Source organism: Streptomyces sp. NPDC107562, assembly GCF_055657325.1.
In genome coordinates this window covers 394938-451011 of the sequence record NZ_JBVKBE010000005.1, presented here as the reverse complement: position 1 = coordinate 451011, position 56074 = coordinate 394938, and the positions used below count along the sequence as shown (strand labels likewise).

The window sequence follows — 56074 nt, the reverse complement described above, 5'->3', positions numbered from 1 at the left end:
GGCGCTCGGAAGGGTGACGCCGGACGAGGGATGGGCGGTGCTGAAAGACGTCTCGCAGCACACCAACACCAAGCTCCGCACGGTCGCGGAGCTGGTGCTGATCTGGGGCCGCGACGGCGAGATGCCTTCGGAGATCCGTGCCGAGCTGGAGGACGCCCTGGACCGCCACGGTCCGACGCAGATCCCCGGCGCGCCCGAGGAGTGACGCCGGCGGCTTCCCCCGGCCGCCTCAGCGAGGTGTCCCCGCGACGAGTTCCTCGCGCAGCCTGGCGAAACAGGCGCTGAGCAGCCGGGAGACGTGCATCTGCGAGATGCCCAGCTGCTGGGCGATGCAGCTCTGCGTCATTCCCTGGAAGAAGCGCAGATAGAGGATGGTCCGCTCGCGCTCGGGCAGGGCCTGGAGACAGGGCGCCACCGCGACCCGGTCCACCACGATGTCGTAGCTCGGGTCCAGCCCGCCGAGCGCGTCGGCGAGGGCGTAGCCGTCGGTCCCGGGCATCTCGGCCTCCAGGGACAGCGCGGTGAAGCACTCCAGGGCCTCCATGCCGGTGCGCACCTCGTCCTCGCTGAGGTCCGCGTACGCGGCGATCTCGGCGATGGTGGGGGGCCGCCCGGGGGTCGTCTGGGAGAGCTCCTTCGTGGCGCGCCGCACCCTGTTGCGCAGGTCCTGGACGCGACGTGGGACGTGCAGCGTCCACATGTGGTCACGGAAGTGGCGCTTGATCTCGCCCGTGACCGTCGGTACGGCGTACGCCTCGAAAGCGCGGCCGCGTTCGGGGTCGTAGTGGTCGACGGCCTTGACCAGACCGAGGGCGGCGACCTGGTAGAGATCCTCCAGGGCCTCGCCACGGCCCCGGAAACGCACGGCGATCCGCTCCGCCATGGGCAGCCAGACCCGGACCAGTTCGTCCCGCAGGGCCTTGCGTTCGGGACCGTCCGGCAGCGCACGCAGGCGTACGAAATCGGCGGCCGTGTCGGGAGCGTCGTCGTGGGGGTGTTGCTTCGTTCTGCTGGCGGTACGCATGTGCGCGCCTCCCTCAGCAGGTGCCGGTTGGACAGACACCGTGGGTGGCGCGCCCGGACCCTTGCACACAGGAAGCCGTGCGGGAACGACATCGCGATCCCACGGACGTGCCTCCTGTCCGAAGCACTCAAATAGGTCTTCCCGTGATGAATACACACGAAACGCACTTCAGGTCTCCGATGTGGTCGAAAGGTGTGCCCAAGGCTTGACTCCTCCTTGGAGCCTTTAGCTCTGGCACAGAGGTACCGTCGAACCGTGGACGTCGACGGCGGACCGCACCAGGGCGACGACGAGAGGGCGGAGACCTTCCCGGAGGAGCTCGCCGACGCGCTCGTCGGCATCCAGCGGCTGATCCGGCGCCGACTGCGTGCCGAGATGCCCCTCGCCCCCCTGCGCGGCGCCGAGGTCGAGCTGCTCCGCATGGTCGCCGCGCGCCCCGGTATCGGTGTCTCCGACGCGGCCAGGGAGCTGTGTCTGGCGGGCAACTCGGTCTCGACGCTGGTCAACCAACTGGTCCGGCAGGGATGGCTGGTCCGCGAGACCGACCCCGCCGACCGCCGGGCCGCCCGCCTGCTGCCCACCCACGCGGCGGAGGAACGCCTCGCCGCCTGGCGGCGCCGGCGCGCCGACCTCGTGCGCGGTCAGCTCGCCCTGCTCGACGAGGCGGACCGCGAGGCGCTGCGCGCCGCCGTACCGGCCCTGCGGAAGCTGGCCGTCACCCTGCGGGAGGAGGCCGATCAGCCATGACCGACGGTGCCACCGAGGCCCTCACCTGTACGGGGCTCGTGTACGCCTTCGGCGGCACGAGGGCCGTAGACGGACTCGACCTCACGGTGCACGCCGGCGAGGTCTTCGGACTGCTCGGCCCCAACGGCGCCGGCAAGACCACCGCGATCCGCTGCGTCACGACCTTGCTGCCGGTGCCCGCCGGGGCGGTCCGCGTCTTCGGCCACGACGCCGCCGGCGACCGGACGGCGGTACGGCGGCTGCTCGGCTACGTCCCCCAGCAGCTGTCCGCCGACGCGGCGCTGACCGGACGGCAGAACGTCGCCCTGTTCGCACGGGTCTTCGACGTGCCGCGCCGTGAACGCGCCGAACGCGTCCGCCAGGCACTGACGGCCGTCGGTCTCGCCGACGCCGCCGACCGGCTCGCCGGCACCTACTCCGGCGGCATGGTGCGCCGGCTGGAACTGGCCCAGGCGCTCGTCAGCGCTCCGCGACTGCTGATCCTCGACGAACCGACGATCGGTCTCGACCCGATCGCCCGAACGGGTGTCTGGGAACAGATCGACGCCGTCCGTGCCGCCACCGGCATGACGGTGCTGGTCACCACGCACTACATGGAGGAGGCCGACCAGTACTGCGACCGCGTCGGCCTGATGCACCGCGGGCGCGTCCGGGCCCTCGGTACGCCGGCCGAACTGCGCCAGGGGCTCCGCGAGCGGCTGCGCGCCGACACGCTGCCCACCCTCGAGGACGTCTTCCGCGCCGTCGCCGGCAGCGGACTCGACGAGAGGCCGGACGAGAGGTCAGGAGAGTTCCGCGATGTCCGAAGCACCCGCCGCACCGCCCGCCGCGTCGGCTGACCGCGATGTCGGCCTGCTGCTGCGACCGCCTCCGGCCAGGCCCGCCTGGCGGCTGCTGCCCGCCCGCATCGCCGCGATGTGCGTCGTCGAGCTGCAGAAGCTCAGCCACGACCGCACCGAGCTGTACACCCGCGCCGTCCAGCCGGCCCTCTGGCTGCTGATCTTCGGTCAGACCTTCACCCGGCTCCATGTGATCCCGACCGGCGGCGTCCCCTACCTCGACTATCTGGCCCCGGGAATCATCGCCCAGTCCGCGATGTTCATCGCGATCTTCTACGGCATCCAGATCATCTGGGAGCGGGACGCCGGCGTCCTCAGCAAACTGCTGGTCACCCCCACCCCGCGGCCGGCACTGATCACCGGCAAGGCCTTCGCGTCCGGTGTGAAGGCGCTGATCCAGGCCGTGGTCGTGATCGTCATCGCGGCCGCCCTCGGCGTGGCCCTGACCTGGAACCCGCTCCGGCTGCTGGGCGTCGCGGCGGCCGTCGTCCTCGGCTCCGCCTTCTTCTCCTGTCTGTCGATGACCATCGCGGGCGTCGTCCTCAGCCGCGACCGGCTGATGGGCTTCGGGCAGGCGATCACCATGCCGCTGTTCTTCGGTTCCAACGCGCTGTACCCGCTGTCGGTCATGCCCGGCTGGCTCCGGGCGGTCAGCGAGGTGAACCCGCTCAGCTACCAGGTGGACGCGCTGCGCGGACTGCTGCTGGGCACGCCCGCACATCTCGGGACGGACTTCGCGGTGCTGGCGGTCGCCGCCGCGCTCGGTATCGCCGCCGCCTCCTCACTGCTGGGGCGGCTGGCCCGCTGACCCGGGGCGCGGACGTGATGTGCGGCACGCCCGGGACGAGGCCCGTACGGATTCTCCCTGCGCACGGCTTGATCAGCGATCACACGCGGGAAATCCCTGGCCACAGCCCATTCCGCCCATTTGACACTGCGCTGAGCCCACGGATAGGAAGCAGCTTCGAGAGGTCGAGAGGTGGAGCGTGTACGAGCCGAACGTGGTCGGGGACTGGCAGGAGTACGACGAGCATGCCGGTCTGCGCGTTCGTGTCCACGGTCTTGAGCGGGCCGAGCCGCCCCGCGGACGCGACGACGCGGCCGAGGGACTCGCGTACTTCCGGCTGCGGGTGACCGTGGAGAACCGCGGCGAGCAACGCTTCGGCATCCACCTGGAGGACGGCCAGATCGACGTACGCATCGGCCCCGACGGCGAGAGCGCGTTCGTGGACTGGCGCAACTCGCAGTTCATCGAGGGCTACGACGTCTACCCGCTGCGCCGGGCCACCGCGGTGATGTACGGGGCGGGACCCGAGGCGGCGCTCGGACAGGTGGACGTCCAGATCCAGATGCGGGTGGACGACGACTGGGCCGACCGCCGGCTCTGGACGGGCGGCATCGGGCTGGACGAGTCCACCCCGTGCGCCCCGGCCGGGGCCGGCCGCGAGAGCCTCGCCCACCAGGTGAGCAACTTCCTGCGCGACCAGGCCGAGGAGGGCACCGCCTGACGGCGGTCGGTCAGAGCCGTCAGTGCGGGATGCCGTCGATGATCTCGCGGGCACCCTGACGCAGCAGCGCCACGGCGACCGACGTGCCGAGGGTGGCCGGGTCCATCCGCCCCGCCCACTCGTGCGCGTTCAGACGGATCTTGCCGTCGGGGGTGAACACGCAGGCGCGCAGGGAGAGTTCGCCGTGGTCGATGCGCGCGAACCCGGCGATCGGGCTGTTGCAGTGCCCTTGCAGCACATGCAGGAACATCCGCTCCGCCGTCGCCTCCCGGTGCGTGGCGGGGTCGCCGAGCAGGCTGACCGCGTCGATCAGGTCGCTGTCGCCCTCGCGGCACTGCAGGGCGAGGATGCCCGCACCGATGGGCGGCATCATCACCTCGGGGGAGAGGACCTCGCTGATCACGTCCTGGCGGCCGAGTCGCTCCAGACCGGAGACGGCCAGCAGCAGCGCGTCCGCGTCACCGGCGGCGAGCTTGTCCAGCCGCCGGCCCGCGTTGCCGCGGAAGGGCACGCACTCCAGGTGCGGATGCGTGGCGGCCAGCTGGGCGACACGGCGCACCGAGGAGGTGCCGATGCGGGTGCCGGCCGGCAGCTCGTCCAGGGTGAGCCCACCCGGATGCACCAGCGCGTCACGGATGTCGTCGCGCTTCAGGAACGCCGCGAACACCGTCCCGGCCGGCAGCGGACGGTCGGCGGGCACGTCCTTGACGCAGTGCACCGCGAGGTCGGCCTCGCCGGCCAGCAGCGCCGCGTCGACCTCCTTGGTGAACGCGCCCTTGCCCTCGACCAGGGAGAGATCGCCGAGCCACTTGTCGCCGGTGGTCTTCACCGGGAGCACCTCGGTTCTCACGCCGGGGTGACGGGCGGTCAACTCGGCCCGCACGCGGGCCACCTGGGCCAGCGCCATGGGGGAGTCGCGGGAGACGATGCGGATCAATGCGGGGACCGGCATGCGGACACGATAGACCGTCACCGGCCCCCGCCGGGCACGAGCGCGTCTGTCAGGCGTTGGGATCGAACGCGATGCCGGACGGCTTCGCCGAGGCCAGGTGGGAGTTGAAGCTGGCGTCCTTCAGGCCGAAGTTGGCGCTGCCGAAGTTGTACGACGACAGCTTGTCCCGCACGCCCGCCGGGTAGCCGTTCCAGCCGACCAGCGTCGGGTACTGCCAGGTGCCCTTGTGGTTCTCCGGCGGCTCGTCGTTGGAGTTGGCGGCACGGAAGCAGTGCGTGCTGATGCCGTCCTTGTGGTAGACGACCTTCGCGTGCGTGCCCTCGAAGCGGATCGCCGAGGCGTTGTGCACGGTGAAGGAGCCGTGGTTGGAGGTCGAGACGTACTTGACCTGGTTGTCCTGCACCCACACCACGACGTGCTCCCAGTCGTGGCGGTGTCCGCCGAGGCTGGTGCCGGGCAGGGCCTGGTCCTTCTCGAAGTACAGGCCGTACACGATGCCGCACCAGCCGTTGTTGCACTTGTAGCGGGAGTAGCTGTTCGTGTTGTCGAGGTCCGAGGCGTCCCGGCAGTTGCCGTTCAGCGCCCCGGTCGGGTTGAGACCGCTGTTGACCGTGCCGTCGGCGCTGATCGCGGGGGTCGCGTAGCAGCCGTCGGTGTCGTAATCGAAAGCCGGCTGGAAGGTGCGCTCCATGTTGTCGGCGTTGCCGGGCAGCGCCGGCGGCGGGGCGGCGAATGCGGTGGCGGGAAAGGCTATGACGACCGCGGCGGCACCACCGAGCACGGTGAGCCATCTCCTGCGGTGCACGACGGACTTCTGCGACGACACTGCGTCCTCCTCCTGGTTCGGGCCCAGCCCAAGGGCTGTGGGGGGAAAGGCAGTTCAGCTTCCCGGGAATGCCCGTCCGCGCCAAGAGGTCACAGGCGTCCCGCTGGTGAAGGACAGCCCAATAGTTGTCTGCTGAATCGACGTCAGCCGAGGTGTTCCGGCAGGTCGGCCGTGGACTCCTCGGGCGTCAGGTCGGGCCGCAGCCGCAGCCAGGACGGCTGGCGCAGCAGCCCGGCCCGGGTACGGGTGCTGTAGCGGACCTCGCCCACCAGCCGGGGCAGCACCCAGCGCGCGCCCGGCGCGGGCGGCGCCGGGTCGAAGGGGCAGACGTCGCTGGCGTGCTCGCGCAGCAGCGCCGCGAGCTCGATCCGTTCGGCCTCGCTCCAGCCGGTGCCGACGCCGCCGACGTAGCGCAGGCGTCCGGCCGCGTCGCGCTGGCCGACCAGCACGGCGCCGGGCAGACCGGTCAGCCGTCCCTTGCCCGGCTGCCAGCCGCCCACCACGACGTCCTCGCCGCGCATGTTGCGGATCTTGATCCAGGCACGGGAGCGCACCCCTGGCTCGTACACCGAGTCCAGCCGCTTGCAGACCAGGCCCTCCAGACCGTGGTCGACGGTGGCCTGGAGGGCCTGGGCGCCGTGGCCCACCAACGCGCCCGGCGTGGACCAGAAGGGTCCGGCCAGGCCCAGCTCCTCCAGCCGGGCGCGGCGGCGGGCGTAGGACAGCCCGGTCAGGGAGTGCCCGGCCAGGTGCATCACGTCGAACAGCACCAGGTGGACCGGCACCTGAGCCGCCCGGCGCGCCGCCCGGGCGGGGGAGTGGGCGAGGCCCATACGGGACTGGAGCAACTGGAAGTCGGCGCGCCCCCGTTCGTCCAGGGCCAGCACCTCGCCGTCCAGCACCGCGGCCGTGGGACCGAGGGCGCCGCCGAGCGGCAGCAGTTCGGGGTAGGCGCCGGTGATCTCCTCTCCCGACCTGGCGCGCAGGACGAGGCTTCCGTCGCCGGGGAGATACACCACCGCGCGCTGGCCGTCCTGCTTGGTCTCGTACGCCCACCGTGCGTCCTGGGTGGCGGGCGGCAGGGCGCCGGGGGTGGCGAGCATGGGGGCGATCAGTGGCAGGGTCACGGCTTGAGATGTCGACGGGGCGGGGCGGCGCCACGCACCCCGCCCGCGGGTTTCCCCTGAACGGAGGGCGGGGTCAGAGCGCCGCGGACGGCGGCGGCATGGCGCCCGCCAGCCCCGACTGGTAGGAGATGACGACCAGTTGGGCGCGGTCCCGGGCGCGCAGCTTCGTCATCGCCCGGTCCACGTGGGAGCGCACGTCGGGCGGGCTGAGCGCGAGCTTCTGCGCGATCTCCGCGTTGGTCCGGCCCTCGGCCACCCGGCCCAGCACCTCGCGCTCCGCCGCGGTCAGCGCGGCGAGGTCCTCGGGGGACGCGAGCCGGGCGCCCTCCTCGGGAGCGGACAGGAAACGGCTGATCAGGGCGCGGGTGGCGAGCGGGGAGAGCAGGGACTCGCCGGCCGCCACGGTCCGGACGCCGTCGAGCAGCGCGTCCGGTGTGGCCTCCTTGCCGAGGAATCCGCTGGCGCCGGCCGTCAGCGCCTCGGCGACGTCCTCGTCGATCTCGGACGTGGCGAGGACGAGCACCCGGGTCGCGGACAGCTCGGGGTCGGCGCAGATGGCGGAGGTGGCGGCCAGTCCGTCGCTGCCGGGCAGGCGGATGTCCATCAGGACGACGTCGGGCCGGTGGGCCCTGGCGAGCTCGATCGCCCGGGCGCCGTCGACGGCCTCGCCGACCACCTCCATGTCGTCGCAGGAGTCGATCAGGATCCGGAAGGCGGCCCGCAGCAGGGCCTGGTCGTCGGCGAGCAACACGCGGATGGTCATGAGGTGCGTTCTTCCCTTGCCTGGGGGGCGGGGGTGCCGCGGCGGCACGGTGGTGACCTCGTCGGTGACGTGATCCCTCGTCCCATGGTGGGCGATCTCCCCCGATAAGGCCGCTCGGCTTCGCCCGCCCACGGCACATGTCATCCGCGCGAGCTACCCCGCCCCGACACACCGCACGGCCCACCGCGGCCCCCGGCCCGGTTACCACCCCCGCGAGGGTCCCGAGCCACTGCCCCCGGCCGCTAACCAGGCCGGCCACCGCCCCCGGGTGCGCCCTGAGCCGGCCGCTGCCCGCCGGGGCGGGACCTGAGTCGGCCACTGCCTCCTGGGGAGGGACCCGAGCCACCGCCCTCGGGTGCGTGAACGCCGCCCGTCCCCGGCGGGGGGTGACAGGGCGCCGTCGTACCCGCTGGGTGAACGGCAGGCGCCCCCGGAGCCGCTCACCGCTCCCGGGTGTGAGCGGGTGACCGCCCCCAGGTGTGACCTGAGCGCGCCACCGCCCCCGGGCGGGACCCGAGCCGGGCATCGCCCCTGGGCGGAACCCGAGCGCGCCATCCCCCGGGGCGGAACCCGAGCGCGCCACCGCCCCCGCGCGGGTCCCGAGCTGGTCACCGCCCCGGGCGCAATCCAAGCCGGACACCGCCCGAGTGTGACCTGAGCAGGCCGCTGCCCGCCGGGGCGGGACCCGAGCCGCTGCCCCGGGCGCAAACCAAGCTGTCCACCGCCCCCCGGGTGCGCCCTGAGCTGTCCACCGCCCCCCGGGTGCGCCCTGAGCTGTCCACCGCCCCCCGGGTGCGCCCTGAGCTGTCCACCGCCCCCGGGTGCGCCCTGAGCCGGTCATCGCTCCCGGTGTGACCTGAGCGTGCCACCGCCGCCGGGCGGGACCCGAGCCGGGCCTCGCCCCTGGGCGGGACCCGAGCGCGCCATCGCCCTCCGGGTGTGACCTGAGCCGGTCACTCCCGGGGCGCGACCCCGAGTCGGCCACTGCCCTGCGGTCGCGACCCGAGCCGGTCCCCTCCGGTCGCGACCCGTGCCGGTTCCCCCGGGCTCGACCCGAGCCGGTCCCCCCGGGCTCGACCCGAGCCGGCCATCGCCCCCGGGCGGGATCCGAGCCGGTCACCGCCCTCCACCTGCTGTTGCGTAGGCTCCGACGGAGGAAAGGTGCGGTGGTGAGCATGGTCGGCAGGACGGCACGGGCACAGCAGGCCGACGCGACGCGGGAGCTGATCCTCACCGCCGCCGAGCGGCTCTTCGCCGAGCGCGGCGTGTACGCCGTGTCCAACCGGCAGGTGAGCGAGGCCGCGGGACAGGGCAACAACGCCGCCGTCGGCTACCACTTCGGCACCAAGGCCGACCTGGTCCGCGCCGTCGCCGCCCGGCACGACGCCCGGATCGAGGAGGGCCGCGCCCGCATGCTCGCCGAGGCGGGCGACTCGACGGACGTGCGCGACTGGGTGGCCTGTCTGGTGCGGCCGGTCACCGGGCATCTGGCCGAACTGGGCAGCCCCACGTGGTACGCGAGGTTCTGCGCGCAGGTGATGACCGACCCCGCCCTGTACCGGATCATGGTCGAGGAGTCGCTGACCTCGCCGTCGCTGCGGGAGATCCGCGACCGGCTGCTCCGGTGCCTGCCGGAGCTGCCCGCTGAGGTGGGCGCGGAGCGCGCCGCGATGGCACGTCACCTGATCCTGCACACCTGCGCCGAGCGCGAGCGCGCCCTCGCAGAGAACACCCCGACCCCGAGGCGGAGCTGGCACGACGCCGCGACGGGTCTGATCGACGCGATCGTCGCCATGTGGACGGCGCCCGTCACCCCGAGCCCCTGAGGCGGCGAACCGTGCCGCGGACCGCGAAACGGAACTTACTTGAGTTAGGCAATAAATGGTAAAGTGGGCGCATGCCCACTCCGCCGCTCCCCCCGGGCCCCGTGTCCCCCGAGATCGTCGAGATCGAGCGGGCCCTGAATCGCATCACCTACCTCAACACCCGCGCCCGGCAGCACGATCGCCTGATGGCGCTGGCCGGAGTGCCGCTGGACCGGGCGGCCGTGGCGTTGTTGCGGCAGGTGGCGGACTCGGAGCCGTTGCGCCCCGGGGAGCTCGCCAACCGGCTCGGCGTGGAGGCCTCACACGTCACGCGCACGGTGCAGCAGTTGCAGCGCGCCGGGTTCGTCTCCCGTGTCCCCGACCCCGACGACCGGCGTGCCCAGCGCATCGAGCTCACCGACACCGGGCGCGAGGCCATCGAGCGGATCCGCGACGTCGGGGCGCGCGGCATGCAACTGGCCCTCTCCGCGTGGTCGCCGGAGGAACTGCGCAGGCTCGCGACGCTGTTCCACCGGATGGTCGACGACTTCCTCGCCGTGACCGTCGACGACGACTCCGAGCAGCGGCCCACCCCGGAGGCGGCCACATCCTGATTCCGGGACACGCACCGGGTGCCGCCACCGCCTTACCGGCGAGTAGGATCTCGCGGCAGGCGACCCCAGGAGGAACCGTGGCCCCGTCCCAGCCGTCGGTCGGCGACAAGATCGAAGACTTCGAGCTGCCCGACGAGACGGGCACGCCCCGTCGGCTGAGCGAACTGCTCGCCGACGGCCCCGTCGTACTGTTCTTCTACCCCGCCGCCCTCACCGCCGGCTGCACCGCGGAGGCCTGCCACTTCCGGGACCTGGCCGCGGAGTTCGCCGCCGCCGGCGGGCGCCCCGTCGGCATCAGCGGGGACCCGGTCGAGCGGCAGGCGGAGTTCGTGGGGCGGCACACGCTGGGCATGCCGCTGCTGTCCGACGTGGACGGCGCGATCCGTGAACGGTTCGGTGTGAAGCGGGGTTTCCAGCTGGCTCCCACCAAGCGGGTCACCTTCGTCGTCGCGGAGGACCGCACGATCCTCGAGGTCGTCCGCAGCGAACTGCGCATGAACACCCACGCCGACCGGGCCCTCGCCGCCCTGCGCGCGCACCGGGGCGCCGGAGCCACTGACTGACGCGGCCACATCCGCGATACTGGGGCCATGCGGCTGCGAGGCAAGGCCTGCGTGACCGCCTGCCTGGTGCTGGCGGCCGCGACGGGCTGCACGAACGGCGAGGCCGGCGCTCCCGAGAGGTCCGAGCCGGCCGCCACCCGCACCGAGCGCCCCGCCACCTCCGCCTCCCCCACCTCCGCCTCTCCGGCGCCGGAGCCGCCCGACCCCGTGTCCCTCCCGGCCCTCATCGCCCGCGAACACACGGGCTCCGGCCTGCGCCTCGGTGCCGTACGGACCAGGAACGCCGCCTACACCCAGTACGCCGTCACCTACGAGGCGAACGGCCTCACCATCTCCGGTCTCATGAACGTGCCCGAGGGGAAGGGCCCCTTCCCGGCGCTGGTGCTCGCGCACGGCTACATCGACCCCGCCGTCTACACCACCGGCCGCGGACTCGCCCGCGAGCAGGACCTGCTCGCCCGCAACGGCTATGTCGTGCTGCACACCGACTACCGCAACCACGCCGGTTCCGACGACGACGCGGACAACGACGTCAACCTCCGCCTCGGCTACACCGAGGACGTCGTCGCCGCCGTCAAAGCCCTGCGCGGCGCCGGCCGCCCGGAGATCGCAGGGGACCGGATCGGCCTGCTGGGCCGCTCCATGGGCGGCGGCGGCGTGTACAACACGCTGGTGGTGGCGCCGGGCCTGGTGGACGCCGCCGTCGTCCACGCGCCGGTCAGCTCGCGTCCCGAGGAGAACATCGACCGGTTCCAGCGCCCCGACGGCGACCCGGTGGTCGCCGAGATCGAGGCCGCGCACGGCACTCCCGAGGAGAACCCCGCGTTCTGGCGTGCGGTCTCACCGGTCACCTACGCCGAACGGGTGACCGAGCCGCTCCTCATCCAGCACGGCACCGCCGACGACACCTGCCCCCTGAAGTGGTCCGAACAGACCGCGGCGGCCTTCGAGGCGGCGGGCAAGGACGTCCGGCTCGTCGAGCAGCCGGGGGAGGGGCACACGTTCTCCGCCCGCTGGCGGTCCTCCATGGACACCACCCTGGACTTCTTCGCACGACACCTGCGCTGACGCCGGGCAGGGCACCAGGGTGCCGGGCCGCGGAGGTCAGGCCTCCGCGTCGTCCTTGTGGTTCTTGAGGTCCTTGTCGTCCGCGGCGACCTGGGCGAGCGTGCGGCCGCTGCGCACCGAGCGGGCCCGCCGTGGATCCGGAGTGCCCCGGCCCGCCCCCGCGTGCCCGGCCTTCACCAGCAGCCAGGCCTCCGCGTCGCCCTGTTCGCCCCGGAAGCGCGTGAGGGCGTACTCCCCGTGCAGCTTCGCGCCGCCCAGCCGGAACGTGGCGTGCCCCCGCTCCAGCGACTCCCCGAAGTCGACCGGGCGTCCCTTGCGGTCGTGGCTCATCGGCTCGTACGTCCCGCTGTCCCAGACGATCACCGTGCCGCCGCCGTACTCGCCGGCGGGGATGACGCCTTCGAACTCCTCGTACTCCAGCGGATGGTCCTCCGTCGGCACCGCGAGCCGCTTGTCCTTCGGGTCGGTGGACGGCCCCTTCGGCACCGACCAGGACTTCAGCACGTCGTCGACCTGAAGGCGGAAGTCGAAGTGCAGGGTGCTCGCGTCATGGATCTGCACCACGAACCGCGGGGCGTCGCCGGAGGTGGCCGCCCGGCCCTCGGGCTCGGCGGTCCGCCCGAAATCCCGTTTGCCGCGGTAGGTCCGCAGCCGGTCGCCGTCACCCACCCGGGACTCCTTCCGTACGCGCCACCGGGTACCCCGCGGTGGGCCTCAGAACTCCTCGTGCACCTCGGGGTCGCCCCCGGTGCGCCTGGACTCGCGGTCGGCGATGGCCTGCATCTGGGCGGGTCCCAGCGTGAACCCGAAGACGTCCAGGTTCTGCCGCTGTCGCTCGGCGTCCGCCGACTTGGGGACGGGCAGCGCGCCCAGTTGGGTGTGCCAGCGCAGCACGACCTGACCGGGCGTCACGCCGTATCCCTCGGCGATGGTGACCACGACGGGGTCCTCGAGCAGATCCGTGCCCCGGCCGAGCGGGGTCCAGCTCTCGGTGACGACGCCCTTCTCGGCGTGGAACGCCCGGGCCTCCTCCTGCGGGAGGTAGGGATGCAGCTCGATCTGGTTGACGGCGGGCAGCACGCCCGTCTCCTTCTCCAGCCGCTCGATGTGCTCGGGAGTGAAGTTGGAGACCCCGATGGAGCGCACCAGGCCCTCCTCGCGCAGTCTGATCATGGCCCGCCAGGAGTCGACGTACTTGCCGACCCGGGGGAGCGGCCAGTGGATCAGATACAGGTCCACCTGCTCCACGCCCAGCCTGCGGCGGGACTCCTCGAAGGAGGCGAGAGTCTCCTCGTAGCCGTGGTGCCGGCCCGGGAGCTTCGTCGTCACCACGATCTCCTCGCGCGGGACCCGGCTGCGGGCGATCGCGCGGCCCACGCCGGTCTCGTTGCGGTAGTTCGTCGCCGAGTCGATCAGGCGATAACCCAGGTCCAGGGCGGTGAGCACCGCCCGCTCGGCGGCCGCGTCGTCCATCGGCCAGGTGCCCAGGCCGATGGCGGGGAGCGTCGTGCCGTCGTTGAGCGTGTGCGCCGGAATGCCGTCCACGGTCCACCCTTCCGCTCTGCTGTGCCGTACCGCCAGTATGGGCGGGCCCGGCCGGGCCCGCCGCCGCGAGGTCCGGCACGCGACCGGAAGCGCTCCGGACGGGCCGGGTGCGGCTCGCCACGGCGGAAGATCGCTGTCACGCTCTTTGACGGAGCCGGCCGGACGACCAACGGAGTGCGCATGACGACGGACAGGGCCATGGCGGACGAGCGGGCGGCGGAGGTCGGGGTGCACCCCGTCGCCGGGCACATCGGAGCCGAGATCACCGGTGTCGACCTCGCGGGTGAGCTGCCCGACGCCCAGGTGGTCGCCATCCGCGAGGCGGTGCTGCGCTGGAAGGTGGTGTTCTTCCGGGGGCAGCGCCTGGACCACGCCGCGCATGTGGCGTTCGCCCGGCGGTTCGGCGAACCGGTGGTGCCGGCCCGGCGGGGCAGCGCCTCACCGGCCGGCTTCCCGGAGATCGAGACGACCGCCGACCGACTGGAGCTCGGTGGCCGGTTCGGCATGGAGCACGACGAGTGGCTCCAGCGCCGCCGGCACACCCTGTTGCGCGGCTGGCACTGCGACCACGGCGCCCGGATCGACCCGCCGGCCGCGACGATCCTGCGCGCGGAGACCGTACCGCCCTACGGCGGTGACACGACCTGGTCGAACCTCGCTGCGGCGTACGCCGGACTGTCCGCCCCGGTGCGGGAGTTCGTGGACGGGCTGCGCGCCGAGCACCGGCTCGGCGTCGGCTACCAGCCCCGGCCCGGCGACGACGCCTACCTGCGGCACCTGCTGGACCGCCAGGTCGCCTCGGTGCACCCACTGGTGCGGGTCCACCCCGAGACCGGCGAGCGGGTGCTCTACGTGAACGGCTACTACGTCGAGCAGATCAGCGACGTCTCCCGCCCCGAGAGCCGGCTGCTGCTGGAGATGCTCCTGGAACAGGCCGTCCGCCCCGAGTACACGGTCCGCTTCCGCTGGGAGCCGGGCAGCGTGGCCTTCTGGGACAACCGCGCCACCATCCACCTGGCGCCCGGCGACAACGCCCACCTGGACCACCCCCGGATCATGCACCGGGTGATGCTCGCCGGTGACGTCCCCGTGGGCGTGGACGGCAAGCCCTCGGAGCCGGTCACCGGCACCGAGCCGGGACGCTGGTGACTCAGGCGGCGGGCAGCCGGCCCAGCGCCGGGGCCAGTCGGGTCGCCATGTCGGTGAGGATCTGCTCGTAGTCCTCGTGGGCGAAGCTGAACGGCAGCGCGAACGCCACCTCGTCCACCTCCCGGAACGCGGCGTGCGCGGAGAGCCGTTCGGCGAGTTCCTCGGACGTGCCGACCAGGTCCGGCGCGAACAGCAACCGCGCCGGACCCTGCGGGGACGTCGTGCGGGCCAGGCGCGCGGCGGCGTACTCCTCGTACTTGGCGCGCTGCTTCGGAGACGCGGAGTCGGTGGGGACGACGACGAGGCCCTGGGAGACGCGGGCGGCCTCGCCGTCGGGGTGGGCGGCGCGGAAGGCACGGATGTGGGAGAGCTGGATCGCGGCGAAGTCCACCGGCTCGCCCTCGGCGCCCTCGGCCTTGACGACGCTGCTGGTCAGCAGGTTCATGCCGTGCTCGCCTGCCCACCGGGCGGACCGGGTGCTGCCGCCGCCGTACCACATGCGCCGACCCAGCCCCGGCGCGTGCGGCTGCACCCGGTCGCTGAACACCTCGATGCCCTCGACCCCCTTGAAGCGGGTCGCCGGTTCGCCCCGTACGAAGTCCAGCAGCCGCTCCACCCGCCCGTAGCCGAAGTCCTCGGCGTCCGCCGTGTCCGGGTACAGCGCGTCCTTGACCCGGTCGTAGTGCAGGGGCGGGCCGACGCTGATGCCCGGGTTGAGGCGGCCACCGGACAGGATGTCGACGGTGGCCAGGTCCTCGGCGAGCCGCAGCGGGTTCTCCCAGCCGAGCGGCGTGACCGCGGTGCCCAGTTCGATGCGGCGGGTGCGCTGCGTGGCGGCCGCGAGGACGGCGACCGGTGAGGAGATGCCGTACTGCAGATGGCGGTGGCGCAGCCACGCACTGTCGAAGCCGAGCCGTTCCCCCAGCTCGATCAACCGGAGCGTGGACTCGTGCCCCTGGCGCGGGTCCGCCTCGTCGAACAACCCGATCGTCAGGAAGCCCAGCTTGCGCAGTGGTCGTGATGTCGGCGCCACTCGGCCCCTCCGTGGTCCGTCGATTCTTTCCTCTGCCGAGGCAAACAGGCCGGCGGCCCGCGGTGTTCCCGTGGGCCCCGGCAGGCGTGGACGTGCGGGGCCCCGGTTCGGGTGCTGCAATGACGGGAGGTGCCACCTCCCGGCCGCGCAGGACATGGAGGAAAGGGGACCGGAGATCGGGGACGAAATGGACCTGACGGTGTGCGCGGGAGCCTCGTGCGGCCCGCTGGACCGGAGCGACCTCGACGACGCCAGAACGTGTGGGCCGCGCCCATGACCTGCGCGCCGCGGCGCGGCGGGGCCCGACCGGTGGCGAGCGGCCGCATTTCCCTGGGAGATGAGTGAGCATGCCAGGACTACTTCGTGGTGTCGCCCGCACCGCCGTGGTCGCGGGTACCGCCACCGCGGTGTCCCACCGGGTCTCACGGCGGCAGGCGGGCCGGCGGGCCGAGCCGGCCGCCCACCCGCAGCAGGCCGCCCACCCGCAGCCGGCCGCGCCGGCCACGTCGGCCGCACCCGCGTCGCTCGCGTCCGGGCCGGGCGCCGACGACATGACGGGCAAAATCGATCAACTCAAGCAGCTCGCCGACCTCAAGGCCCAGGGAGTCCTCACCGAGGAGGAGTTCGAAGCTCAGAAGCGCCGGGTCCTTGCCTGAGGCGGAGGGGCGCGGAGCCGCCCGGGAGCGTGCGCGGGAGTCCGGGACCGCCGCCTCCCCCGGTTCCGAGCCGGAGGAGGCCGACCGGCTACGGGACCTGCTGCGCTCCCCGGCGTACCAGAAGGCCCTCGTCCTCTCGGCGCTCATCGGCGTCCCGGTCTCCTTCGCCGCCTTCTGGTTCCTGGCCGGACTCCACGCGCTGGAGCGGCTGATGTGGACCGACGTCCCGGCGCGGCTGGGCCAGGGCATCCCTCCGTGGTGGTGGCCGCTGCCGCTGCTGGCGGTCGCGGGGCTCCTCGTCGGGCTGATCGTCAAGCATCTGCCGGGCGCCGGAGGGCACATCCCCGCCGCCGGCCTGAACGCCAAGGGAACGACGCCCGCAGCCCTGCCCGGGGTGATCCTCGCCGCGTCCATCGGTCTGCCCCTCGGCGCCACGCTGGGCCCGGAGGCCCCGCTGATCGCGCTGGGCAGCGGTCTCGCCATGCTGGTGGCCCAACAGGTCCGGACGTTGAACACCGCAGACGGCAAGGCACTCGTCGGCTCGGCCGGTGCCGCCGCGGCACTGGCGGCGATCTTCGGCAATCCGCTGGTCGCCGCGGTGATGCTGATCGAGATGGCCGGAGTGGGCGCCCCTCAGCTGTTCGTGGTCATGCTGCCGGCGCTCCTGTCCAGCGGCATCGGCGCCCTCGTCTTCACCGGGTTCGGCCGCTGGACCGGCCTGTCCACGGGCAACCTGTCGCTGAACCTGGGCGTTCCCGTTCCCCGCCTCGATGCCGGGGACGTGCTCTGGGCGATCGTGATGGCCGTCGGCATCGCCGTCGCCATGCACACGATCCTGGCGACGGGACGGCGGGTGGCGGGATTCGTCGCGGGGCGGCCCCTCACCGGCGCCGTGCTGTGCGCGATCGCCGCCGGGGTCTGCGCCGCCGTCTACACCCTGACGACCGACCGGACGCCGGCGGACGTGGCCTCGTCCGGCCAGGGCACGCTCGCCGTGCTGGCCCAGGATCCCCATGCCTGGGGCGCGGGCGCCCTGATCGCCGTACTGCTGTGCAAGGGAGTGGCGTACGCGCTGTGCCTGGGCAGTCTGCGCGGCGGTCCCATCTTCCCCGCGCTGTTCCTCGGGGCGGCGACCGGTGTGCTGCTCGCGCCGCTGCCCGGACTCGGAGTCGTGCCCGGCATGGCGGCGGGCATGGCGGCCGCGGCGGCGGCGACACTGCGGCTGCCGGTCAGCAGCGTGGTGCTGGTGACCCTGGTGCTGCGCAGCGAGTCGGTGATGCCCGTGGTGATCCTCGCGTCCGTGGTGTCCTTCGTGACGGTTCAGCTGTTGCCGGCCGGACGCCCTCTGCCGTCGGCCGCCGACCCGAAGGGGGCGACGTGACAACCGCGTCGGCCGCTTTCGCCGTACGGGGCCGCCGTGTGTCGCGCGCTCGGGGAGTCCGCCCGCCCGGCGTGAAGGGCGTTCGCGTGCCACCCGTGCGAGCCGGCGGTCCGGCGCGGAGTTCCGGCGCGGGCCGCGCCTGCGTGTCAGGCCGTCGGTCGCGATGAGCCCGCCTCCCGCGCCGCCCCCGGCCGAGGCGCGACAGCCCCTGTCCGAGGCCGCCTTCCGTGCCCTCTACCGTGAGGTGCGCGCGCTCGCGGCCGAGGGTCTGGACGACGCGGACCGCCGGCGCGGGGCGCTGAGCCGGATCACGCCCGCGTGTGTCGTGGCCGCCGCCCAGGGCGTCCGCCACGGGCGTGCCGTCTCGCTGGCCGCCCCCATCGAGACCCGCCCCGGCCCGGACGACACCCAGCCGGCCACCCACCGCATGGTCGCACCGGCCGCCGGTGAGCTGCCCCCTCCGTCCGGTCTCGCCTTCGCCCGCGACCGATTCGCCATGCACGTGCACGGGGACGCGGACAGCCACCTGGACGCGCTGTGCCACGTGATGTTCGACGGCACGCTGTACGGCGGTGTTCCCGCCGGGACCGTGACGCCGCAGGGCGCCGGCGCGCTGACGGTGGACCTGGCGGCCGACGGCATCACCGGCCGCGGAGTCCTGCTGGACGTCCCGCGGCTGCGCGGGGTGCCCTGGCTGGAGCCCGGCGACCAGGTGACCACCGACGACCTCGTGGCGTGCGAGGCGGCGCAGGGCGTCACGGTCGGCCCGGGCGACCTGCTGTTCGTGCGCGTCGGGCACCGTCTGCGGCGCCGCAGGCTCGGCGCCTGGGACGCCGCCGCGGCCCGGGCAGGTCTGCATCCCGATACGGCGCGCTTCCTGGCCGAGCGACGCGTGGCCGTCCTCGGCTCGGACGGCAACAACGACACTGCCCCCAGCGCGGTGGCCGCCGTCGGTTTCCCGATGCACGTCCTGGCGGTGCACGCCATGGGGATGCCTCTCCTCGACTACCTGGACCTCGACGAACTGGCGACGGAGTGCGAACGGCTGTCCCGGTGGCACTTCCTGGGCTTGGTGGCTCCGCTGCGGCTGCCGGCGGCAACGGGGTCCCCGGTGAACCCGATCGCCGTCCTGTGAGCGGCCCGCACCCGCCCGCCGCCTCGAAATGCCGCCCGGCCGCAGGGCGCGTACGTTCGAAAAGGGGCCAGAGCCCGCAGCGCCCCGGCGGTCGCCGCAGGGCGCGACAGCGAGGAAAGGGGGCCGCCATGGGCGACTTCCCCCACTACGACGTCATCGTCATCGGCAGCGGTGCCGGCGGCGGCACGCTCGCCCACCGGATCGCGCCCTCGGGAAAACGCGTCCTGATCCTCGAACGCGGCGACTACCTGCCGCGCGAACGCGACAACTGGGACTCGACCGCGGTGTTCGTCAAGGGGAAGTACCGCGCCCCGGAGTTCTGGCTCGACCGGCACGGCGACGAGTTCCCGCCCGAGGTCAACTACTACGTCGGCGGGAACACCAAGTTCTACGGCGCCGCCCTGTTCCGGTTGCGGCCCGAGGACTTCGCGGAACTGCGCCACCACGACGGCGTCTCTCCCGCCTGGCCGATCCGCTACGAGGACCTGGAGCCGTACTACACGCAGGCCGAGCACCTCTACCGCGTGCACGGCCGGCACGGCGAGGACCCCTGGGAAGGACAGTGCGGCGCCCAGTACGCCCATCCGCCCGTCGAACACGAGCCGCGTATCCAGCAGTTGAGCGACGACCTGGAGAAGCAGGGACTGCACCCCTTCCACCTGCCGATCGGCGTGGACCTGACCCAGGGCGAGGACGGCAGGGCCACGCACGCCAGCGCCTGCATCCGCTGCAACCGGGTCGACGGATTCCCCTGCCTGGTGCGGGCCAAGTCGGACGCCCAGGTGATCTGTGTGGAGCCGGCCCTGCTGCACCCCGACGTGGAGATGCTCACGAACGCCCGGGTGACGCGGCTGGAGACCGACCCGAAGGGACGCGACGTCACCGCGGTGGTCGTACGGTTCGAGGGCGAGGAGGAGGAGGCCCGCTTCTCGGCGGACGTCGTGGTCGTCGCCTGCGGCGCCGTCAACTCCGCGGCGCTGCTGCTCGCTTCGGCCAACGAGGCGCACCCGAACGGTCTGGCGAACAGCTCGGACGTGGTCGGCCGGCACTACATGCGGCACAACAACCTCGCCCTGATGGCCGTGTCGAAGGAGCCGAACGACACCCAGTTCCAGAAGACCCTCGCCCTGCACGACTGGTATCTGGGCGCGGACGACTGGGAGTACCCGCTCGGCGGCATCCAGATGCTCGGCAAGTCGGACGCCGAGCAGATCCACGGCGAGGCGCCGCGCTGGGCCGGCGCGGTGGCACCGGACATGCCCTTCGAGGTCCTGGCCCACCACGCCGTCGACTTCTGGCTGTGCGGCGAGGACCTGCCGCTGCCCGGGAACCGGGTCACGCTGGAGGGCGACGGCCGCATCCGGCTCACGCTCGACGAGGACAACAACGTCGCCGGGCTGGGGCGCCTGCGCCACAAACTCCAGCACATGCTCGGCCGTCTCGGCATGCACGAGCACCATCTGCTGTCGCACAGCATCTACCTGCACAAGGGCATGCCCATCGGCGCCACCGCCCACCAGGCGGGCACGGTGCGCTTCGGCACCGATCCGGCGAGTTCCGCGCTGGACGTCTACTGCAAGGCGCACGACGTGGACAACCTGTACGTCGTCGACACGAGCTTCTTCCCGAGCATCGGGGCGGTCAACCCGTCCCTCACGGCCATCGCCAACGCCCTGCGGGTGGGCGACCACCTCGTGGAGCGGCTGAGCTGAGCCGCCCCGCCCGCGGGCGGCCTGCCGGGGTGAAGATCCTGCGCCGGTCGGCGCAACGGGCACGCGCCCGGCGCAGCGCCGCCCGGCCCCGGTGGTTGTGTGCGGCTGAAGTCCGGGCCCGGCCCGGCCGGTCGGGTTACCAGTCGAGGAGACAGTCATCGTGAGTTCCCCCGAGGGCGCACCCCAGGGCGTGATCCCCGCACAGCTGCTCAAGGGCCAGAAGGCCCTGGTCACGGGCGCCAACTCCGGCATCGGCAAGGCCACCGCCGTGGCCCTCGGCCGGGCAGGCGCCGACGTGGTGGTGAACTACGTGGCCGGCCCCGAGGAGGCCGACAAGGTGGTCGAGGAGATCGCCTCCTTCGGCGTGCGGGCGGCCGCCTACCAGGCGGACGTCTCCGACGAGGGCCAGGTGGTCGCCATGACGGACCGGATGGTCGAGGAGTTCGGCACCGTCGACATCCTGGTCGCCAACGCCGGCATGCAGCGCGACGCCGCCTTCACGGAGATGACGCTCGCCCAGTGGCAGAAGGTCATCGACGTCAACCTCACCGGGCAGTTCCTGTGCGCGCGGGAGGCGGCCAAGGAGTTCATGCGGCGCGGGGTCGTCCCCGAGGTGTCGCGCGCCGCCGGCAAGATCATCTGCATGAGCTCCGTGCACCAGATCATCCCGTGGGCGGGGCACGTCAACTACGCCGCGTCCAAGGGCGGCGTCCAGATGATGATGGAGACGCTGGCCCAGGAGCTCGCGCCGAAGAAGATCCGGGTCAACGCGATCGCCCCGGGAGCCATCAAGACCCCCATCAACCGCAGCGCCTGGGAGACCCCCGACGCGCAGACGGACCTGTTGAAGCTGATCCCCTACGAGCGCATCGGCGAGCCCGACGACATCGCCCACGCGGCCGTCGGCCTCGCCTCCGACCTGATGGACTACGTGGTGGGCACCACCCTCTACGTGGACGGCGGCATGACTCTCTTCCCGGGGTTCGCCACCGGCGGCTGACGCACCTCACCCGCCTCGGCCGGTCCTACGAAGAGAGTCCTATGCACGACACGGTCCAGTTGCTCGCGGACGCCCCCGCGCAACTGCTCCCGGCCAGATCGCTGATGGCCTTCACCCTCGCCTCCCACATCATCCTGGTGCCCCTGGGCGTGGCGCTGCCGCTGATCACGCTCATCATGCACGGGTACGGACTGCGCCGGGGTGACGCGACCGCCCTGCTGCTGGCGCGGCGCTGGTCGGCGGTGATGGCCGTCCAGTTCGCGATCGGCGTCGTCACCGGCACGGTGCTGTCCTTCGAGTTCGGACTGTTGTGGCCGGGCCTGATGGGCAGGTGGGGCGACGTCTTCGGCATCGGGTTCGGGGTCGAGGCATGGGCCTTCTTCCTGGAGGCCGTCCTCATCGCCATCTACCTCTACGGCTGGCGGCGGCTGCCCGCCCGCACCCACTTCCTGCTCGGACTGCCGCTGCCCGCCGCTGCCCTGCTCGGCGCGTTCGGGATCCTGGCCGCCAACTCCTGGATGAACACCCCGCGCGGCTTCACCCTGGACGCGGCGGGCAACCCCACGGACGTGAGGATCTGGAAGGCGATCTTCACGCCGATGTTCGGGCCCCAGTACTGGCACTTCGTCGTGGCCATGCTGCTGACCGCCGGCTACGTCGTGGCCGGGGTCTACGCCACGGGCTGGCTGCGCGGACGCCGGGACCGCTACCACCGGCTCGGGTTCACGATCCCCTTCACGGTCGCCGCCGTGCTGACGCCGGTGCAGTTCGTGCTGGGCGACTCCATCGCGCGCCAGGTCTTCCAGAAGCAGCCGGTCAAGTTCGCCGCCATGGAGATCGTCTGGAAGACCGACACCCACGTCCCCGAGTACCTCTTCGGCAGGCTGCACCCGGACGGGACCGTCACCGGCGGCATCAAGATCCCGCAACTCGACTCCATCCTCGCCGGGTTCAGCCCGGACACCAAGGTGACCGGACTGACCTCCGTCCCGGCCGATCAGCGGCCGAACCCGACCCAGGCCACGATCGCCCACTGGGCCTTCGACATCATGGTCGGCATCGGCTCCGCCCTGGCGCTGCTCGCCCTCTGGTACGGCCTGGTGTGGCTGCGCCGCCGCCGGCTGCCCGCCTCGCCGTGGTTCTACCGCGCCGCCGCGGTGGCCGGGGTCGCCTGCGTCGTCGCCGTCGAATGCGGCTGGATCACCACGGAGGTGGGCCGCCAGCCCTGGATCGTCTACGAGAACATGCGGGTCGCCGAGGCGGTGACCGCGACCCGGTCCACCGGTCTGTGGATCATGTTCGGCCTCGTCGTCGTGGTGTACGTCTTCATCTTCGCGTCGTTCCTCGCCGTGCTGCTGAAGATGCGCACCCGCTGGCGGCTCGCGGACGAGGCGGGCGAGCCGGGAGCGGCGGCGCAGACACCGGAGACGGACACCCCGTACGGCCCGCGTTCCAGGGTCCCGGCCGGCAGCGCCGCCGGGCCCGGGGGCGAGGGAACCGCCTCGTCCCCGGGAGACCAGCCATGATCGCCGGAGTCATCGCCGTCGTCCTGCTGCTCGCGATCGCCGCCTACGCCTGCGCCGGCGGCACCGACTACGGCGCGGGGTTCTGGGACCTGACCGCCGGCGGAGCCGAGCGCGGCAAGCGCCCCCGCTGGCTGATCGACCACGCGATGGCCCCCGTGTGGGAGGTCAACAACGTCTGGCTGATCTTCGTGCTGGTCATCATGTGGACCGGCTTTCCCGTCCTCTTCCAGCAGGTGTTCACCGCGATGTGGCTGCCGCTGGCGCTGGCCGCCGTGGGCACGGTGCTGCGCGGCGCGGGTTTCGCCCTGCGCAAGCCCGCCCGGCGGCTGGCCGGCCGTCGTCTGTACGGGGCGATCTTCGCCGTCGCCTCCCTCCTGACGCCGTTCTTCCTCGGCGCCGCGGCCGGGGGAGTGGCCTCGGGCCGGGTGACGGCCGGGACGACGGCGTCGGCGGACGCCTGGTCCAACCCCACCTCCGTACTCTTCGGGCTGCTCGCCGTCGCGACCACGGCCCTGCTCGGAGCGGTCTTCCTGGCCGCGGACGCCCGGCGGTTCGAGGCGCCGGACCTGGACGGCTACTTCCGCCGCCGCGCCCTGGGCGCCCTGGCCGTCGTCGCCGTGCTCGCCGTGATCACCCTGGCGGTCACGCATCAGGACGCCCCCTACGTCTGGCGCGGGCTCACGCACGGCGTGGGGCTCCTCTTCGTCATCGTGGCGGCGCTGGCCACGCTCCTGACCGCCTGGCTGCTGATCCGTCCCTCCGGGGCCTGGTCACGGGTCGCGGCGGTCGGCGTGGTCGCGTCGGCCGTCATCGCCTGGGGGATGGCGCAGCGCCCGTACCTCGTCCCGACCTCCCTGACCGTCGCCGACGGCGCGGGCGCGCACACCTCGCTGCGCTGGCTGGGCCTCGTCACCCTCGTCGCGGTGGTGCTCGTCCTGCCGGCGGTCGCCCTGCTGTACTGGCTGGACACCCGTGGGGAACTGGAGGGCCTCACCGACGCCGACCTGCGGCGCGGTGGTGCCGTTGACGAGGGCTGACCTCGCGCCGGCACCGGGCGGCCCGCGGGAGGTGGCGCCACGGTGACGGAGGACGAGATCCTGCTGGGCCTCGGTCTGACCGTGGCCCTCGCGGTCGGCTCCCAGATCCTCGCGAGCCGGCTGCGGATCCCCGCCCTGATCGTGCTGCTGCCGGCCGGATTCGCCGCCGGGGCCCTCACCGACGTCGTCCACCCCGACCGGCTCGTCGGGGACGAGTTCTCCGCCCTCGTGTCGCTGTCGGTGGCGCTGATCCTCTACGACGCCGGGTTGGCGCTGGACCTGCGCCGCCTCAGGGGCGCGACCCGCGCCGTCGTCCTGCGGCTGCTGCTGTGCGGCTCGTTGCTCACATGGGCGGCCGTTCTCGGGCTCGGGCCGGTCCTGTTCGGCCTGCCGGTGGCGGCGGCCGGCATGATCGGCGTGATCCTCGTGGTGTCCGGGCCCACCGTGGTCGGCCCGCTGCTGGAGCACGTCCGCCCCTCGGACAAGGTCCGGCGCGTGCTGCTGTGGGAGGGGTCCCTCATCGACCCCGTCGGGGGCATCCTCGGCGCCGTGGTCTTCCACTCCCTCCTCGCCGGCGGGCTGCGGCCCGGGCACTTCCGTGTGGGCGCCTTCCTCGGGGGCATCGCCATCGGGCTCCTCGGGGGAGTGGTGGGTGCCGCGCTGCTGTGGCTCACCCTCCGGCTGCTCCGCCTCGGTGAGACGCTCGGCACGCTCGCCCAACTGGCCACCGTGGTCGTCGTGGCCGCGGCCTGCGACATGGCGTACGACGACACCGGCCTCATCGCCGCGATCGTGACGGGCCTGATCGCCGCGAACCTGCCCGGCTTCGACATGCCCGCCCGCAGGCCGTTCTTCGAGACGCTGGTACAGCTGATCATCGGCCTGCTGTTCGTCTCCATCTCGGCCACGGTGACGCCGCGCTCCCTCACTCCCGTGCTGCTGCCCGCCCTCGTCCTCGTCACGGTGCTCGTCCTGGTCGTGCGGCCCCTGGTCGCCCTGCTGTCCACCGCGAGGACGGACCTCACCACCGGGGAACGCGCCTTCGTGGGGTGGATGGCACCGCGCGGCATCGTCGCCGCCTCCACCGCGACGACCTTCTCCGCCTCGCTCAGCGCGGCCGGACTGCGCGGGGCCGAGCAGATCCTCCCCATCACGTTCCTGGTGATCGTCGGCACGGTCGTGCTCTACGCGCTGACCGCCGCCCCGATGGCCGCCCGGATGCGCGTCGTACAATCCCCGCGCGCCCGGCCGCTGCTGGTGGGCGGCGCTCCCTGGGCCGTCGATCTGGCCCGGTCGCTGCGCGCGGCCGGGGTCGACGTGCTGATGTGGGCGGGGTCCGCCGAGGAGCGGGGCCGGATCAGGGAGGCGGGGATCGAGCTGGCCGCCGGGGAGTTCATGGCCGTGGCCACCGAACCGGAGGCCCGGCTGGAGGGGGTGACGTCGGTGTACCTCCTCACGGACGACGACGACTTCAACGCGCTCGCCTCGGCCCTCCTGCGGGACGGTGTCGACGGACCGGTCCACCGGGTCGGCCCGCCCCCCGACAGCGAGGGGGTGGTCGCCCCGTACACGGCCGGGGACACCGTCTTCGGAGCGCGGCTCCCGCGCCATGTCCTGAGGACGCGTCACCAGCAGGGCGCGGCCTTCCGTGTGCGGTCCGCGGCGGAGCCGCCCCCGCCGGGTGACGAGCCCTTGTTCCTCGTCACCCGGGACGGCCGGCTGGAGCCCGTGGATGACGTCCTGCCGGCCGGCGCGGGGGAGGGCGACTCGGTGGTGTCGCTGGGGCCCACGCCGGCCCGGGCCGTCTGACGGCCGGCTACGTCCGGCACAGGATCGCGTTCAGGGTGATCGCCGCGTCGATCAGGGCGAGGTGGGTGAACGCCTGCGGGAAATTCCCCAGCTGACGGCCCGTCGGGTCGATCTCCTCCGAGTACAGGCCCAGGTGGTTGGCGTATCCGAGCATCTTCTCGAACACCAGGCGAGCCTGCTCGGTCCGCCCCGCGCGGGCCAGCGCGTCGACGTACATGAAGGTGCACAGCGAGAAGGTCCCCTCCGAGCCGCGCAGGCCGTCGGGCGAGGCCTCGGGGTTGTAGCGGTAGACCAGGCTGTCGCTCACCAGTTCGTTCTCCATGGCGTCGAGGGTCGACGTCCACAGCGGGTCCTCCGGGGTGATGAACCCGACCGTCGCCATACGCAGCAGCGAGGAGTCCAGCACCTCGCTGCCGTAGTGCTGGACGAAGGCCTGCCGCTCCTCGCTCCACCCCTTGGCCATGACCTGCCCGTAGATCTCGTCCCGGGTGCTGCTCCAGCGTGCGGCGGAAGAGGGACGGCCGGTCGCCTCCGCCAGCCGCAGGGCGCGGTCGAAGGCCACCCACGACATCACCCGGCCGTAGGTGAAGTCCTGCCGGCCGCCGCGGGTCTCCCACAGGCCCTCCTCGCCCCGGTCCCAGTTGTCGGCCAGCCAGTCGAGCTTGGTCAGCAGCTCGTTCCAGCCGCGGTGCCCGACCTGGAGCCCGTGCCGGTGCGCGAAGTAGATGCTGTCCAGCGCCTCGCCGTAGATGTCCAGCTGGAGCTGGGTGGCGGCGCCGTTGCCGATCCGTACCGGCGCGGAACCCGCGTACCCCTCCCAGTGGTCGAGGATCTCCTCGTCCAGGTCGGAGGAGCCGTCCACCTTGTACATGATGTTCATCGGACCGGTGTCGCCGCCCCGGTCGGCCCGTTCCGTGACGCGGTTGCCGATCCACTGGATGAACGCCCGTGCCTCCTCGGTGAAGCCGAGCCCCAGCAGGGCGTACACCGAGAACGAGGCGTCACGGATCCAGGTGAACCGGTAGTCCCAGTTGCGCTCGCCCCCCAGTTGCTCGGGGAGCGCCGCCGTGGGGGCGGCCACCAGCGCGCCGCTGGGGGCGTACGTCATCAGCTTGAGCGTGATCGCGGAACGCTCCACCGCCTCCCGCCAGCGCCCCGAGTACTGCGACTGCCGCAGCCAGGAGCGCCAGTAGTGGACGGTGTCGTCGTGCAGTCGCTGGTACTCGGCGAGGGTGATCTCGCGGGGCGGCCCGGCGGCGGCCGACTCCAGGACCAGCCCTCGCTGTTGGCCGGCCCGCAGGGTCAGGTTGAAGTGCAGGTCGTTCTCCCGGTCGACGAGGACGTCCAGCAGCCGCTGGTCCTCCGGCTCGCGGACCGGGTGCACGGTCAGCCGCGAGCCGTCCTCCGCGGCGAACACCGCCCCCTGCTCGGTGAGGTGCAGCCGGTGGGGCGTGCGCCCGTAGTCGAAGCGCGGGGCGATGCCGACCTCGAACGTCATGGTGCCGCGCACACAGCGCACCATGCGTACCAGGCGGTGGCTGTCCGTGGCCGTCGTGCCCGTCACGGGCATGAAGTCGATGACCTCGCCGGCGCCGGCCTCGGTCATGAACCGGGTGATGAGCATCGCGGTGTCGGGGAAGTACAACTGCCTCGTCGCGTACGTCGTGTGTCGGGGCCGTACGGTGCACTCGCCGCCCTTGTCCTTGTCCAGGAGGGCGCCGAAGACGCTGGGCGAGTCGAAGCGCGGGACGCAGAACCAGTCGACGGTGCCGTGCGTCGTCACGAGCGCCGCGGTCTGGAGGTCGCCGATCAGCCCGTGGTCCTCGATCAGTGGGTAGTGGTCCATCGGGGCGGCCCCTTCCGGTGTGCGATTCACCCGAACGCGCCCCCCGGATCAGAGTAAGCCGCAGGCCCTGGTCCGGCCTGTCGGACCGGGGCGCTACCGCGGTGGGGGACCCGCCGCCCGTCGCGTCGCACGGTGCCACAGCCGGCGTTGCACGCGCAGGGTGAGGATGCCGACCGCCACGAGGACGAGCACGTTGAGCAGCAACTGGATCAGCGAGCCCGCCGCCTGGCGCCAGGCCGTGAAGGCCAGCGACACGGCGATGTCCGAGGCGGCGGGGATCGTCGTCACCGAGATGAAGACACCGAGCAGCGCGCTGCCGCGGGCCTCGGTGAGGGAGACGATCCCCACGACGCCGGCCAGGAACGCCACGGCGACGGAGAAGAAGTTCGGCGTGCCGATGAGGTGGGAGACCGGCCGCAGACCCAGCTCGAACGCCTCGGACTGCAGTCCGGCGCCCCGGGACAGCGCGGCGAATCCCAGCGTGACCACGATGGCGAGCAGGAAGCCGACCGTGAGCGCGCGCGTGCCCTCCCGGATCCTGCCGCGGTCACGACGGTCGAGACCGAGGGCGACGCTGGTGATCGCGTTGTACTCGGGGCCGACCACCATGGCCGCCACGATGAGGATCTGCGAGTTCGTCATGATGCCGACCGCTCCGATGAGACCGGCGATGACCAGGAACAGGTAGAAGGACGGCGCGTACGTCGCCTCGGCCCGGATGCGCGCCTCGACGGCGGCCCACAACGGGGTGCGGACCAGGACCCGGGGCTGCGCGGCCTCGATGGCTTCCGCCTCCCGCGAGAACATGAGGTCGACGCCGTCGACGGCGATCGACCCGGCGCGGTCGACACCCAGTGCGCGCAGGTCGCCCAGCACGTCGTTCGCGGCCCCTTGCACCACGTCGCATTCCAGGGCGTCGCGGTCCGGCGGACGGACCGCGGCCACGACCACGAGGTTGAGCACCTGGCGGTGCGCGTCGAGCAGGTCGACGACCGGCCGGGTGAGCGTGCGCGGGATGACCACGCGGAAGTGGACCAGGTCCATCCGAACGCCTCCCGGGGGTCAGGGTGTGCCGCGGACGGCGGGCCCCTGGGGGTCGGGGCCGTCGGTACGGCGCGCCGCCCTCGGACCCGCGGCCCGGGGCAACGCGCGCAGCGCCGCCGCCAGGACGTGTCCCGGGCTGCCGGAGGCGTCCACGGTCGCGCCCGGCTCGTCCGCCTGGAGCGGGTCCAGCAGGGCGAACTGGGAGTCGAGCAGCCGCGGGGGCATGAAGTGGCCCCTGCGGTGCGCGATCCGCTCCGCGGCCACCGCGCGGTCCAGGGCCAGGTACAGGAACCACACGTCCGCCCCGGTACGCCGGAACTGGTCCCGGTACTCCCGCCTGAGCGCCGAACAGGTGACGACGCCCCCGCGCCCACCGGCCCCGGCCGACCGGACCCACTCGGTGAGCGCCGCCAGCCAGGGCCGGCGGTCGGCGTCGTCGAGGGGGCGTCCGGACGCCATCTTGGCCCGGTTCGCCGCGGGGTGGAGGTCGTCGCCCTCCAGGAACGGCACGCCGAGCCGCTGCGCGAGACGCGTGCCCACGGTCGACTTCCCGGAGGCCGACACCCCCATGACGATCACCACCCGCGCTCCCTGGGCCATGCCGGCCGACCAGCCTTCCGAGACGACACCGGAACGTCCTTCGGTCTCAGTCCACTGTCGCCCGGGACGCCCGCCCGCGCAGCGCGCGCCGGGCGTCCGCGTCCCCGCAACGGCCGTCCCCACCGGGCGCATCCGGCGGTGGCGGCGGATAGTGGTGCCGGGACGACGTTCCAGCCGGCTCCTCGCCACGCACAGGAGGTTCGATGGCCGCCAGACGGTCGCTGACCGCGCTCACCGGGGTCGTGGCGCTCGGCCTCGTGGTGAGCGCCTGCGAGGATCACGCGCTCGGCACGATCGAGGTGCGCACGGAGCGCGAGACGGTCGAGATCCTCTCGGACCCCCCGGTCGAAGGGTGCAACCGCTTCCGTGAAGGGGTGGTGCACGTCAACAATCAAACGCTCAACGACATCATCCTGTACACCACGCCCGACTGCACCGAGCCGCGTGGCGGGCAGAGCGTCTACCTGCCCACGGAGACGTCGGACGAGGCGGTCCGCGCCACAGGCCTGTGGCGCAGCTTCACCGTCGTGCACTGACGGCCGCTTCGCACGGCGAAGGCCGGGACCCGAGGGCCCCGGCCCGGCATCGCGAGGTGCGTCGCGTCAGCTGAACGGATCCAGCGTCAGCTGCGCCTGCTGCGGGTTGCCGTCGTGGACCAGTGACTCATGGTGGCCGACGTCGTCGAAGGCGAAGGCGTACGCCTTTCCGTCGGCCATCCGCTCATGGATGGCCCGGGCGTAGTGATTGGTCACCGCGTCCTTGTAGAAGTTCGCCGACGAGGTGTCCGGCTGGTTCGGGTTGGTCAGCAGCGTCGAGCGGTTGAAGCCCGCGCACAGGGTGCGCGAGATGGGGCCGCGCACCTGGTCGTTGGGGGCGTCGAGCAGTCGGTGACAGCCGAAGACGCTGCTCGCGTCGGGCTTCTGGAAACCGGTGACGACCGCGCCGGAACCGTTGGTGAAGTTCATGACGCCGCCGGAGACCCGGCCGAAGTACTTCGTGTTCGGCTGGTCGGCGAACGGGGTGACGGTGAGCGTCGTCGTGGCGTACCTCTGCCAGACCCGGTCGATGTAGTCGTTCATGACGGACGCCGGCAGGGCTCCGGTCTCCACCCCGTACAGCGGTGACAGCGCCCGCAGGACCGTGCCGTCGGGACGGGTCTGGATCAGTCCGCCCCAGCCGCCTCCCTGGGCCCGCAGCGCGTTGAACACCCCGGTGTAGCCACCGGACTTGAGCTTGCCGGTGCTCGCCACGCTGCCGTCGGCGCGCTGCACCCCGACCGAGTACGGCGCCGAGAACATGTCCACCTGCGTGCTGTTGAGCCACAGGCCGGCGTCGTTGAGGGTGTACTCGGACCAGTTGAAGAGGATGTTGCGGTTCGGGTCGCTGGGGTTTTGCACCGCGGGCTGGACGAGACCGCCGGTGGTGAGCCGGAAGTCGAGTTTCTGGCCGTAGGAGAAGTAGATCCGGCCGGAGAGCTTGGGGATCCGGATCGTCTTGGACTGCCCGGCGGCCGGGCCGGGGATCGACGCGTCCGGTGCCGGGGTCGGCGGGTTGCCGCCGGCCGGCCAGGCGTGGAAGGTGCCGTTCGCGTCGGCCCAGCCCTGCTGACCGGTCGTCAGCGAGGTGCCGAGGGTGTAGACGTACACCGGGTCGCCCCGGCCGGAGCTGTTGGTGATCTTCAGGGGGATCGTGGCGGGCACCGCGGCGTCCGCGGGCGGTGAGGCGCCGAACGTGATCAGGGCGCCGAGCAGGGTGGACGCCGCGGCTGCCGTGAGGAGCCGGTGTGTGAGGCGTGCGAGCACTCTCCACCTCCGTGCGGGTGTGGGGGGAGTTGGTCCGTACCTGTTTCTGAGAGCGCTCTCAGATTTGCGCCAGGGCGCGAACATGTCAATGACTTCGGCAACAGAAAGGCGGCGCCCGTGGGTTGCGGGCGCCGCCGGGGGACGGTGCGGGTGCGGTTGTCAGAAGGTGCGCTCGAGAAGGTCCAGCAGTGCGGCCCAGTGCCGCTGGTCGGCCTGCGCGTGGTACGAGCCCGTGTCGGCCTGCGTGAAACCGTGCGGCGCGTCCGGGTAGACCTCGCAGCGGTGCCGTACGCCCGCCGCCGTCAGCGCCTCCTCCAGACGCCTGACCTGCTCCGGAGGCAGCGACGGGTCGTGGTCGGCGTGGCCGAAGTACAGCTCCGCGGTGATCCGGTCGGCCAGCAGGTGGGGGCTGTCCGGGTCGTCGGTCGCCAGCTGGGCGCCGTGGAAGCCGGCCGCCGCCGCGACCCGCTCCGGATAGGTGCCGGCGGTCAGCAGCGAGAGCCGCGCGCCGAAGCAGTAGCCGGTCACCGCGACCGGACCGTCCGCCGCCTCGGGGAGCTCCGCCAGCCGGCGCAGATACGCCCCGGCGTCACGCATCGCGACCTCGGGCGTCAGGGCCTGCACCATCGGCAGGATGTGCTGGAACAACCCGCCGCGCGACGCGTCGTCGATGAAGTCGGGCAACGCGACGACGGGGGCGCGACCGTGGCGGTGGAAGAGGTTCGGCACCAGGACCGTGTAGCCGGCCCCGGCCAGCCGGTCGGCCATCGACCTCAGCTGCGGTCGTAGGCCGAAGGCGTCCATGTAGAACAGGACCGCCGGGTACCGGCCGCCGTCAGCGGGACGGGCCAGATAGGCGTCGGCGATGCCGTCCTCGGTGGGGATGTCGATGTCCGTTCCCTGTACGGCTGTCATGGCGGTGCTGCCTCTCTGCGCGGTCCGACGGCGAGGGGCCCGCCGGTTCGGCGGGCCCGACGGCGGTCATGGTGGCACGCGCAGGTAAGAGCCCCGTCGGCCGACCCGCCGGGCTCCACCGTTCGCCCGGGCTACTCGAACCGGGTGGTGTCACCCGCCCCGCGCCGCACGATCTCGGCCTCGCCCTCCGAGAAGTCGATCACCGTCGTCGGCTCGGTCCCGCAGTCCCCGGAGTCGACGACCCCGTCGAGGACGTGGTCGAGCCGGTCCTTGATCTCCCAGCCCTGCGTCATCGGCTCCTCCTCGTCCGGCAGGAGCAGCGTGCTGGAGAGCAGGGGCTCGCCCAGCTCGGCGAGCAGCGCCTGGGTGACGACGTGGTCGGGGATGCGCACGCCCACCGTCTTCTTCTTGGGATGCTGGAGCATGCGCGGCACCTCCTTCGTCGCGGGCAGGATGAACGTGTAACTGCCCGGCGTGGTGGCCTTGACCGCGCGGAACACGTCCTTGTCGACCCGCACGAACTGGCCGAGCTGCGCGAAGTCCTGGCACATCAGGGTGAAGTGGTGCCGGTCGTCGAGCCGTCGGATGGACCGGATCCGGTCCGTGCCGTCCTTGCTGCCCAGCCGGCAGCCGAGCGCGTAGCAGGAGTCGGTGGGGTATGCGATGAGCGCCCCCGACCGGACACTGTCGGCGATCTGTGTGATGGTGCGCGGCTGGGGGTTGTCGGGGTGCACGTCGTAGTACTTCGCCATCTGCCGAGCTTATGCCGCGGGGGCGCGTGCGGCCGAACGGGCCGGGCGGTGAGGTGGTTGTCCGGTGCCGCCGGGGAGCCGCGCCGCGTCGGGCACCGGCTCCGTCCTCGGCGCACCGCGCGAAGCCCGTTCCCCGCCCGTTTCCCCACCGGTCCGCCCGCCCGTCACGCGAAGGTCGCGGCGCCGCCCGTTCCGCCTTGAGGTAAGGTCCCCGTCCGATGTGCCCGGTGCGGGCGCGAAGCGAGGTGAAGGGGCAGGGAGAGGACGTGGCCGGGCGAGAGGGCGAGGGCCGTCGCGCGGAACGGGCGGACGGCGCGGACGTGACGTGGGCGCAGGAGCTGCTCGACCATCTCCGGCCGTCCGGGCGCGACGTCGCCAAGGTGGTCGCCTGGCTCGCGGGGGCCGCGCGGGCGGACGTGGCGCTCCAGGACGACGCCGGCACCCTCCTCGCCGGCACCCGCGTCCCGCTCGACGAGGGCCTGGTCGCCGACATCACCACCGGCCGGATCGCCTCCGCCGCGCTCCAGGACCACGCACGTCACCTACGGCTGGTCAGGGTCGAACTCCCGTCCCCCGCCGCAGCGGGCGTCCTGGCCGTCGCCCGGGACGCCCCCTTCGACCGGCGCACCGCGGACATCGTCACCCACACCGCCGGAGTCCTCGAACTCCTGCTGCGGGCCCGGGAGACCGCGGCCGCCGGCCACCGCCTGCGGCGTGCCACCTCGGACCTGCGGCTGGCGATCCTGCAACTGCTGATGGTCGAGGACACCGTCTCCGCGCGCCGGGTCGCCGCCGGGCTCTGGCCCGGTCTCCTCGACACCGAGACGGCCTGCGTCTACGTCGCCGAGAGCCGCACCGAGGACCGTGACCGGCTCGCCGAGGAGTGTGTCAGCGCCACCGCGGAGCAGGCCCTCGTCGTGCGGTGCCCGGCCGTCGACGCGCACGTGATCGTCGTGACGCCGGGCGACGCGGCCGGCGCGGAGCTGCGGGAGCTGGTCACCGACCGCCCCGGCACCTTTCTCGGCGGCAGCGCCCGGCAGAGCCTCGCCCGGACCGCCACCGCGTACGGACAGGCCGTCAGCGCCCTCGCCGTCGCGCACTTCCGCCCGGACCGGGCTGCGGTGTACGCCGAACGCACGCACCCCGAGCGGCTCATGGACCCGGCGGCGCTGCGCGACTGGGCGGCCCGTGTGCTGCGCCCGCTCGACGCGCTGCCGCACCACACCCGCGCCGAACTCCTCGCCACCACCCGGCTGGGGCTGGAGTTCACGGCCGTCAATGCGGCCGCGGTGCTCGGCGTCAGCCGCAACACCGTCCGCGCCCGGATGGAGCGCGCCGAGGGACTGCTGGGCACCGATCTGTCGGACCTCACCGTCCGGGCCACCGTCCATCTGGCCCTCAACACCCAGGCCTGCCAGGCCCAACTGCCGGACGGCGACGGCGCCGCGGACACCCGGCTGGCCGATCTGCTGGCGGGCCGCGCCGTGCGCACCTGGGCCGGCGAGCTGCTGTGCCGGCTGGACTCCGACACCCGCAACCCGCGCCGTACGCTGCGCACCTGGATCGCGGCAGGCGGCAACGCCGAACGTGCGGCGCATCTCCTCGGCGTCCACGCGCAGACCGTGCGCGAGCACGTGCGCAGCGCCGAGCCCGTCCTCGAACGGCAACTTCTGGCCGGAGGCAGCGACCTCTACGAGGTGGTGCTGGCCCATCTCGCGCTCGGTGACCTGGACCAGCCCGTTCTGCACGGGGCGAATTCGGGCCATCCGGACGCACCTGTGCACGGTTGAGTCCTCGCCGTCCTGGAACGGGCATGGACGCGATTCACAAGGGGCCGACCGTGCACGTAGGTTCGAGGCGGGCCGCAGGGGCACGACCGGAACGGGGGACCGGTCGGGCCCCGGGCGGTGCCCCGCCTCGGTCCCGCAGCCGTACCGGCACTCCTGCCGGCCGAACGCGATGAACGAGGGCACCCGCTCAGAAGCGCGCGAACCTCACGTGCCGCACATCGGCGCCAGCACCGTGAGGCTGCTGTTCGCCTGACGCAGCGCCAGTTCCAGCGTGGTCGGCGAGTGCAGCGCGCCCTTGCCGTCGGGCGGGATCAGCCACTCCAGACACCGGGTGGCCCGGTAGGGCGGGGGGGCCGCGACCCACGCGCCACGGCCGGCGGTGCGCAGTCCGGCGCCGATCCACTTGCTGTCCGGGTCCGGGGGCAGGAAGAAGCCCACCCGGTGGGCGGCGATGTCCACCAGCGTCGGGCCCGGCATCGGCAGCGTCGGCCGCCACAGCAGATCGAGCGTGAGCAGGCCCAGCTGGTCGGGAACGCTCAGCACGTCCCAGAAGCGCCCTGCCTCCAGCAGGGCGACGCCCTCGCCCCGGTCCCAGTCCCGCTTGCACGCCCTGGGATCGGGCGCGGCGGCGGCGAGCCACTCCACCGCGCGCGTCCAGCCGAGCTCGCTCATGTTCCGCTCCGGGTGCAGTCCGTCCGGTCCCGACGGGGCCGATCTGGCATATGCATGCTGGTAGATATTTCTATCCGGCGGAAGGGGTGGCGCGGGCTGGCGTTTACGGCGGTTCCGTTCGACGCCCGGCCGTGTGTCCGACGCGCCGTCGGTCGGGCGCCGCCGGGTGTGCCCGGTGGCCGCGGGGGTACCCGGGCCGCGCCGAGGGGCCCGCCCCCGAAGGGCCCCACCGAAGGGCGAAGGAGGAGGCCCGGATGACCAGCGGTGCGGATGCCGGCGGCGTGACGGGCACGCCGGACAAGGACTACAACCTGATCTGGTACGTGGAAGCCTGCCTGAACAACGCGCTGCGTCTGGACACGTACATCCAGGACGCGGAGCGCGAGAAGGACACGGAGGTCGCGGATCTGTTCCGCAAGGCCCAGGCGGACAGCCGCAAGGGTGCCGAACTGGGCAAGGCCCTGCTGCGCTCCCGCCTCGGCGGCGGCTGACCCGTCCGCCGCACGGCAGGCCCGGCCACCGGCGCGTCGCGCCGTATGGCCGGGCCCTCGGGTGTGCGGGGCGCCGTCAGCCGATGTGGAAGCTGTCCCCGTACACCTTCCAGTCCAGCGGCGGGTTCAGGTCCAGGTTGCCGTTGCGCAGGAACACGCGCTGCGCGGTGTCGACCCGGCTGGTGTCGCTGTGGGCCTCCTCCTGCCGCATCGCCCACACCCGCGCGTCCAGGAAGGCGTCGAGATAGCGCACTTCGTCGCCGCCCTGCGCCGGCGGCAGCGCGCTGCGCAGGGCGCGCCCGCGGATGCTGCGGAAGCTGAGCGGGTCGGTGCCGTCGCCGTGCATCACGAGGGCGTCGTAGTAGGCGAACTGGCCGAGCGCCCGCAGCCCGTCCGTCTTGCCCTGCCGTACCGCCGGGTCGAAGTACACCCGGTCGCGCTCGTCGTTCTGCGCCTGCTGGAACGCCGTGTCCTGGGCCGCCCTGCGCCAGTCCCTCGGGTAGTCCGGGTCGAGCCCGGCGTGCGAGTCGGTGCCGTCGACCCGGCGCAGCGCCGGCAGGTAGGACGCCAGCACGTTGCCCGGCTTGCGGGCGGTGTAGAGCTCGACGAGGTCGAGCATGTCGCCCGTGCCGGAGCAGAAGCCGATGATGCCGGCGGTGTAGCCGCGGCCGTCGCCTATGTCCTCGATGTACTGGTACTGGGCCTTCCAGTCCAGCGAGGAGTTCTCCGCGCTGGAGACCAGTCGCATGGCGATCTCCTTCTTGGCCGGGTCGTCCAGTCCCGGCGCCCGTGTCGCGGGGGTGCCTGCGGCGGACGCGGGCGTGCCGCCCAGCAGCGGGACGGCGGCCAGGGAGGCGCCGAGCAGTCCGAGGACGGTACGGCGCGAGGGGCTCGCGTCGCGCGAGAGGTGGGTCACGTGGGGGCTCCCGGTGAGGTGGGGGGTGGGGGAAGGGTCGTGCGGGACGGGTGTGCTGTGGGGGGCGTGCCGTGACAGGCGCGCCGTGCGAACCAACAGGAAAGTTTCCTACCAGACGCGGTGCGTGCTGAGAACACCTCGGACGCCCTCAGATACGGACCGGGACGGGATTCAGCTCACGGCAGCGGCTGCTCGGCCCAGATCACCTTGCCGCCCGGCAGGTAGCGCGTCCCCCAGCGTTCGGCGAGCTGCGCGACCAGGAACAGGCCGCGCCCGCCCTCGTCGGTCATGGCCGCGTACCGCAGGTGCGGCGCGGTGCTGCTGCCGTCGAAGACCTCGCAGATCAGGCTCCGGTCCCGCAGCACCCGCACCCTGATGGGCGGGCCGCCGTAGCGGATCGCGTTGGTGACCAGCTCGCTCAGGATGAGTTCGGTGGTGAACGCCAGCTCCTCAAGACCCCACTCCGTCAGGCGCCGGGTGACCGTGGCACGCACCTCGGCCACGGCCGCCGGGTCGGACGGTACGTCGATGGCGGCCACCCGGTCCGGGCCGAGGGCCTGCGTGCGGGCGACCAGCAGGGCGATGTCGTCGTTGTGCCGGACCGGCAGCCGGGAGTCGAGGACCGCCCGGCAGGTGTCCTCCGGCGACGGCCCGGCCTGCTCCAGCGCGGCGCGCAGCAGTTCGAGGCCGACGTCGATGTCGCGGTCCCGGTCCTCCACCAGTCCGTCGGTGTACATCACCAGCCGGCTTCCCTCCGTGACCTCGATCTCCGCGGTCTCGAACGGCAGACCGCCGAGTCCCAGCGGCGGCCCCGCGGGCACATCGGGGAACTCCACGGTGCCGTCCGGCCGCACCAGCGCCGGCGGGGGGTGGCCGGCGCGGGCGATCGACCAGTGGCTCACCACCGGGTCGTAGATCGCGTACAGGCAGGTCGCGCCGGTGACCGGCGCGGTGCCGCCCTCGGCCTCCTCGTCCTGGTCGATCCGGCCGACCAGTTCGTCGAGCAGGCCGAGCAGTTCGTCGGGCGCGAGGTCCAACGAGGAGAAGTTGTGCACCGCGGTGCGCAGCCGGCCCATCGTGGCCGCCGCGTGCAGCCCGTGCCCCACCACGTCCCCGACGACCAGGGCGACCCGGGCGCCGGACAGCGGCAGTACGTCGAACCAGTCGCCGCCGACCCCGGCCTGGGCGGGCAGGTACCGGTAGGCGATCTCCAGGGCGCTCTGCTCGGGCAGGGTGCGGGGCAGCAGACTGCGCTGGAGCGTCACCGCCATCGTGTGCTCGCGCGTGTAGCGGCGGGAGTTGTCTATGGACACGGCGGCGCGGGCGACCAGCTCCTCGGCGAGCGTCAGGTCCTCCGAGTCGAAGGGCGCGGAGCCCGCCCCGCGCCAGAAGGTGACCATGCCGAGGATCAGGGAGCCCGCCCGCAGCGGCGCCGTGATCAGCGAGTGGATCCCGTAGTCCAGGGCCTGCGAGGTGAGTTCGAAGTCCTGCGCGTGCCAGCCCGGCGCGTCGCGCAGGCGCGGCTCCAGGGTCGCCTGCCCGGCGCGCAGGCTGCGGGCCTGCGGCGAGGTGTGCACGAACTGGATCCGCGCGCCCACCCGATACAGCGGCGGATCTTCGCGCACCCCCGCGAGGGCCGTGCGGCGCATCTCGGTCCCGGCCTCGGGCTGCTCACCGCTCAGCACGGCGTCGAACAGGTCCACGGTCGCGAAGTCCGAGAACCGGGGCACGGCCAGGTTCGCCAGCTCCTCGGCGGTCCGGGTGACGTCCAGGCTGGTGCCGATCCCCGCACCGGCCGCGTACAGCATGTCGAGGCGTTCGCGTGCCAGGTCCGCGCGGCCGGACAGGGCCCGCAGTTCGGTCGAGTCGCGCAGGGTGGCGACGCTGCCGTGGGGGCCACCGCGCAGATGGGTGGGGCGCTGGTTGATCGCCAGCAGCCGGTCCTTGACGAGCCGGACCTCGTCCGTGACGGCCTGCCCCGACGCCAGGAGCGCAGCGATGTCCGCCGGCAGCCCGAGGTCGTCGACCGCACGGCCCTCGGCGTCGTCGGGCAGACCGAGCAGCCGGCGGGCCTCGTCGTTGGCGAGCAGCAGATCGCCCTCGGCGCCGACGATGAGCACGCCCTCGCGGACGGCGTGCAGCACCGCGTCGTGGTGTTCGTACATCCGGGTCATCTCGCGCGGGCCGAGGCCCCGGGTCTGGCGCAGCAGCCGCCGGCTCACCAGGGCCGTGCCCGCCGTCGCCATGACGAGCCCGGCCGCCGCGGTGAACAGCAGCAGGGGCAGCTGCCGGTTCGCCGCGCCCCCCACGTGCTCGGTGGTGATGCCGGCCGAGACGAGACCGACCACCCTGCCGTCGCGGTCCTTGACCGGGACCACGGCCTGCACCAGCGACCCTATGGTCCCCTCGACCTCCTCGACCACGGTCCCCCCGGCCAGCGCGGGGCCGATCGTGCCGACGAACTGCTTGCCGATCCGGTCCGGGACCGGGTGCGTGTAGCGGATGCCGTCCGTGTTCATCACGACGATGAAGTCGATCTCGGTCGCCTTGCGCGCGGCTTCGGCGCTCGGCTGCAGAATGGCCGACGGGTCGGGGCTCTTCAGTGCCGCACGGGTGCCCGGCGCGTTGGCGAAGGTCTCGGCGACCGCCAGGGACCGGTTGCGGGCCTCCTCGGTGGTGTCGCTGCGGCTCTGCAGGACCAGCGCCACCACGGCCACCACCACCAGCAGCAGCACGATCAGGACCTGGAAGACGAACACCTGTCCGGCGACGCTGCGTCCGCTCAGCGCGGAGCGCACCGCCGCGGCGGGACTCCACCGTGAACGGCCGCCGTGCCCTGGCCCGTCGGGCCCGTCGCTCGTGGCAGACCGGGGCCGCCGCTCGCTCTGCCCGGAAACAGGCGTGCGTGCGGCGTGCTCTGCTGCGGGAGGACGGGTGGGCCGAGTCCGCGACCGGCCCAATGGGCGGACCATGAGCCCTGTCTACACTCCCGAGCCCGAGGAGGCGAGGGAAGTCACGCCGTGTGGTGAGCCGCTTGTGCCAGGTGACGGGGCCCGGGAACAGGGTTCTTGGGCGGCTTTCCCGGGGCGCCGGGGACGGTGCCGGGCCTGCCCTCGGGCCCGGCGGCACCGTCCGCTGTCCGGGGTCTCATAGCGGCTTGCCGGCCCGCCGGGCCGCGAGGAGCAGGGCGATGTCGTCGGGGCGGTTCGCGGAATGCCGGGCGGTGGCCGTGAGCCGGTCGGCGACGCTCACCAGGGAACGGCCGCCCCGACGGCCCGCCGAGGCGCCGGCCTTGGCCAGCGCCACCCGCAGCGCGCTGATCCCCACGTCGATGTCGTCGCCGGCCCGCTCGACGAGCCCGTCCGTGTACAGCGCGAGCACGGCGCCGGGGTCCATCACCAGCTCCGTCACCGGGTAGTGGGCGAGCGGATCCACGCCGAGCACCACACCACCGGGAATGTCGAGCACGAGCGTACGGCCGCCCGGGCGGCGCAGCAGCGGCGGCGGATGCCCCGCGCGCGCCACCATGGCCCGGCCGGTGAGCGGGTCCAGCCGGACGTAGCAGCACGTGGCGAACTGGCCCGGGTCGAGGTCGATGAGCAGATGGTTGGTGCCGCTGAGCACGTCGTCCGGCGGCCGGTCGTCGAGGGCGAACGCGCGCACCGCGCTGCGCAGCTGACCCATGGTCGCCGCCGCCTGCACCCCGTGCCCCTGCACGTCGCCGATCACCAGGGCGAGCCCGTCCCCGGCCTCGACGACGTCGTACCAGTCGCCGCCGACGTCCATGCCCTGGGTGCCGGGCAGATAGCGGCCCGCCGTCTCCACGCGGGGATGGACCGGCAGCCGCCGCGGCAGCAGGGCGCGCTGGAGTCCGCGGGCCAGCGCGGCCTCGGTCTCGTAGCGCTGCGCCTTCTCCATGGCGTGCGCGATCAGTCCGGCGAGCGCGGTGAGGACCGTGCGCTCCTCGGTGCTGAAGCTGCGGGACCGGTCGAAGCCGAGGATGCAGGAACCGACCGGCCGCCCCGACGCGATCAGCGGCAGAAAGGCGCGCGCCCCCTCGGTCGCGTCCAGGGGAATGCCCGGGTACGTGGCCGCCAGCTGCTGCATCGAGTCGAAGAACAGCGGCTGGCCGGTGGTCAGCGTCTCCACGCCGGGCAGCCGGGCGTCCAGGCCCACTCCCTCGAACGGCGCGAGGAACCCGGTCGGGAAGCCGGTCTCCCAGGCCAGGTACAGGTGCCGTTCCTGCAGCAGGTAGATGGCGAGCCGGCGGCCGCCGAACGCGGGCAGCAGCTCCTGCATCACCACCGCGGAGACCTGACGGGCGGTGGTCGCCTCGGTGAGCGCGATGGCGAGGACGATGGGCCGGTGCACCAGCGAGGTCGTGGCGACCTCGGAGCCGGGCACGTCGTTCGCCGCCGTCACCTCGGCCGGTGCCTCGGGAGGTGCCGGGGCCTGCGCGCCGCGATGGCCGGGGATCACGGTGCAGGTGAGGAAGTCCGGGCCGGGATGGACGGAGACGGACAGCCAGTCACCGTCGTACGCCTCGGAAGAGTCGGAGCAGGTCTCGCGTTCGCCCGGCGGCGGCCGCCGGACGTGGAAGTGCACGGGCTCGGGGGCCAGCAGCGCAGCCCGGAGATGGTCCTCGCACGCCGACCGGCCGAGCCACGGCACGCCCTCCCACAGCGCACGCCCGAGGAAGCGGGCCCGAGGTTCGGCCAGCAGCTCGGCGGCGCGCGGATTGGCGTAGACGATCAGCCCCAGCCGGTCCACGCAGAACACGCCCTGGGGCAGTTGGTCGGCGGCCGCGTCCGCCATCGAGTTCGCGTCGAGGACGATCCCGCCGACCGGCTGGTCCGGGCCGTGCGCGGCGGCGTCCGGCCGCCACAGTTCCACCAGCCGCGGCGCGCCCTCCAGGGTGCGCACCCGCAGCGGAGCGCACGGCTGCTTGCCGCCGGCCGCCTCGCGCAGCAGATCCGCGAACCGCCCCGCGTCCTCCGGGGCCACCGCGCGCACCAGCGCCTTCGACGCCCACGGCCGGTCCTCCTCGGCCAGCCGGAGCAGGGTGCGGGCGCCGTCGTCCACGGTGACCACATCGGTCGCCGGCTGCCAGGTGAAGCGCCCGATCCGCCCCGGCGCGTGGCGCGTTCCGGGCGGTCGCATGCACAGCGGCTCGTCCTCCCACAGCAGCGGCACCCCGGACGCCTGCAAGCGCCGCACGCCGGTCGCCAGCTCCTCGGCTATCTCGGCGAGCCGGTCCCGCCGCGCCAGCAGCTCGGTACCGTCGGCGACGGACGGCAGGAGGACGGTCAGTACGCCGAAGGGTGCCGCGGAGCCCATGACGGGCACGTTGATCGTTCCGACCGGGAACGGCAGCCCGGCGGCGAACTGCGGATAGCGGCGCATGCTCTCGGTGCTGTTGGGCAGTACCACCTTCACCCCGAGCCGGTAGGCGTCGGCGACCGGGAACCGGCGGTCCACGTGCAGCCGCCACCAGGGCCGGTACAGCCGGCCGGGCAGCCCGACGAGGACCGCGAGCCGCAGCACACCGGGGCTGCTCGACGGAAGGTAGATCCCCGCGGCGCGACCGTCCGTGGCGCGGACGGCCTCGCCGGCGGCGTCGGCCAGCAGCGTGGCCAGCCCACCGGGTGTCCCGCTGCGGCCTTCGGCGCTCGCGCTCCCAGTCATCGGCCCTACCTCGTCCATGCGCGCTGTCGCGCAGGCGACACAGCAAGAATGCGCCACGACGCCCCCTGCCCGCACCCGGGCGGGAGTGAGTCCGGAGCGTACGCCATGGGGCGCTCCACGGAACCCGCCCGGACGTCGCCGATCCGCCGAAGGACGCGCCCGGTGGCGCGGACCGGTGGCCGCGAGGGTCAGGATGCCCGCAAGGTCCGCTTCGCGAGCTCGTACGCCGGGAGCATCGCCTCGTGCTCGGCGGTGTCCAGCCCGCCGAGGTGCAGGACGACCGGGCCGGCCGACGTGACGACGGCGAGCGCGTGCTCGGTCTTGGTGTCCTCCGTCAGCTCGCTCGTGTAGCGGTACTCCACCTCGGCGCCGACGAGGCCCCCCGCCTCGAACGGCCGGTACTTCTCCTCCCCGGCGCCCGCGTCGGCGCCGACGAACCCCTCCAGCGCGGTGCGCGCGTCGGCGCTGCCCGGCTCACCGGTCCAGACCCGCAGGAAGCCGATGTGCCCGGCGGGCTTGGCGTCCACCTCGCAGGCGGCGGTGACCGGCCCCTGCCGCCACATCATGTCCGCGAGATCCTCGGGCGCGTCCTCGCCGGGGGTGCTGACGGACTCGGCCGTCCACTGCGCGGCGATGTCGAAGGTGACGGGCAGCTCGCACGGGGAGCCCGCGGCGCCGATCGTGCCGCCGCTCGCGACATCGTCGCCCGCGTCCCCCTCGTCGGCCCGCTGCCCGGCGCCGTCCGCCGACGTGCCCGAGGACTCCGCGGAGTCGTCCGCCGCCCCGCAGCCGGTCAACAGCCCCGCCACCAACGCCACGTGGACCAGCCCCCGCCACGTGCATCCCGCCCCGACCCGCACCGTCGTGTCTCCTCTCGGCCGAAGGCGGAACTGTATCCCGGGCGCCGACACGGGCGGCGGGCGGGCCCGGCGACCGCACGGGCGCCGTCGGCTCAGCCCGCCGGGATCGCCCGCGCCGCCGCCAGCGCCCGTACGGCGTAGGACCGCCCGAAGAGCACGGCGTGCACGAGCAGCGGGAAGAGCTGGTGCAGCGCGACCCGGTCGCGCCACCCCGCGGCGAGCGGGGCGGTCTCCTGATAGCCGTGCAGCACCTCGTCGAGATGGGCGCATCCGAAGAGCCGCAGCATCGCGAGGTCGGTCTCGCGGTGCCCGCCGTGCGCGGCCGGGTCGATGAGCCAGGCGTGTCCGTCGGCGCCCCACAGCACATTGCCGTTCCACAGGTCGCCGTGCAGTCGGGCCGGTGGTTCGGCGGGCCCCGCGAGGTGCGGGAGCCGCTCGCAGACCCGCTCCACGACGTCGGCCTCGGTGGCGTGCAGGGTGCCGTCGTCCACGGCACGCCGCAGGTACGGCAGGACGCGGTGCTCGGCGTACCACCGGGGCCAGTAGGTGCCGGGGACGTTGCGCAGGGGGGCGAGTCCGATCGAGGCGTGCGCGGGGCCGCCCGGCGGCGGAGCCCCGAACGCCGCCGCGCCGCAGGCGTGCAGTGCGGCCAGGTCCCGTCCGAACCGCCGAGCCGTGCGCGCGGTGGGCCGTCCGACGGGCACCCGGTCGGTCACCAGCCACCGCTCGTCGTGACCGTGCACGGCCGGTACGCGCACCGTGCCGGCGGCGCCGAGCCAGCGCAGGCCCGCCGCCTCGGCTCCCGCACCGCCGGGCGCGTCCTGGCGCTTCACCATCACCACCCGCCCGTCGTCGAGGGCGACCTCGGCGAGCGTGGCGGACACGTGCACCGCGCCGGTCACCGCCCGCCCGGTGAACCGGGTCGCCGCCGCCTCGGGGCCCTGGTCGCTGGTCTGCACGGCCACCACCGTACGACAGCGCCCAGGACAGGCAGTTGCGGTATCGGCAAAGACATTTGTGGCGTGCGTCCGGGCCGGGACAGGCTCGGTCACGGGCGCCCGCCGGCGCCGTCAGCGCCGTCGCCACCGAGGAGAGACCATGACCGAACTCCCCGCGCCCACCGAGCCCGCCGCCTTCTGGGAGAGCCGCTACCGCGACACCGACCGTGTCTGGAGCGGCCGCCCCAACGCCCTGCTCGTGCGCGAGGTGACCGGTCTGCGGCCCGGCACCGCCCTCGACCTGGGCTGCGGGGAGGGCGCCGACGCGGTGTGGCTGGCGTCGCAGGGCTGGCGGGTCACCGGCGTGGACATCTCGCCCACCGCCCTGGAACGCGCGGCCCGGCACGCCGCCGACGCCGGGGTCGGCGACCGCACCGCCTGGGAACGGCACGAACTCGGCCTGAGCTTCCCCGAGGGCCGCTTCGACCTGGTCAACGCGCAGTACCTCCAGTCGCCGGTCGGTCTGGACCAGCAGGTGGTGCTGCGGAGCGCCGCAGACGCCGTCGCCGAGCACGGCACGCTCCTGGTGGTGATGCACGCCGGCTGGCCCTCCTGGCAGACCGAGCCGCCCTTCGCCCACGTCTTCCCCACGCGGCAGAGCGTGCCGGCCGAACTGGCGCTGCCGCAGGAGCACTGGACGGTCGAGACCTCGGAGACGGTACGACGGCCCAGCGTGTCGCCCGAGGGCGAGGAGGGCTTCCGCGAGGACAACGTGTGGCGCTTCCGTCGCCTTTGACCCGTGTCCTCGGCTGACCTGTTTCCTCGGCCCGGTGCGAACAGCCTCGTGTGATCGGCACCCGCCGAGGGCACTCGGCGGCCATGACCGAGCAGGCTGCATTCCACGCGTCGTACTGGCTCGACACCGCCCCGCCCGGCGAACCGGCGCCCCCGCCCGCCGGTGACGTCCAGGTGGACGTCGCCGTCATCGGCGCCGGCATCGCCGGGCTCAGCACGGCGTGGGAGCTGACCCGGCGCGGGCACGGGGTCGCGGTGCTGGAGGCCGACCGGATCGCCGCCGGCGTCACCGGGCACACCACCGCCAAGCTCAGCGCCCAGCACACCCTGATCTACGACCGGCTGCGCCGCACCCGCGGCGTCGAGGCCGCACGCCTCTACGCGCGCTCGCAGACGGAGGCCATCCGCCATGCCGCGGAGATCGTCCAGGAGCTGGGCATCGCGTGCGACTGGGAGGAGGCCGCCGCCTACACCTTCGCCCAGGGGCGGCGCCGCGTCCCGGAGCTGCGGGCCGAGGCGGAGGCGGCCAGGGAGGCGGGCCTGGCCGCCGAGTTCGTCACGGAGACGGACCTGCCGTTCCCGGTCGAGGGCGCCGTGCGGGTCGCGGACCAGGCGCAGTTCCACCCGCGCAAGTACCTCCTCGCCCTGGCCGACGCGCTGCGCGCCGAGGGCGGGCAGCTGTACGAGGGCACCCGCGTCACCGGACTCACCGAGGGGGAGCCGTGCGTGCTGACCACGGAGGAGGGCACCCGGGTGACCGCCCGGTCCGTCGTGGTCGCCACGCACTACCCGGTCTTCGACCGCGCCCTGCTCTTCACCCGTCTCTCGCCCCGCCGCGAGCTGGTGATCGCCGCGCCCGTCGACGAGGCCGAGGCGCCGGTGGGCATGTACATCACGCCCGAGCACCGCACCCGCTCGGTGCGCACGGCACCGTACGCCGACGGCAAGCGCCTGCTCATCGTGACCGGCGAGCACTTCACCCCCGGCAGCGGCGAGGACACCGAGGAACTGTTCGCGAAGCTCACCAGCTGGGCCGAGCGCCACTTCGGCACGCTGCACCTCAGCCACCGGTGGGCCACCCAGGACAACGACTCCACCGACCACGTCCCGCTCGTCGGCCCGCTGCATCACGCGAGCCGCCACGTCCACGTCGCCACCGGCTTCGGCGGCTGGGGCATGAGCGGCGGCATCATGGCCGGCCGGCTGCTCTGCGACCGCATCACCGGCGGCCAGGTGCCGCCGTGGAGCGAGCTGTACGACCCGCGCCGCATCACCCCGGTGCTGCGCGAGGGCGGCCAGTTCCTGCGCCACCAGGCCACCGTCGCCCGGCACTTCATCGGTGACCGGCTGCCCGGCCTGACCCGTCCGGGCGTGGACGACCTCGCCCCGGGTGACGGCGCCGTCGTGCATGTGGGCGGCCGGCGCTGCGCGGTCCACCGCGACGAGGACGGGCGCTTGCACGCCGTGTCGGCGCGCTGCACCCACCTGGGCTGCCTCGTGGCGTTCAACCGGGCCGAACAGGCCTGGGAGTGCCCGTGCCACGGCTCCCGGTTCGCCCCCGACGGCCGCGTCCTGCAGGGTCCGGCGGTACGGCCCCTGGAGCAGCGGGACATCTGAGCGGCGTTTGGGACTCGCCGATACGGGCCACTCGGGAAGGGCCAGCGAACGCCGTCGATGCTTGGAGTGAACGATCGTGGCGCGAGACCAGAAGGCCAAGGCCAAGATGGAGCAGGCCAAGGGCAAGGCCAAGGAGGCCGCCGGCCGCGCGGTCGGCAACGAGCGGATGACCGCCGAGGGCAGGGCTGAGCAGTCCAAGGGCGACGCTCGCCAGGCCAAGGAGAAGACCAAGGACACGTTCAAGCACTGAACGTGCCGCCGACGAGGAGCGGGTCCCCTGTGTGCCGGGACCCGCTCCTCGACTGTTGCTACGAACGTTTTCGGTCAAACTCACAGCGTGACTAGGCGGGCACGTCCCGTGCGGATAGCGTGAGCGCGCCGCGTCGCCACACCGGGGGCACAGGGCCCCGCAGGGACTTGCGCGCGGCGGAGGCCTACCCCTTTGACCACAGCATCCGTGCTGATGGCCGACGTCTTCCAGGTCCAGCCCTACACATCCCACTGCGAGGTGATCCACGCCGAGGGCGCGCATGCCGTCATCGGTGTCTCGCCGGGGAACAGCTATTTTTCCGCCCGGCGACTGCACGACCTCGCCCGCTGGGGGCTGGACCGGTTCGAGAAGATCGACTTCGTCTACACCGACCTGTACCTGGCCGAGATGTACGAGGCGTCCGGCTACACCCCCGACGACGCCCGCAGAAAAGCGGTCAAGAACCTCAGAGGCGTGCGCGCCAAGGTCCGTGACGCCGTCACGGCCGCCGACCCGGGCGGAGCGCGGCTGCGCTGGCAGCCCATGTCCGACCTCCGCGCCAACCCGTCCTACCAGGAGATCCACCGGCGGCTGAAGAACCGGCTGCTCACGGACGACGACTTCCGCGCGGTCTGCGAAGGCCTGGTGAGCCGCTTCCTGACCGCCCGCGGGGAGAGCGCGAGCGAGCAGCAGCGCGCGGTGTGCCTGGAGTACGTGTGCGCCGAGGCCCCGCTCTTCCTCGACACCCCGGCGATCCTCGGTGTGCCGTCCTCGCTCAACTGCTACCACCAGCTCCTGCCGATGGCGGAACTGCTCTACTCGCGCGGCGCCGGCCTGCGTGCCTCGCGCAACCAGGGCCACGCCGTGGTCACCCCCGCCACCGCCGAAGGAGCCACCGCATGACCACCGCCCTTGACGCCGCGCGCGCCACGGACGTCCTCGACTTCCCGTTCTCGTGGGACGGGACGCGGGTGCCCGCCGAGGTGGCGGCGCTGCGCGCCACGACCCCGGTACGGCGGGTCCGTACGATCGCGGGCGACGAGGCCTGGCTGGTGTCCTCCCACAGCCTGTGCCGCCAGGTCCTGGAGGACGACCGGTTCTCCCTGAAGGACACCTCCGCCCCGGGCGTCCCGCGCCAGTACGCCCTGACGATCCCGCCCGAGGTCGTGAACAACATGGGCAACATCACCGGCGCGGGACTGCGCCGGGCGGTGATGAAGGCGCTCAACCCCAAGTCGCCGGGACTGACCGCCTGGATGCGCGCGGAGGCCGAGCGGCTCGTCGACGCCCTGGTGGCGGCCGGGCCCACCGCGGACCTGCGGGGCGCGTTCTGCGATCCGTACTCGGCCGCGATGCACTGCCGGATTCTCGGCATCCCGCAGAGCGAGGCGCCGCGGTTCCTGCGCAGCCTCGACATCGCGTTCATGAACTCGCCGTGCCCCGTCACCGGGGCGAAGATCAACTGGGACCGGGACATCGGCCGCATGGCCGCGCTGCTGGACGACCCCGCGGCCGAGGGTCTGATGGGCGAGCTCGCGGCACTGCGGGTCGACCCCGAGTACGCGCACCTCACGGACGAGATGCTGGCCACCGTGGGCGTCACCCTGTTCGGCGCGGGTGTTGTCTCCACCGCCGGATTCCTCGCCATGGCGCTGGTCCACCTGCTCGTCCACCGCACCACCTGGGACCTGCTCCGGGACCACCCGGAAGTCCTCGACAAGGGCCTGGAGGAGCTGCTGCGGGTCAACCTCTCCATCGGCGACGCCCTGCCCCGGCTGGCCCTCGCCGACGTCCGGCTCGGCGACGTGCCCGTCAGACGGGGCGAACTCGTGCTGGTCCTCGTCGAGGGCGCCAACCTCGACCCGGAGAAGTTCCCCGACCCGCACCGCTTCGACGTGTACCGCGAGAACGCCGGGGACCACCTCTCCTTCGGCGGCGGCTCCCACTACTGCCCGGCGACCGCCCTGGGCCGCGCCCACGCCCGGATCGCCCTGGAGGTGCTCCAGCGGCGTCTGCCGGAGCTGCACCTCGCCGTTCCGGTGGAGCAGCTGGTGTGGCGCACCGGCTTCATGAAGCGGATCCCCGAGCGGCTGCCGGTCGCCTGGTAGCACGAGCGAGGCCCCGTCCCCCCCACCCGGGGACGGGGCCTCGCTCGTCGGCGGGGCCGCTCGCAGGCCCGGCGCGTCAGTCCTCGGCGACCAGCGCCGGCGTCGAGGCCGTCAGCACCTCGCCACGGAAGAAGGCCGGGCTGCGCCAGCGCATGACGGACATGATCACCAGGCCCAGGGCGAGCAGCCCCACGCCGATCACGAACACCGACCCGACCCCCAGCACCGACGAGCCGCTGCCGTACGCCGGGTCCCACATGTCGATCAGCGTCTTGGCGAACACCGCCGCCAGCAGCGCGCCGCCGACCACGGGGAACAGCCCCTTGAAGACCAGGTCGCGGCCGGAGCGCAGCAGCTCCCGACGGAAGTACCAGGCGCAGGCGAAGGCCGTCAGGGCGTAGTAGAAGCAGATCATCAGGCCGAGCGCGTAGATGGTGTCGACCAGCACGTGCTCGCTGACCAGCGTCATCACCGTGTAGAACACACCGGTCGCGACACCCGCGGTCACCGTCGCTCGTCCCGGCGTCCGGAATCGGGGGTGCACCCGGGCGTACGAGGCGGGCAGGGCCTCGTACGTGGACATCGCCAGCACCGTGCGGGCCACCGGGATGAACGTGGTCTGCAGGCTGGCCGCGGCCGAGGCCAGGACGGCGACGAAGAGCAGGATGCCGAGCGCCGGGCCCATCACCGGGCCGGCGAGCGCGGCGAAGACGTTGTCGGAGGTCTCGGGGTTGGCGAGACCGAGCCCCTGGTCGCCGGAGCCGACGACCATCTGCGCCGCCACGCCCGTGGCGAGGTACGAGCCGACCAGCACGACCATGGCGACCAGGGCCGCGCGACCGGGGGTGCGGCTGCTGCCGCTGGTCTCCTCGTTGGCGGTCAGACAGGCGTCCCAGCCCCAGTACATGAAGATCGACAGCGACAGTCCGGCGGTGAACGCGCCGAACGACTGCACGGCGAAAGGATTCAGCCACGACCACGAGAACGGCGCCGAGGTCGGGAAGTCGACACTGCCGGCCTTGCCGAAGGCCATGGCCACGAAGACGGCCAGCACCGCCAGCTGGAGCGCCACCAGCGCGTACTGCACCCCCTTGGTCGCGGTCATGCCGCGATAGCTGATCACGGTGGCGAGCGCGATCAGCGCGAGACAGGTGAGGATGTGGACGGCCTTGTTCTCGTCCAGCGCGGCGACGGACTCACTCCCTGTGACCTCACCGGCCAGCAGCCAGAAGTACGAGGTGGCCACGCCGGCCAGGTTCGACAGCACGATGATCGTGGCGATCACCAGGCCCCAGCCGCACATCCAGCCCACCCGCGGCCCGAACGCCTTGACCGTCCAGGTGAACGAGGTGCCGCAGTCCGGCATCACCTTGTTCAGCTCGCGGTAGGCGAAGGCGACCAGCAGCATCGGCAGGAACCCCGCGAGGAACACGGCGGGCATCTGCACGCCCACCTCGCCCGCGGTGGAGCCGAGCGTGGAGGTGAGGCAGTACACCGGGGCCACGGTGGACACACCGATGACCGCGCTGCCCAGCAGGCCGACGGAATTCCCGCTCAGGCCCTTGGCGCGCATCCCCCCGGTGGGGGATCCGCCCGTGTCTCCGGCCTGGGGCCGTGCATCCAGCTGAGTCATGAACAGGACGTTAATTCCTGCGGTATCCGTGCCGACTCGCCCTGAAGCGAACGGTGACCGGAGGGTAAGTTCCATTCATTCTGCGGCGTACCCCGCATAGTGCCTGCGATTGAAAGGTTTGTGGGCGGTGTCGCTCCGGGGTTCCATAGTCGTTTTCCTGCTGTCCGATATTCGGTAATCGCAGCGAGGCCCCGTGCGGCGCCTCGTGATCTTTCCGAGTGATCCGCACCACACCGCTCCCGCGCCCGTTCACCTTTCCGCAGGTTGGAGGCCCCGGAATACGTGGCACCTGGGGGGCATGGGATGGATGCGCACGACAGGACACCGAGGGCGGCGTGGCTATGACGCCGCCGTGGACGCGATACGACGGGCCTGCGCGGGCCCCGGCCGGGAGCGCGACCTGGCGGTACAGGCGGGCAAGGCCGCGCTCGCCGCGTGCGTCGCGTGGGCCGTGGTGGGGTGGTGGCTCCAGGCGCCCATGGCCTTCGTCGCGCCGTGGGTGGCGGTCGTCCTGGTGGAGGCGACCGTGTTCCGGTCGCTGGCGCACGGTCTGCAGCAACTGGCGGCCATCGCGTTCGGCACGGTGGTGGCCACCGCGGGCGTACTGGCCCTCGGCAACGCCATGGCCGCGATGGCGGTCGTCCTCCCCGTGGCGGTTCTGGTGGGCAGCTGGCGCCAGCTGGGCAGCCAGGGCATCTACGCCGCCACCGGCGCGCTCTTCGTCCTGACCGACTCCCCTGTCAGCGTCACCGGATCCGCGGCCCGGATCGCCGAGGCCGTCTTCGGCGCGCTGGTGGGCATCGCGGTCAACGCGCTGATCCGCCCGCCCGTCTACCTGCGCGACACCCGGGCCGCCCTGGAGGACGTGGCGGGGGAGGCCCGCGCCATCCTCACGTCCGTCGCCGACGGGATCCGCGACGACGAGTGGGACGCCCACCGCGCCGAGGACCGGCACGAACGGGCGCTGCGCCTGCGGCGGCTGGTCGACCAGGCCCGCTCCTCGCTCGGCTGGAGCCGCGAGAGCATGCGGGCCAATCCGCTCGGCCTGCGCCGCCGCCACTCGCCCGGCCCGGCGTACGACGACGCCGTCGCCGTCCTGGACTACGTGGCCGTGCACGCCGCCGGAGTGACCCGCACCTTCATGGAGGTCGCCGAGGAGAGGCGCGGAGCGCGCCGCCCCGACCCGGGGATCACCGGCCCCTACGCGGACTTCCTGTGCCGCGCCGCCGAGGCGATCCACCTCTACGCCCGGACCCGCTTCGGTGACGGGTCCGAGGACGAGCTGCGGGAGGCCGTCGGCAAGCTCGACGAGGCGCTCGACGCCCTGCGCGAGCGGCTGCCCAAATCGGTCCAGGGCGACCCCGACGCGCTGGCCGTCCACGGCGCGCTGCTGGCGCAGGCCGGCCGTCTCGCGGAGCAGTTGCCCCGCGAGGCGCGGCGGGAGGAGTGACGCGGCGTCACCCGAGGAGAAGTTGAACTGGGTAACTATGCGAATTTTGAAGGCGTTCGCATCATTCGCGTGGATGCGGTGACACCGGTAGCCGAAGGATCCGCAGTACACCCTGAGGGAGATGGTGACATGCCTTCCACCGAGAAGATCACCACGGAAATCACCGGCATCGAGAACGCCGACCTCGACGCGGTGCTCGACCCGGCCGAGGCCGACGGCGTCTACCGCGACAGCCGCGAGTGCGCGGCGCTCGCCCTGTCCGAGGGCGGCGGTTCGCTGCTGCTGTCGCCGCCGACCCCGCGGCCCAAGAAGGGCTGACCGGATCGACGGGAGCAGCGACATGGAGCAGTCTGGCACTTCCGCCCTCCTGGAGGGCGCGGTGCGGGAGCTCGCTTCCGGTGTGGTCTCCGCTCTTCGGAGCGGAGACCACATGCGAGAGGAGAGCACCGCGGTGACGGGCGAGACGGAACACGGCATCGCCTCGGCGGCGGTCCGGGTGGTGGGAGCCGACGTGCTCCTCCCGCACGTACTGCTGCACACCACGCCCACCCCCGGCGAACTCGGCCTGTTCCGCGAGGCCGTGGCCGCCTACCCGCCCCGTCCGGGCGCGGGCGGCACCGTCGCCTGGAGCCACTGGGCGATGACCCGGACGCTGCGCCTGTTCGACGCGGGCGCACCGGTCGCCGGGGAACCCGACACGGCCTGGCTCGACGAGGCAGGCTGGCAGCACCTGACCCACCAGCTGGCGGTGCTGGCACCGCTGGCCCGGCCCGGCGAGCACTGCGCGGTCACGCGCGTGGCCGAGCGCCGCCCGGTGGACGTCGCCCGGGGCTTCGTCCGGGCGGTGCGCCGCAGGGACTGGTACCAGGCCGCCGGCGCCGGACGCTGGCTGACCCTGCTGCCCGGGGTGCCCGACACCCTGGGCCTGGACGCTGGACTGGACTTCGTGGAACTCATGGGCGGTGCGGACGCGCGCGTGGCCCTGCACCTGCAGGCGGCACGACTGACGCGGCAGGGTGCGTTCGCGTGACCGCCGCCGACGTGCGGGAGGACCGGGGCGTCGCGGAGCTCGCCGCGGCCGCCCTCGCCTGGGCCGGCGCGCACCGCGAGGAGTTCGCCCTGGGCGAGGACGCGCTGGCCGCCGACGGGCGCGTCGACGCCAGCTGGAAACCGCTCGGCGAACTGGCCCAGGTCTGCGCGACCGTGACCCGCACCCGGCCGCCCTCCGACCCCCTGCACACGCCCGCCCGCGAGCTGCTGGCGTTCGCCTGGGACCAGACCGGGCAGGGCCAGCTCCTCCTCCGGCTCCAGTGCCTGGAACCCTTCGCCACCTACCCGCTGGAGGTGTACGCCGCCTTTGCCGCGGCGGGACTGCGGTACGAGCCCTACGAAGCGGCCGCCGCCGTCGTCGCCCGCACCCGGGGCTGGCGGCTCACCGAACAGGAGCCCACCCGACGCCTCGGCGTGCTCAACTCCGAGTCCCGCAGCGGCATCCCGGAACACGGCCCGTGGGCGGCGGCGCTGGACCGCACCTGGCTGGGCGGCCTGCCGGAACCCTGGACCTTCGAACGCGCCGCCGGATACGCCGTCACCCACGTCGTCTTCCACCTCACCGACTGGGGACGCGCCGAAGGGGGCCTGCCGCCGGAGCTGGAGTCCTACCTCGCCGACTGGCTCCCGGCCTGGCTCGACACCTGCGTGGAGGCCCGGATGTGGGACCTGAGCTGCGAACTCCTCGCCGTGGCCGGGAGTGTGCCCCGCCTCGCGGCCACGGCGTCGGCGGTCTGGCCGCACGTCGCGGCGGCGCAACTGCCCACCGGCGCCGTCCCGGAGGAGGGCGGCCACGACGGTGACGGCTTCGCCCTCTGCTACCACTCCACCCTGATGGCCGTCCTCGCCGCCGCGTCGACGCTCCGGCACACCGGCCGCGAGCAGCTGGAGGTGCTCCGATGACCGAGACCCGCCTGATGCACCACGTCGGCGTCGCCGCCATCGAGTGGCTGTGGACCCACCGCGACCACTTCCGGCTGGAGCCGGACGTCGACCCCGAAGTGGGCTTCCTGGACCGCTTCAAGCCGATCGGTGAACTCGCCCTGATCTGCAAGGTGCTGTTCCGCGAGGGTGTGGCAGGATCGCAACAGGCCCGGATGGCACGCGAGTTGCTGGACCACACCTGGCGCGACACCCTCGACGGCGGCCGCATGCTGGTACGCGGGCAGCGGATCGAGCCGATCTCGCCCATCCCGTTCGAGGTGTACCTGCCGTTCAAGGAACTCGGCTACAGCCAGCCCGAGGTGGAGCGGGCCGCCGTACTGAACCACCGCCTCGGCAGCTGGTCCGCGTTCGAGGCCAACCCCACCCGGCGGCTCGGCCTGTCCGCCTTCCAGCGCCGCTTCGGCCTCGTGCCGCGCCCGTCCGAGGCCGAGGCCCTCGGCGCCACCTGGCTCGCCCGCACCCCCGAGCCGTGGACGGTCGAGGGCCACATCGCCTACACCGTCACCCACACCGTGTTCCACCTCACCGACTGGGGTGAGCACCCCGACCGGCTGCCGCCCGCGCTCGCCGAGTACCTCGCCACCTGGCTGCCGGTGTGGCTCGACGACTGGCTGGACCTGCGACGCTGGGACCTGCTCGGCGAACTGCTCGTCGTCGACGCCTGCCTGCCCCGTCCCACCCTGGACCCGCGCGCGTGGGAGGGATTTGCCGCCGCCCAGCAGCCCGACGGGGCGATGCCGGCGCTGCGCACGATGCCCGAGGGCAGCCCCGACGAGGTCTTCGACCTCGTCTACCACCCCACGCTGGTCGCCGCGTTCGCCTCCGTGCTGGCCACCTCCCGGGCCCTGAGCGAACTGGCCCACGCGTCATGACCGGCGCCCGCACGCCGTGGCCGGGAGCACCGTTCGACCCGGAGCCACCGCCTGACGCCGCCCCCCTCGCCACCGTGGAGCCCCTGCCGGAGGCTCCGGCGGTCACCTGGGAGGAGGACGGACGGCTGGCACTGCTCCTGGAGGACGCGGTGGCCGCCTCCGACGCCCCCGACGTCGTCTTCGCCGTCACCCGCCACGGTCGCCGCACCCTGCGCTCCGGGGGCACCGCACCGCCCCCGGACCTGCCCCGCGAGGACCTGCGCTACGAGATCGGCTCCGCCACCAAGGCCTACACCGGCCTGCTCCTGACCCATCTCGTGGACAGCGGCCGGCTGACCGGCGGCGAGGACGCGCTCGGCCTCCTCGGACCGGGCCGGGACACCGGCGGCGCCCCCGTCACCCTCGCCCACCTCATGACCCACACGTCCGGACTCCCCGCCCTGCCCCGGGACTTCTACCTCCAGGCCATGCCCGCCTGGCACACCAACCCCTACGCCCGCTACCCCGCCGCACGGGTCGTCGACGCGTTCCTGCGGCACCGCCCCCGGCACCGGCCCGGAACCCGCTGGCACTACTCCAACTTCGGCGTCGCCGTCCTCGGCCACGCCCTGGCCCCGGCCCTGGGCGCCGGCTGGGAGGACCTGCTCACCGAGCACGTGCTGCGCCCCCTGCTTCTGCGCGGCACCGCCCTGCGGGCCCGCGGCCCGCACCTGGACGCCGTCGGTCACACCAAGGACGGCACCGGGACGCTGCCCGCCTTCGACGCCGGGGGCTTCACCGCGGCGGGCGCGGTCCGGGCCACCCCGCACGACCTGCTGACGTTCCTCGAAGCCCATCTCGACCCCGGCGGCTCACCTCTTGCGGGCGCGCTTCGCGCGGTGCGCACACCGGTGCTGCGGCGCGGGCTCGGTCACCGGCACGTCCACACCGTCGCGTGGTTCTGCCACCCCACCTCCGCGGGCGGACCGATGTACTTCCACAGCGGCGCCACCCTCGGGCAGCAGGCGTTCCTGGGTTTCCGGCCGGACACCGGCACGGCCGTCGCGGCGCTGTGCACCCGCCGCTTCCGCGCCGGGGACCCGTTCGCGGCCGCGGCGTACGCGCTGCTCGCGGAGGGGTGAAGGAGCCGGCCACGGGGGCTGGAGGGTGGGGGGGGGGGCGCGCACGCCGCCGGCCGCCCCGTCCCTCACCAAACGCCCGAGAACCTCCTATCCCCCCCTACGC

Annotated in this window: 53 protein-coding genes (1 of these 53 running past the window's edge); 32 read left to right on the top strand and 21 right to left on the bottom strand. The window is 73.1% G+C overall.

Annotated elements, in window-relative coordinates; genetic code table 11:
* Nucleotides 1–205, top strand: the 3' portion of a protein-coding gene (locus ACZ7LV_RS18455) for an ANTAR domain-containing protein (RefSeq protein WP_471940467.1). It extends 128 nt beyond the left edge of the window; 205 of the gene's 333 nt are visible here — the last part of the coding sequence; its start codon lies beyond the left edge, outside the window; the stop codon is at nucleotides 203–205.
* 24 nt (nucleotides 206–229) lie between these two features.
* Here the strand turns inward: ACZ7LV_RS18455 and ACZ7LV_RS18450 are convergent, their stop codons facing one another.
* Entirely contained in the window at nucleotides 230–1024 is a 795-nt protein-coding gene (locus ACZ7LV_RS18450; RefSeq protein WP_401670795.1) for an RNA polymerase sigma factor SigF, read from the bottom strand.
* A 255-nt stretch (nucleotides 1025–1279) separates the two neighbouring features.
* On the opposite strand from ACZ7LV_RS18450, the gene ACZ7LV_RS18445 reads away from it, so the two are divergent.
* From ACZ7LV_RS18445 to ACZ7LV_RS18430, 4 genes are all read left to right on the top strand, one after another.
* Nucleotides 1280–1771, top strand: a complete 492-nt coding sequence (locus tag ACZ7LV_RS18445; protein WP_471940465.1) for a MarR family winged helix-turn-helix transcriptional regulator — start codon at nucleotides 1280–1282, stop codon at nucleotides 1769–1771.
* Nucleotides 1768–2610 carry an ABC transporter ATP-binding protein gene (locus ACZ7LV_RS18440; RefSeq protein WP_471940463.1) on the top strand — a complete coding sequence of 281 codons (843 nt, stop codon included), beginning with the start codon at nucleotides 1768–1770 and terminating at the stop codon, nucleotides 2608–2610. The genes ACZ7LV_RS18445 and ACZ7LV_RS18440 overlap by 4 nt, the downstream gene beginning before the upstream one ends.
* On the top strand, nucleotides 2570–3418 hold the full coding sequence (locus ACZ7LV_RS18435; protein ID WP_471940462.1) for an ABC transporter permease: 849 nt from the start codon (nucleotides 2570–2572) through the stop codon (nucleotides 3416–3418). Before ACZ7LV_RS18440 ends, ACZ7LV_RS18435 begins: the two co-directional genes overlap by 41 nt.
* A 178-nt stretch (nucleotides 3419–3596) precedes the next feature.
* Nucleotides 3597–4118: a hypothetical protein gene (locus ACZ7LV_RS18430; protein WP_471940460.1), complete on the top strand. Its 522-nt coding sequence runs from the start codon at nucleotides 3597–3599 to the stop codon at nucleotides 4116–4118.
* 19 nt (nucleotides 4119–4137) lie between these two features.
* On the opposite strand, the gene hemC is transcribed toward ACZ7LV_RS18430, so the two are convergent.
* The 4 genes from hemC to ACZ7LV_RS18410 all read right to left on the bottom strand — a co-directional run bounded on the left by hemC (nucleotide 4138) and on the right by ACZ7LV_RS18410 (nucleotide 7786).
* Entirely contained in the window at nucleotides 4138–5070 is a 933-nt protein-coding gene (hemC, locus tag ACZ7LV_RS18425) for a hydroxymethylbilane synthase (RefSeq protein WP_471940459.1), read from the bottom strand.
* 49 nt (nucleotides 5071–5119) lie between these two features.
* Nucleotides 5120–5896: an NPP1 family protein gene (locus tag ACZ7LV_RS18420; protein ID WP_471940458.1), complete on the bottom strand. Its 777-nt coding sequence runs from the start codon at nucleotides 5894–5896 to the stop codon at nucleotides 5120–5122.
* 143 nt (nucleotides 5897–6039) lie between these two features.
* Nucleotides 6040–7023: an ATP-dependent DNA ligase gene (locus ACZ7LV_RS18415; protein WP_471940456.1), complete on the bottom strand. Its 984-nt coding sequence runs from the start codon at nucleotides 7021–7023 to the stop codon at nucleotides 6040–6042.
* Between the two features lie 73 nt (nucleotides 7024–7096).
* Nucleotides 7097–7786, bottom strand: coding sequence for a response regulator (locus tag ACZ7LV_RS18410; protein ID WP_471940455.1), 690 nt, complete (start codon nucleotides 7784–7786; stop codon nucleotides 7097–7099).
* Between the two features lie 1175 nt (nucleotides 7787–8961).
* Here ACZ7LV_RS18410 and ACZ7LV_RS18405 point away from each other — a divergent pair.
* From ACZ7LV_RS18405 to ACZ7LV_RS18390, 4 genes are all read left to right on the top strand, one after another.
* A complete protein-coding gene (locus ACZ7LV_RS18405; protein ID WP_471940504.1) occupies nucleotides 8962–9612 on the top strand; it encodes a TetR/AcrR family transcriptional regulator in 651 nt (216 codons plus the stop codon).
* Between the two features lie 71 nt (nucleotides 9613–9683).
* A complete protein-coding gene (locus tag ACZ7LV_RS18400) occupies nucleotides 9684–10205 on the top strand; it encodes a MarR family winged helix-turn-helix transcriptional regulator (protein ID WP_471940454.1) in 522 nt (173 codons plus the stop codon).
* A 77-nt stretch (nucleotides 10206–10282) separates the two neighbouring features.
* Nucleotides 10283–10768 (top strand): peroxiredoxin, encoded by a 486-nt coding sequence (locus ACZ7LV_RS18395; RefSeq protein WP_471940452.1) that lies wholly within the window; start codon nucleotides 10283–10285, stop codon nucleotides 10766–10768.
* Nucleotides 10769–10795: 27 nt separating this feature from the next.
* Complete coding sequence (locus ACZ7LV_RS18390; protein WP_471940451.1) at nucleotides 10796–11836, top strand: alpha/beta hydrolase family protein; 1041 nt, start codon at nucleotides 10796–10798, stop codon at nucleotides 11834–11836.
* Nucleotides 11837–11872: 36 nt separating this feature from the next.
* On the opposite strand, the gene ACZ7LV_RS18385 is transcribed toward ACZ7LV_RS18390, so the two are convergent.
* Together ACZ7LV_RS18385 and ACZ7LV_RS18380 are read right to left on the bottom strand one after the other, a co-directional pair.
* Complete coding sequence (locus tag ACZ7LV_RS18385; RefSeq protein WP_471940450.1) at nucleotides 11873–12505, bottom strand: DNA polymerase ligase N-terminal domain-containing protein; 633 nt, start codon at nucleotides 12503–12505, stop codon at nucleotides 11873–11875.
* A 45-nt stretch (nucleotides 12506–12550) separates the two neighbouring features.
* Nucleotides 12551–13381, bottom strand: coding sequence for an aldo/keto reductase (locus ACZ7LV_RS18380; protein WP_471940448.1), 831 nt, complete (start codon nucleotides 13379–13381; stop codon nucleotides 12551–12553).
* Nucleotides 13382–13561: 180 nt separating this feature from the next.
* On the opposite strand from ACZ7LV_RS18380, the gene ACZ7LV_RS18375 reads away from it, so the two are divergent.
* Nucleotides 13562–14530, top strand: coding sequence for a TauD/TfdA dioxygenase family protein (locus ACZ7LV_RS18375; protein WP_471940447.1), 969 nt, complete (start codon nucleotides 13562–13564; stop codon nucleotides 14528–14530).
* A gap of 1 nt (nucleotide 14531) precedes the next feature.
* On the opposite strand, the gene ACZ7LV_RS18370 is transcribed toward ACZ7LV_RS18375, so the two are convergent.
* Nucleotides 14532–15563 carry an LLM class flavin-dependent oxidoreductase gene (locus ACZ7LV_RS18370; protein WP_471940446.1) on the bottom strand — a complete coding sequence of 344 codons (1032 nt, stop codon included), beginning with the start codon at nucleotides 15561–15563 and terminating at the stop codon, nucleotides 14532–14534.
* Nucleotides 15564–15910: 347 nt separating this feature from the next.
* Between ACZ7LV_RS18370 and ACZ7LV_RS18365 the strand changes: the two genes are divergently transcribed.
* The 8 genes from ACZ7LV_RS18365 to ACZ7LV_RS18330 all read left to right on the top strand — a co-directional run bounded on the left by ACZ7LV_RS18365 (nucleotide 15911) and on the right by ACZ7LV_RS18330 (nucleotide 25819).
* Entirely contained in the window at nucleotides 15911–16219 is a 309-nt protein-coding gene (locus ACZ7LV_RS18365; protein ID WP_471940445.1) for an SHOCT domain-containing protein, read from the top strand.
* Nucleotides 16212–17600, top strand: coding sequence for a chloride channel protein (locus tag ACZ7LV_RS18360; RefSeq protein WP_471940444.1), 1389 nt, complete (start codon nucleotides 16212–16214; stop codon nucleotides 17598–17600). Before ACZ7LV_RS18365 ends, ACZ7LV_RS18360 begins: the two co-directional genes overlap by 8 nt.
* Nucleotides 17601–17763: 163 nt before the next feature.
* Nucleotides 17764–18735 (top strand): cyclase family protein, encoded by a 972-nt coding sequence (locus tag ACZ7LV_RS18355; protein ID WP_471940442.1) that lies wholly within the window; start codon nucleotides 17764–17766, stop codon nucleotides 18733–18735.
* 128 nt (nucleotides 18736–18863) lie between these two features.
* Nucleotides 18864–20447, top strand: coding sequence for a GMC family oxidoreductase (locus ACZ7LV_RS18350; RefSeq protein WP_471940441.1), 1584 nt, complete (start codon nucleotides 18864–18866; stop codon nucleotides 20445–20447).
* Nucleotides 20448–20607: 160 nt separating this feature from the next.
* Complete coding sequence (locus ACZ7LV_RS18345) at nucleotides 20608–21447, top strand: SDR family oxidoreductase (RefSeq protein ID WP_471940439.1); 840 nt, start codon at nucleotides 20608–20610, stop codon at nucleotides 21445–21447.
* A 41-nt stretch (nucleotides 21448–21488) separates the two neighbouring features.
* The gene (locus tag ACZ7LV_RS18340; RefSeq protein ID WP_471940438.1) at nucleotides 21489–22973 is read left to right on the top strand and encodes a cytochrome ubiquinol oxidase subunit I; all 1485 of its coding nucleotides are present in this window, start codon (nucleotides 21489–21491) and stop codon (nucleotides 22971–22973) included.
* Nucleotides 22970–24010, top strand: coding sequence for a cytochrome d ubiquinol oxidase subunit II (locus ACZ7LV_RS18335; RefSeq protein WP_471940437.1), 1041 nt, complete (start codon nucleotides 22970–22972; stop codon nucleotides 24008–24010). The genes ACZ7LV_RS18340 and ACZ7LV_RS18335 overlap by 4 nt, the downstream gene beginning before the upstream one ends.
* Before the next feature lie 42 nt (nucleotides 24011–24052).
* On the top strand, nucleotides 24053–25819 hold the full coding sequence (locus ACZ7LV_RS18330; protein ID WP_471940436.1) for a cation:proton antiporter: 1767 nt from the start codon (nucleotides 24053–24055) through the stop codon (nucleotides 25817–25819).
* 7 nt (nucleotides 25820–25826) lie between these two features.
* Here ACZ7LV_RS18330 and ACZ7LV_RS18325 read toward each other — a convergent pair whose 3' ends face one another.
* The 3 genes from ACZ7LV_RS18325 to ACZ7LV_RS18315 all read right to left on the bottom strand — a co-directional run bounded on the left by ACZ7LV_RS18325 (nucleotide 25827) and on the right by ACZ7LV_RS18315 (nucleotide 29309).
* On the bottom strand, nucleotides 25827–27665 hold the full coding sequence (locus ACZ7LV_RS18325; protein ID WP_471940435.1) for a glycoside hydrolase family 15 protein: 1839 nt from the start codon (nucleotides 27663–27665) through the stop codon (nucleotides 25827–25829).
* Between the two features lie 93 nt (nucleotides 27666–27758).
* Nucleotides 27759–28709 (bottom strand): DUF389 domain-containing protein, encoded by a 951-nt coding sequence (locus ACZ7LV_RS18320; protein WP_471940434.1) that lies wholly within the window; start codon nucleotides 28707–28709, stop codon nucleotides 27759–27761.
* Between the two features lie 18 nt (nucleotides 28710–28727).
* Complete coding sequence (locus tag ACZ7LV_RS18315) at nucleotides 28728–29309, bottom strand: gluconokinase (protein ID WP_471940433.1); 582 nt, start codon at nucleotides 29307–29309, stop codon at nucleotides 28728–28730.
* Between the two features lie 203 nt (nucleotides 29310–29512).
* Between ACZ7LV_RS18315 and ACZ7LV_RS18310 the strand changes: the two genes are divergently transcribed.
* The gene (locus tag ACZ7LV_RS18310; protein WP_471940432.1) at nucleotides 29513–29845 is read left to right on the top strand and encodes a hypothetical protein; all 333 of its coding nucleotides are present in this window, start codon (nucleotides 29513–29515) and stop codon (nucleotides 29843–29845) included.
* A gap of 66 nt (nucleotides 29846–29911) precedes the next feature.
* Here ACZ7LV_RS18310 and ACZ7LV_RS18305 read toward each other — a convergent pair whose 3' ends face one another.
* From ACZ7LV_RS18305 to ACZ7LV_RS18295, 3 genes are all read right to left on the bottom strand, one after another.
* Nucleotides 29912–31111 (bottom strand): glycoside hydrolase family 64 protein, encoded by a 1200-nt coding sequence (locus ACZ7LV_RS18305; RefSeq protein ID WP_471940431.1) that lies wholly within the window; start codon nucleotides 31109–31111, stop codon nucleotides 29912–29914.
* Between the two features lie 159 nt (nucleotides 31112–31270).
* The gene (locus tag ACZ7LV_RS18300) at nucleotides 31271–32026 is read right to left on the bottom strand and encodes a dienelactone hydrolase family protein (protein WP_471940430.1); all 756 of its coding nucleotides are present in this window, start codon (nucleotides 32024–32026) and stop codon (nucleotides 31271–31273) included.
* A gap of 131 nt (nucleotides 32027–32157) precedes the next feature.
* A complete protein-coding gene (locus tag ACZ7LV_RS18295) occupies nucleotides 32158–32778 on the bottom strand; it encodes an L-threonylcarbamoyladenylate synthase (protein ID WP_471940429.1) in 621 nt (206 codons plus the stop codon).
* A 266-nt stretch (nucleotides 32779–33044) separates the two neighbouring features.
* On the opposite strand from ACZ7LV_RS18295, the gene ACZ7LV_RS18290 reads away from it, so the two are divergent.
* Nucleotides 33045–34568 carry a helix-turn-helix domain-containing protein gene (locus tag ACZ7LV_RS18290; RefSeq protein WP_471940428.1) on the top strand — a complete coding sequence of 508 codons (1524 nt, stop codon included), beginning with the start codon at nucleotides 33045–33047 and terminating at the stop codon, nucleotides 34566–34568.
* A 204-nt stretch (nucleotides 34569–34772) separates the two neighbouring features.
* Here ACZ7LV_RS18290 and ACZ7LV_RS18285 read toward each other — a convergent pair whose 3' ends face one another.
* Nucleotides 34773–35240 carry a hypothetical protein gene (locus ACZ7LV_RS18285; RefSeq protein WP_471940427.1) on the bottom strand — a complete coding sequence of 156 codons (468 nt, stop codon included), beginning with the start codon at nucleotides 35238–35240 and terminating at the stop codon, nucleotides 34773–34775.
* 254 nt (nucleotides 35241–35494) lie between these two features.
* Between ACZ7LV_RS18285 and ACZ7LV_RS18280 the strand changes: the two genes are divergently transcribed.
* Complete coding sequence (locus ACZ7LV_RS18280) at nucleotides 35495–35731, top strand: hypothetical protein (RefSeq protein ID WP_471940426.1); 237 nt, start codon at nucleotides 35495–35497, stop codon at nucleotides 35729–35731.
* 76 nt (nucleotides 35732–35807) lie between these two features.
* On the opposite strand, the gene ACZ7LV_RS18275 is transcribed toward ACZ7LV_RS18280, so the two are convergent.
* The 5 genes from ACZ7LV_RS18275 to ACZ7LV_RS18255 form a co-directional block, all read right to left on the bottom strand.
* Complete coding sequence (locus ACZ7LV_RS18275) at nucleotides 35808–36647, bottom strand: chitosanase (protein ID WP_471940425.1); 840 nt, start codon at nucleotides 36645–36647, stop codon at nucleotides 35808–35810.
* Between the two features lie 176 nt (nucleotides 36648–36823).
* Nucleotides 36824–39619, bottom strand: a complete 2796-nt coding sequence (locus ACZ7LV_RS18270) for a SpoIIE family protein phosphatase (RefSeq protein WP_471940424.1) — start codon at nucleotides 39617–39619, stop codon at nucleotides 36824–36826.
* A 175-nt stretch (nucleotides 39620–39794) separates the two neighbouring features.
* A complete protein-coding gene (locus ACZ7LV_RS18265) occupies nucleotides 39795–42332 on the bottom strand; it encodes a SpoIIE family protein phosphatase (protein ID WP_471940422.1) in 2538 nt (845 codons plus the stop codon).
* Between the two features lie 188 nt (nucleotides 42333–42520).
* Complete coding sequence (locus ACZ7LV_RS18260; protein ID WP_471940421.1) at nucleotides 42521–43192, bottom strand: lipoprotein; 672 nt, start codon at nucleotides 43190–43192, stop codon at nucleotides 42521–42523.
* 92 nt (nucleotides 43193–43284) lie between these two features.
* On the bottom strand, nucleotides 43285–44151 hold the full coding sequence (locus tag ACZ7LV_RS18255; RefSeq protein ID WP_471940420.1) for a fructosamine kinase family protein: 867 nt from the start codon (nucleotides 44149–44151) through the stop codon (nucleotides 43285–43287).
* Nucleotides 44152–44290: 139 nt separating this feature from the next.
* Between ACZ7LV_RS18255 and ACZ7LV_RS18250 the strand changes: the two genes are divergently transcribed.
* The 5 genes from ACZ7LV_RS18250 to ACZ7LV_RS18230 all read left to right on the top strand — a co-directional run bounded on the left by ACZ7LV_RS18250 (nucleotide 44291) and on the right by ACZ7LV_RS18230 (nucleotide 48900).
* Nucleotides 44291–44926, top strand: a complete 636-nt coding sequence (locus tag ACZ7LV_RS18250; RefSeq protein ID WP_471940418.1) for a class I SAM-dependent methyltransferase — start codon at nucleotides 44291–44293, stop codon at nucleotides 44924–44926.
* Nucleotides 44927–45009: 83 nt separating this feature from the next.
* On the top strand, nucleotides 45010–46542 hold the full coding sequence (locus ACZ7LV_RS18245; protein ID WP_471940416.1) for an FAD-dependent oxidoreductase: 1533 nt from the start codon (nucleotides 45010–45012) through the stop codon (nucleotides 46540–46542).
* 76 nt (nucleotides 46543–46618) lie between these two features.
* On the top strand, nucleotides 46619–46792 hold the full coding sequence (locus ACZ7LV_RS18240) for a CsbD family protein (RefSeq protein ID WP_401670692.1): 174 nt from the start codon (nucleotides 46619–46621) through the stop codon (nucleotides 46790–46792).
* Nucleotides 46793–46984: 192 nt separating this feature from the next.
* Nucleotides 46985–47695, top strand: coding sequence for a cyclodityrosine synthase (locus tag ACZ7LV_RS18235; protein WP_471940415.1), 711 nt, complete (start codon nucleotides 46985–46987; stop codon nucleotides 47693–47695).
* On the top strand, nucleotides 47692–48900 hold the full coding sequence (locus tag ACZ7LV_RS18230; protein WP_471940414.1) for a cytochrome P450: 1209 nt from the start codon (nucleotides 47692–47694) through the stop codon (nucleotides 48898–48900). Before ACZ7LV_RS18235 ends, ACZ7LV_RS18230 begins: the two co-directional genes overlap by 4 nt.
* Before the next feature lie 76 nt (nucleotides 48901–48976).
* On the opposite strand, the gene ACZ7LV_RS18225 is transcribed toward ACZ7LV_RS18230, so the two are convergent.
* Nucleotides 48977–50533, bottom strand: coding sequence for an APC family permease (locus ACZ7LV_RS18225; RefSeq protein ID WP_471940413.1), 1557 nt, complete (start codon nucleotides 50531–50533; stop codon nucleotides 48977–48979).
* A gap of 298 nt (nucleotides 50534–50831) precedes the next feature.
* On the opposite strand from ACZ7LV_RS18225, the gene ACZ7LV_RS18220 reads away from it, so the two are divergent.
* From ACZ7LV_RS18220 to ACZ7LV_RS18195, 6 genes are all read left to right on the top strand, one after another.
* A complete protein-coding gene (locus ACZ7LV_RS18220) occupies nucleotides 50832–51983 on the top strand; it encodes an FUSC family protein (RefSeq protein ID WP_471940412.1) in 1152 nt (383 codons plus the stop codon).
* 129 nt (nucleotides 51984–52112) lie between these two features.
* Entirely contained in the window at nucleotides 52113–52301 is a 189-nt protein-coding gene (locus tag ACZ7LV_RS18215) for a hypothetical protein (RefSeq protein ID WP_401670680.1), read from the top strand.
* 22 nt (nucleotides 52302–52323) lie between these two features.
* Nucleotides 52324–53013 (top strand): hypothetical protein, encoded by a 690-nt coding sequence (locus tag ACZ7LV_RS18210; protein ID WP_471940410.1) that lies wholly within the window; start codon nucleotides 52324–52326, stop codon nucleotides 53011–53013.
* On the top strand, nucleotides 53010–53936 hold the full coding sequence (locus tag ACZ7LV_RS18205; RefSeq protein ID WP_471940409.1) for a DUF6895 family protein: 927 nt from the start codon (nucleotides 53010–53012) through the stop codon (nucleotides 53934–53936). The genes ACZ7LV_RS18210 and ACZ7LV_RS18205 overlap by 4 nt, the downstream gene beginning before the upstream one ends.
* Entirely contained in the window at nucleotides 53933–54850 is a 918-nt protein-coding gene (locus tag ACZ7LV_RS18200) for a DUF6895 family protein (protein WP_471940407.1), read from the top strand. Before ACZ7LV_RS18205 ends, ACZ7LV_RS18200 begins: the two co-directional genes overlap by 4 nt.
* Nucleotides 54847–55971, top strand: a complete 1125-nt coding sequence (locus tag ACZ7LV_RS18195) for a serine hydrolase domain-containing protein (protein ID WP_471940406.1) — start codon at nucleotides 54847–54849, stop codon at nucleotides 55969–55971. The genes ACZ7LV_RS18200 and ACZ7LV_RS18195 overlap by 4 nt, the downstream gene beginning before the upstream one ends.
* The last annotated feature ends 103 nt before the right edge of the window (nucleotides 55972–56074 follow it).

Bases quoted from the DNA above. Each gene is read 5' to 3' on its own strand.
- ACZ7LV_RS18230 (WP_471940414.1), top strand. From the start codon at position 47,692: ATGACCACCGCCCTTGACGCCGCGCGCGCCACGGACGTCCTCGACTTC.
- ACZ7LV_RS18315 (WP_471940433.1), bottom strand. From the start codon at position 29,309: ATGGCCCAGGGAGCGCGGGTGGTGATCGTCATGGGGGTGTCGGCCTCC.
- ACZ7LV_RS18350 (WP_471940441.1), top strand. From the start codon at position 18,864: ATGGGCGACTTCCCCCACTACGACGTCATCGTCATCGGCAGCGGTGCC.
- ACZ7LV_RS18195 (WP_471940406.1), top strand. From the start codon at position 54,847: ATGACCGGCGCCCGCACGCCGTGGCCGGGAGCACCGTTCGACCCGGAG.
- ACZ7LV_RS18355 (WP_471940442.1), top strand. From the start codon at position 17,764: ATGAGCCCGCCTCCCGCGCCGCCCCCGGCCGAGGCGCGACAGCCCCTG.
- ACZ7LV_RS18200 (WP_471940407.1), top strand. From the start codon at position 53,933: ATGACCGAGACCCGCCTGATGCACCACGTCGGCGTCGCCGCCATCGAG.
- ACZ7LV_RS18440 (WP_471940463.1), top strand. From the start codon at position 1,768: ATGACCGACGGTGCCACCGAGGCCCTCACCTGTACGGGGCTCGTGTAC.
- ACZ7LV_RS18280 (WP_471940426.1), top strand. From the start codon at position 35,495: ATGACCAGCGGTGCGGATGCCGGCGGCGTGACGGGCACGCCGGACAAG.
- ACZ7LV_RS18320 (WP_471940434.1), bottom strand. From the start codon at position 28,709: ATGGACCTGGTCCACTTCCGCGTGGTCATCCCGCGCACGCTCACCCGG.
- ACZ7LV_RS18300 (WP_471940430.1), bottom strand. From the start codon at position 32,026: ATGACAGCCGTACAGGGAACGGACATCGACATCCCCACCGAGGACGGC.
- ACZ7LV_RS18390 (WP_471940451.1), top strand. From the start codon at position 10,796: ATGCGGCTGCGAGGCAAGGCCTGCGTGACCGCCTGCCTGGTGCTGGCG.
- ACZ7LV_RS18215 (WP_401670680.1), top strand. From the start codon at position 52,113: ATGCCTTCCACCGAGAAGATCACCACGGAAATCACCGGCATCGAGAAC.
- ACZ7LV_RS18245 (WP_471940416.1), top strand. From the start codon at position 45,010: ATGACCGAGCAGGCTGCATTCCACGCGTCGTACTGGCTCGACACCGCC.
- ACZ7LV_RS18340 (WP_471940438.1), top strand. From the start codon at position 21,489: ATGCACGACACGGTCCAGTTGCTCGCGGACGCCCCCGCGCAACTGCTC.
- ACZ7LV_RS18210 (WP_471940410.1), top strand. From the start codon at position 52,324: ATGGAGCAGTCTGGCACTTCCGCCCTCCTGGAGGGCGCGGTGCGGGAG.
- ACZ7LV_RS18310 (WP_471940432.1), top strand. From the start codon at position 29,513: ATGGCCGCCAGACGGTCGCTGACCGCGCTCACCGGGGTCGTGGCGCTC.
- hemC (WP_471940459.1), bottom strand. From the start codon at position 5,070: ATGCCGGTCCCCGCATTGATCCGCATCGTCTCCCGCGACTCCCCCATG.
- ACZ7LV_RS18450 (WP_401670795.1), bottom strand. From the start codon at position 1,024: ATGCGTACCGCCAGCAGAACGAAGCAACACCCCCACGACGACGCTCCC.
- ACZ7LV_RS18325 (WP_471940435.1), bottom strand. From the start codon at position 27,665: ATGGACCACTACCCACTGATCGAGGACCACGGGCTGATCGGCGACCTC.
- ACZ7LV_RS18375 (WP_471940447.1), top strand. From the start codon at position 13,562: ATGACGACGGACAGGGCCATGGCGGACGAGCGGGCGGCGGAGGTCGGG.
- ACZ7LV_RS18265 (WP_471940422.1), bottom strand. From the start codon at position 42,332: ATGACTGGGAGCGCGAGCGCCGAAGGCCGCAGCGGGACACCCGGTGGG.
- ACZ7LV_RS18225 (WP_471940413.1), bottom strand. From the start codon at position 50,533: ATGACTCAGCTGGATGCACGGCCCCAGGCCGGAGACACGGGCGGATCC.
- ACZ7LV_RS18400 (WP_471940454.1), top strand. From the start codon at position 9,684: ATGCCCACTCCGCCGCTCCCCCCGGGCCCCGTGTCCCCCGAGATCGTC.
- ACZ7LV_RS18335 (WP_471940437.1), top strand. From the start codon at position 22,970: ATGATCGCCGGAGTCATCGCCGTCGTCCTGCTGCTCGCGATCGCCGCC.
- ACZ7LV_RS18410 (WP_471940455.1), bottom strand. From the start codon at position 7,786: ATGACCATCCGCGTGTTGCTCGCCGACGACCAGGCCCTGCTGCGGGCC.
- ACZ7LV_RS18365 (WP_471940445.1), top strand. From the start codon at position 15,911: ATGCCAGGACTACTTCGTGGTGTCGCCCGCACCGCCGTGGTCGCGGGT.
- ACZ7LV_RS18250 (WP_471940418.1), top strand. From the start codon at position 44,291: ATGACCGAACTCCCCGCGCCCACCGAGCCCGCCGCCTTCTGGGAGAGC.
- ACZ7LV_RS18270 (WP_471940424.1), bottom strand. From the start codon at position 39,619: ATGGTCCGCCCATTGGGCCGGTCGCGGACTCGGCCCACCCGTCCTCCC.
- ACZ7LV_RS18435 (WP_471940462.1), top strand. From the start codon at position 2,570: ATGTCCGAAGCACCCGCCGCACCGCCCGCCGCGTCGGCTGACCGCGAT.
- ACZ7LV_RS18295 (WP_471940429.1), bottom strand. From the start codon at position 32,778: ATGGCGAAGTACTACGACGTGCACCCCGACAACCCCCAGCCGCGCACC.
- ACZ7LV_RS18220 (WP_471940412.1), top strand. From the start codon at position 50,832: ATGGGATGGATGCGCACGACAGGACACCGAGGGCGGCGTGGCTATGAC.
- ACZ7LV_RS18405 (WP_471940504.1), top strand. From the start codon at position 8,962: ATGGTCGGCAGGACGGCACGGGCACAGCAGGCCGACGCGACGCGGGAG.
- ACZ7LV_RS18285 (WP_471940427.1), bottom strand. From the start codon at position 35,240: ATGAGCGAGCTCGGCTGGACGCGCGCGGTGGAGTGGCTCGCCGCCGCC.